Genomic DNA, 57,671 nt, shown 5'->3' on the forward strand with positions numbered 1-57,671 from the left:
AAGACCCGGAGGACAAAAACCATCTGCTCATTGACGAGGAAACCGCCCCGATTGTGCGACTGATTTTCGGATATGCCCTGAACGGTCATGGTCCGAACTATATCCGCAGACGGCTGGAGGAAGAAAAAATCCCCTGCCCCACATGGTGGAACCGGGAACGGGGGCTTCGCAATACCCGCACCAAATGGGAAAAGAAAGACCCGGAAAACGGGCGGTATATGTGGGACTTCTCCGTTATCAAAGACCTTTTGATGAATCCCGTCTACACCGGGGCGATTGCTTCCCAGAAAAAAGACTACCGCTTCAAAATCGGCACGATTGGGGAAAAGAAACCGGAGGACTGGGTTGTGGTTGAGGGACAGCACGAACCGCTGATTGACCGCATGAGCTTTGATATTGTGCAGAACAAGCTGAAATCCCGCCAGCGTCCGGGGCAGACCAATGAAATCAGCCTGTTTGCCGGACTGATAAAATGCGGCGAGTGTGGGAAGTCGCTGACGATACGCTACACAAACGCAAAACATCCCCAGCAGATTTATTCCTGCAAGACCTACAATGCCTTTGGAAAGAACCACTGCACCCAGCACCGGATTGACTATGACACCCTTTACAGCCATGTGCTGCGAAAAATCCGGGAATGTGCCAGAGCTGCCCTGATGGACGGGGAAGCGGTTGCTGACCGCCTGACCAATACCTGTGAAGCCGAGCAGCGGGAACAGCGGGAAGCAATGGAACGCTCCCTTACAAGGGACGAGGAACGGATTGAGGTTCTGGACAAAATGGTAATGCGGCTTTATGAGGATATGATTGCAGGACGTATCAGTGAGCAGAACTTTAACACCATGCTGGAAAAGACACAGACCGAGCAGACGGAGCTTAAAACAAAAGTGTCCGAGGGTAGAAAGCGGCTGTCCGATGAAGTCCAGCTTGCCAATGACGCAAAACAATGGGTGGAAGCCATTCAGGAATACGCCAACATCACAGAGCTGGACGCAGCCACCCTCAACCGCTTAATCAAAGAAATCGTCGTGCATGAGCGCATTGACGAAGATAAAACAAGACACATTTCTATCGAAATTCATTTTAATCTCAAACCCATCCCGGAGGTGGAACAGGTCACTGCCTGACCTGTCCCGCCGGGACGGTTCTCTTAAAAACACCATATAGATTTTTTGTACGCCGCCGCCCGCCATCGAGCAGAGTTTTACACCTAATTGGGTATAAAACAGCTCATGGCTGGCGGCGGTGTTGCCCTCATCGGCACCACCCTTGTACCTCTGCTCTCCGGACTGTTCGGTTAATCACAAAACAAGGAGGTAATCGCCTTTGGACAGCATACTCCAACAGATCACAGACTGGCTGAAAGAAATGCTCGTTTCAGCTATTATGGGAAATCTGTCGGGGATGTTTGAGTCCGTCAACAACCAGGTTGGCGAGATAGCAACCTCCGTTGGCATGACCCCGGCGAATTTTTCGCCGGGTGTCTTTGCCATGGTACGAAACATCTCCGAGTCAGTGATTATCCCAATCGCAGGCTTGATTCTGACCTTCATTGCCTGTTATGAGCTAATTCAGATGATTATTGACCACAACAATCTGGCAAATTTTGAAACCTGGATCTTCTTCAAATGGGTGTTCAAGACTTTTGTTGCGGTCATGTTAATCACAAACACATTCAATATCACGATGGCTGTGTTTGATGTGACACAGCACGTTATAAACGCAAGCGCCGGTATCATATCCGGAAATACTGCCATAGATGCTTCGGCATTGGAAACAATGGAAGAAACGCTGATGGCAATGGATTTGGGTCCTTTGCTCGGCTTGTTCCTGCAATCCTTTATCGTGCAGGTCACGATGTCCGCTTTGGCAATCATCATCTTTGTGATCGTCTACGGTCGAATGATTGAAATTTATCTGATGGTCAGCCTTGCCCCGATTCCGCTTTCCACTTTTGGAAACAGAGAACAGAGCAATATCGGACAGAATTATCTGCGTTCGCTGTTTGCAATCGGATTCCAGGGATTCCTGATTATGATCTGCGTGGGCATTTATGCGGTGCTGATTCAGTCTATCGCATTCAGTGATGACATCATCGGTTCTATCTGGGGTGTTATGGGCTACACCGTCCTTTTGTGCTTCACCCTGTTTAAGACTGGTTCGCTTGCGAAGGGTGTATTCAGCGCTCACTAAGGGAAGGAGGAAATTGTTTGGCAGCGTATATTCCCGTACCTCGTGACCTGACGAGGGTAAAAACAAAAGTGTTCTTCAATCTGACGAAACGGCAGTTACTTTGCTTTGGTGCGGCGGCGCTCATCGGAGTGCCGATTTTCTTTCTGGTCAAAGCAACCGGAAATGTGAGCCTTGCAGCACTGTCCATGATGATCGTCATGTTACCGTTGTTCTTTCTGGCAATGTATGAAAAGGATAGTCAGCCGTTGGAAGTGGTTGTAGAACACTTCATTCAGACCAAATTCGTTCGTCCCAAGGTTCGCCCTTATCAGACGGACAACTATTATGACGCTTTGATGCGTCAGTACAAACTGGAAAAGGAGGTTGAACGAATTGTTTTTCAAAAAGAAGCCACAGGCAAGAAACATCAAAATGCCTGCAAATCTGAATCGGAAGCAGCAGCGAGAAATTAAAGCTGTTGTGGAACGGGCAAAGAAGGACAACGGTATTCCGCAGACTGCACAGCAGTCCATTCCCTTTCAGAGAATGTTCCCGGATGGCATCTGCCGTGTCACTGACAGTTATTACACCAAGACCATTCAGTTTCAGGACATCAACTATCAGCTGGCACAGCAGGAAGATAAGACTGCCATCTTCGATGAGTGGTGCAGTTTCCTGAATTTCTTTGACAGCTCCATTCACTTTGAGCTTTCCTTTATGAACCTGAGTACCGATGCTGAAAGCTTTGAAAAGAGTATCCGTATCCCGTTCAAGAAGGACAGCTTCAATCCCGTCCGTGCCGAGTATAGCCAGATGCTGAAAAAGCAGTTGGCGCAGGGCAACAACGGCTTGACCAAAACCAAGTACCTGACATTCGGCATTGAAGCCGAATCCATGCGGCAGGCAAAGCCGAGACTCAACCATATCGAAAACGATCTGCTCAATAACTTTCGGCGTTTGGGTGTCATTGCCACTACCATGAACGGCAAAGAGCGGCTGCATCTGATGCACTCTATGTTCCACATGGGTGATAATGATAAGTTCTTCTTCGATTGGAAGTATCTTGTGGAATCCGGGCTGTCCGTAAAGGACTTCATTGCTCCGACGGCGTTTGCCTTTAAGACCAACCGCACCTTCCAGATGGGCAGTATCTTCGGTTCGATGTCTTATCTGGCAATTACGGCATCAGACCTGTCTGATCGTATGCTGGCGGATTTTCTGGATATGGAATCCACGCAGATCGTGACCATGCACATCCAGTCGGTTGACCAGACTGCGGCGATTAAGACCATCAAGAGAATCATCACCGAGCTTGACCGTTCCAAAATCGAGGAACAGAAAAAGGCTGTGCGTTCTGGCTATGACATGGACATTATCCCATCTGACCTTGCTACCTATGGTAAAGATGCGAAGTCACTTCTGAAAGAATTGCAGAGCCAGAATGAGCGAATGTTCATGGTGACATTTCTGGTGCTGAACACCGGGCGCACCGAGCAGGAACTGGAGAACAATGTGTTCCAGGCACAGAGCATCGCCCAGAAGCATAACTGCAATCTGCGTCGTTTGGATTTTCAGCAGGAATCCGGACTGATGAGCAGCCTGCCTTTGGCACAAAACCTGATTGAGATTCGTCGTGGCCTGACTACCAGTTCCACGGCTATTTTTGTGCCTTTCACCACGCAGGAGCTGTTCCAGAATGGTGGAGAAACGCTCTATTACGGGCTGAATGCTCTGTCGAACAACCTTATCATGGTGGACAGAAAGAAGCTCAAGAACCCCAACGGACTGATTCTGGGTACTCCCGGTTCCGGTAAATCCTTTTCCGCAAAGCGTGAAATCACCAATGCGTTCCTGGTTACGGATGACGATATTATCATCTGCGACCCCGAAGCGGAATATGCGGCTCTGGTTCACAAGTTCAATGGTCAGGTGGTAAAAATCAGCTCCTCCAGTACCAACTATATCAACCCTATGGACATCAACCTGAACTACTCTGAGGATGACAACCCGGTAGCACTGAAAGCTGATTTTATCCTGTCCCTCTGTGAGTTGATTATGGGCAGTAAGGATGGCTTGCAGCCTATCGAAAAGACGGTTATCGACCGTTGTGTGCATCAGATTTACCAGAGATATTTCGACAATCCTGCCCCTGAGAATATGCCGATCCTTGAGGATTTGTATGATGCCCTTCTGAAACAGGACGAAAAGGAAGCCCACCATGTAGCGACCGCCTTGGAAATCTATGTTAAGGGTTCTCTGAAACTGTTTAACAACAGAACCAATGTGGATATTCAGAATCGTCTGGTGTGCTTCGACATTAAGGAGCTGGGCAATCAGCTGAAAAAAATCGGTATGCTGATCGTTCAGGATCAGGTCTGGGGGCGTGTAACTGCCAACCGTTCTGCCGGTAAATCGACCAGATATTATATTGACGAGTTCCATCTGCTTCTGAAGGAAGAACAGACGGCAACCTATTCCGTAGAAATCTGGAAGCGATTCCGTAAATGGGGCGGCTTGCCGACCGGTATTACTCAGAATGTCAAAGACCTGCTTCGTTCCCCGGAGATTGCCAACATCCTCGAAAACTCTGATTTCATCTATATGCTGAATCAGGCAAGCGATGACCGAAGTATTCTGGCACAGCGGTTGAACATTTCGCCGCATCAGCTGTCCTATGTAACCAACTCCGGTGAGGGCGAAGGACTTCTGTTCTATGGCAATGTGATTCTGCCGTTCATTGACCGATTCCCGACAGATCTGGAACTGTATCGCATTATGACCACGAAGTTAAACGAGGTGGCACAGGAAAAGGAGGCGTAATGTATGGCGAAAAGACCTACACGACTCCGTTTTACCGAAGATGACCTTGCAGATTCTCATGTGAAGAAAGCTGCCGACCGTGCAGATAAGGCGGTTGATAGGGCTGAAAAAGCGGCAGACAAATTGGCTTCTAAAAAGGCAAAGCCGAAGCTAAAGCTGGAAACAGATGCAGCCGGTTCCCGTAAAGCAAAGCTCCGTTTTGAAAAAGCGGAGTTTACGGAAATCGAGCGCCCATCTGTGGCAAAGCACATGGCAAGCCGTGGTGCCGCAGTCACGCTCACATCCAAAGCACATCGGGCGGTGTCAGAATATGAGGATGATAATATCGGCGTTCAGGCTGTGCAGGAAACGACCAAGGCTGTTGAATCCACTGTCTATACCGTCGATCATGCCGTTTACAGTCACAAGCTGAAAGCCTACGACAAGGCGGAAAAGCTGGTTGAGAAGTCAGATAAAGCAAATGTAAATGCCCTGTATGAGAAGTTCAAAAAGGACAACCCCGATGCCGGTTCCAATCCCTTTTCCCGTTGGCAACAGAAAAGGGCAATCAAGAAAGAATATGCTGCCGCCAAAGCCGGTAAGAATACCGCTTCGACAACGGCTTCTGCATCTAAGGGTGCAGGCAAGGCAACGGGCAAAGCAGCTCAGGGAGCCAAGAACATCACAGAAAGAGTAACGGAGTTCTGCACCACACACTCTAAAACGATTCTGTTTGTTTTGATTGCCGGACTGCTTTTTATGATACTCTCAGGGATGTTCTCGTCTTGTTCGGCTATGTTCCAAGGCGGCACACAGATCATTCTGGGAACTTCTTTTACTGCAAAAGAGGAAGATATTATTGGTGCGGACAATGATTACAAGGCTTTGGAAGCTGCGCTCCGCAATAAAATCAATAATATCGAGCGTACTCATAGCGGATATGACGAGTACCGGTATGACCTTGATGAAATCAACCACAATCCTTATGAGCTGGCGGCGTATTTGACGGTGAAGTTTGAGGATTACACCAGAGATGAGGTGCAGGCTACCCTGCAATGGCTATTTGAGCAACAATATGAGCTGACCCTGACGGAAGTAGTAGAGATTCGTACACGAACAACATCTTCTACTGATCCCGAAACGGGAGAGACAACAACAGAGGAAGAAGATTACGAATATTATATTCTGAATGTGAAGCTCAGAAATAAGGGCTTGAACAGTGTGATTTCAAATTCCGGCTTGTCGGAAGATGATATGGAGCGATATAGAATTTTGCTTCAGACAAGGGGCAACAGACCGGATATTTTCGGAAATGACATTTACGCCACCCCTGGCGGCGAGTACACCGATTATGATATTCCGGGCGAAGCGCTGACAGACACAAGATTTGCCAATATGATTCGGGAAGCTGAAAAATATCTGGGATACCCGTATGTGTGGGGCGGCAGCAGCCCGTCTACCTCCTTTGACTGCTCCGGATTTGTTTCCTATGTAATCAATCACTGCGGAAACGGTTGGAGTGTTGGTCGTTTGACCGCAAACGGTTTGATGGGCGTATGCGACATTATCCCGAAAAGCTCTGCCAAACCGGGAGATTTGATTTTCTTCCAAGGCACTTATGATACCTCCGGTGCATCACACGTTGGTATCTATGTTGGCAATGGTATGATGATCCACTGCGGAAACCCCATTTCCTACGCTTCTATCGAATCGAATTACTGGCAACAGCATTTTTACTGCTTCGGCAGAATCAGAAACTAAAGGAGGGATGGCGATTGAGTGCCAAGTTAGACAGAATAGGTGCAGACCTTGAAAAAGCCCGTAAGAAACGGGCAGAATGGGATGCTAAGGTGAAAGACCTGGAACGCAGATACCGTGAGGAGGAAAATTCCGAAATCCATGAGATGGTTCATGCTGCGAACCTGAATCCCGAACAGCTTTCCGAGCTGCTCCGTATGTTTGCTGCGGATATGGCTCCGAAGCCTGATACGATCAATACTATGAATGAGGAGGAAACGCAGAATGAGATTTAAGAAAATTGGAGCCGCATTGCTGGCGTGTGCAATGTGTTTTGGCGTGTTTTCTACAACGGCATTTGCCTATGTAGATGAAAGCGTAGCGACTGAAGAACCTGCGGTCGAAGAAAAAGTTCCCGAAACAGAGCCGGAGGAGCCGATGCTACCGCTTACTCCCGACGGCAATCTGACTTTGGTTGATGACGCTGGCTCGCCTACGAAAAGCGGAAAGCAGTTCATTACCGCTGTAACCAAAAACGGAAACTACTTCTATATCATCATTGACCGTGATGATAAGGGCGAGGAAACCGTGCATTTTCTGAATCAGGTGGATGAAGCCGACCTGCTCAAGCTGATGGACGAGGAAGAAGTTGCAGAGTTCACCAAGCCGGTTGAGGAAACAAAGCCGGAAGTAGTTGAAACAGTTCCTGAAATTACAGAACCGACACCGGAGGAAAAGCCGAAATCCACAAATATGCTCCCGGCGATTCTTACTCTGATTGTGCTTGCCTGTGGTGGTGGATTCTTCGTATTTAAGAAAGTCCAGGAAAAGAAGAAGGCACAGGAAGCGGCAAAGCCTGACCCAGATGCTGATTATGTGGACGATGACGAGGACTATGGGTACGATCCGGAGTTTGAGGACGACGATGAAGATAGCTCCGTCGATGAAGATGATAATGAACCTGTGTAAACAGGATAGGCTTGATGCCTGGGGCAGCCTTCGGGTTGCCTTTACATAGTTTCCGCTTTCAAAAAATAAAAAAATTTGCGTTTTTGAAAGTGACATCTTGCATATACTATTAGCAGACAGTATAATAAGTACAGCGAAGCGGTTTCGAGAAATGAAAAAACTTCAATTTTTGAAAGCGGGTGACTATATGAAAACAATCACGAGAGCAAAATATCTCGATAGAATCATTGAACTGAATGGTACTCCTGACATCAAGATCATCACGGGCATTCGTCGATCTGGTAAGTCCAAATTGATGCAGGCGTATATTGCGTATCTGAAAAGCAATTTTGAAAACATCAATATTATCTTCATCGACTTCATGGATTTGGCGTATGAAGAAATCAAGGAATACCATGCCTTACACGCCTATGTGGAAGAACATTATCAGGAAGGAAAAACGAACTACCTGTTTGTAGACGAGGTTCAGATGTGTCCCAAGTTTGAGTTGGCAATCAATAGCCTGTACTCTAAGGGAAAATACGACATCTATGTAACAGGCTCTAATGCTTTCCTGTTGAGTGCAGATCTGGCAACTCTGTTTACCGGACGCTATATTGAAATTCATGTGTTTCCTTTCAGCTTCCAGGAATATTGCCAGTATTATGATGATATTAGTGACAAAGATAAGCTCTTTGATGAGTACGCTATCAAGGGCGGTTTAGCAGGTTCCTATGCTTATAGAACCGAAAAAGACAGAACAAACTATATCAAAGAGGTCTACGAAACGATTGTTACAAGGGATTTGGTACAGAAATATACTCTCCCGGACACTTTGGTTTTACAACGTCTGAGCGAGTTCCTTATGGATAATATCAGCAACCTGACTTCTCCGAATAAGGTCAGTCAGCTACTGACAGCAAATGAGACTCCAACCAATCATGTAACCGTCGGCAAGTACATTAAGTATTTGTGCAATGCTTTTGTATTTTATGATATTAAGAGATATGACATCCGAGGTAAGAAATACCTTGAAAGCTCTGAAAAGTTCTATTTGTGTGACAGCGGTATTCGATATGCAATACTGGGAAGCAGAAATATAGACTATGGCAGAGTATATGAAAACGTTGTTTGTATCGAGCTTCTTCGCCGTGGATATGATGTCTATGTCGGCAAGCTCTATCAAAAGGAAATCGACTTTGTTGCTCAGAGAGGTAGCGAAAAGATTTATATTCAGGTCAGCGACAACATTTCCGGGCAGGAAACATTTGAGAGAGAATGCTCTCCTCTGCTTCAGATTCGAGACGCTTATCCGAAAATGATTATTGCCAGAACCAAACATCCCCAATATAGCTATGAAGGAATCGAAATTCACGATATAGCCGATTGGTTGCTACAAGAATAAGCAAGGTGAAATATCTCCGTCATTCTCTTTTGAAATGATGGAGATATTTTTATTATGACGGAGATTGTAGAACAGAAAATTGTATCAGGTTGCAAAAATCCTTTCCGAACTTTTTACATAGCAGTCATGCACTACGGTGTGTGGCTGCTTATTTTTTTGTGAAAGGAGCAGATGCAAATGAAATTAGTTTTGGCTGAAAAGCCTTCGGTTGCACAGAGTATTGCCAAAGTGTTAGGTGCTGCCAAGCGTGAGGATGGCTACTTAGAGGGAAACGGATATGTGGTCAGCTGGTGTGTAGGGCATTTGGTGGAGCTGGCACAGCCGGAAGTCTATGATGCGAAGTACAGCAAATGGGCTTATGCAGACCTTCCTATCTTCCCGATGGACTGGCAGTATGAGGTTTCTGCCGGTACGAAAAAACAGTTTGGGATTCTGAAAAAGCTCATGGCCAGAGAAGATGTTGCGAGTCTTGTGTGTGCAACAGATGCCGGTCGTGAGGGCGAGCTGATCTTTCGGTTGGTGTACCACAAAGCCGGGTGCAGAAAGCCGTTTGAGCGGCTTTGGATTTCCTCGATGGAAGATGTAGCAATCAAGGAGGGCTTTGAAAATCTCAGGTCTGGAACGGAATATGATGCTTTGTATGAAGCAGCACTGTGTCGAGAACGAGCCGACTGGATTGTTGGTATTAACGCTACTCGACTTTTTTCGACCCTTTACGGGCAGACCCTGAATGTTGGTCGTGTTATGACCCCTACCCTTGCTATGGCTGTTATGCGAGAAGCTGCCATTTCCGCATTCAAGCCTGAACTGTTCTACACAGTTCAGATTGGATTGGATGGTTTTACGGCTGCAAGCGAACGCTTCAAAACCAAGGCAGCAGCCGAAGCTGTCAAACAAAGCTGTTCGGTGGCAATCGTTCAGAAAGCTGAATGTAAGGAGAAAACAGAAAAGCCGCCTGCGCTCTATGACCTGACCAGTTTACAGAGAGAAGCCAACCGTGTGCTTGGCTACACGGCACAGCAGACCTTGGACTACACGCAGAACCTCTATGAAAAGAAACTGGTCACTTATCCCCGTACCGACAGCAGGTTTCTGACGGAAGATATGGCACATAGCCTGACCGACCTCGTAAAGCTGGCTTTCCACACATTCCCCGTGGAGGATGTGGATAACATACCAGTTCATGCAGAGCAGGTTGTGAATAACAAAAAGGTCACAGATCACCATGCCATCATTCCGACCAGAGAATTGCAGAAATGCAATCTGAGCGAACTTCCCAAGGGTGAACTTGCAATTTTGCAACTGATCTCGAATCGGTTGTGCGTAGCTGTTGGCGATCCGCACCGATACGCAGAGACAGTTATTGAGCTGGACTGTGGCGGTACCGTGTTTTCCACCAAAGGCAAAACTGTTGTGCAGGATGGATGGAAAGCTCTGGTTCAGAAAAATGATTCGACAAAATCCGACGAAAACGTGCAGACACTCCCTTCTGTTTCCGTTGGTGACGAAATGACCGTCAGCGGCACGGAAATCAAGGAAGGGAAAACATCTCCCCCTAAACACTTTACCGATGTGATATTTTGTGAGCGTAAGGAGTGGATAGGAATTGAAGAAAGGAGTTCAGCATGAGAAGAAAAAAAGATAGAAGCAATGGCATTACTGCTTTGTATGAAAGACTGTCTCGTGATGATGATAATGCTGGAGAGAGTAACAGTATAGTTCATCAAAAGCAAATGCTTGAAGATTATGCTATGAAACATGGTTTTACGAATCTTGTTCATTTTACCGATGATGGTTGGAGTGGAGCGACTTTTGACAGACCTTCATGGAACAGACTTGTTGAAGGTGTTAAAAACGGAGAAATCACTGCCTGTATCTGCAAAGATATGTCCAGAATCGGCAGAGATCATCTGCAAGTAGGTTTTTTCACTGACATTCTGTTTAGAGAAAAGGAAGTTCGATTTATAGCAATCAATAATGGTATTGACAGTGACCGTCAAGAAACCAGTGAGTTTGCCCCTTTTCTGAATATCATGAATGAGTGGTTTGTCAGGGACACAAGTAAGAAAATTAAAGCTGTACTGAAATCCAGAGGTTCTTCCGGCAACGCTCATACAAGTAATATCCCACCATACGGCTATTTGAAAGACCCCGAAAACCCCGACCATTGGATTATTGATGAAGAAGCTGCTGAAGTAGTCCGCAGAATTTATCGCATGACTATTGAGGGAAAAGGACCTTATCAGATAGCAAGAGAACTTTCAGAAGAAAAAATTGAAAGACCATCTTATTATCTTGGCAAAAAGGGACTTGGAAATCATGCAAGCAACTATGACAAAGAAAATCCGTATATGTGGCGAGGAAATCAGGTTACTACTCTGATTGCCCGACCAGAGTATATCGGAAAGACTGTCAATTTCAGGACATTCAAAAATTCCTATAAGGACAAAAAGACGAAAAGGGCAGATAAGGAAGATTGGGTGGTTTTTGATGATACACAAGAGCCTATTGTCGATGAAGAAACATGGCTGCTTGCTCAAAAGTTAAGACAGAATGTAAGAAAAGCAGATCCTATGGGCGAGCCTAATGTTCTGACCGGAAAGATTTACTGTGCTGATTGTGGTGCGCCGATGTATAATCACAGGCAGCGGAAAGGGCGAGAAAGAATATACTATACTGCCAAAGGCGAAAAAAGGACAAGTTATTCCAATCCGGCAGATTGTTATGAATGTTCCACATATAATCTTGCTTATCAGAAGTATGACCGACATTGTACTTGCCACCATATTTCAACAAAAGCACTTAAAAGCATCATTCTGAAAACCATACAGGAGACTTGCCATTATGTTTCTTTGAATGAGCGGGAGTTTGTTTATTCTCTGCAAGAAGAATCGGCGATGAAAGATATTGCTGTTTCTGAAACTGTAAAAAACCGCATTGAAAGAAATCAGAAGCGAGTTCACGAACTGGATATGCTTATCAGGAAAATCTATGAAGATAATGTGATTGGAAGATTGCCGGACAGACTTTTTCAGAGTATGCTTACTGATTATGAAAATGAGCAGAACGAGCTGAACAAGATTATTGAGACTGACACCGCTGATATGCAACGGATTATAGGCGGTCAAAATAATGTGGAGCGTTTTCTAAAGCTGGTTAAAAAGTATGAGAACATTACAGAACTTACTCCTGCCATGATAAATGAATTTATCGACAAAATACTGGTTCACGAGCCACAAGGAAAAGGTGCAGACCGCACCACAGAGGTGGAGATATATCTTAACTATGTCGGGCAATTTCAAGTACCTGTGGAGCAGCATGAACCAACCGAGGAAGAAAGGATTGCTGCTGAAAAAGAGGCGGAACGACTTCGCAGAAAACGAGAATCCAATCGTAAGTATATGAAAAAGATTCGTGAGAAATCAAAAGAATTTGCGGAGCATGAGCGTATAGCAGAAGAAAAAAGCTCTGATAGCAATGTGTGTGTTGAACAGAACGCCACAAGCAAATCAAATCGGCAAAAAGTGAAAGGAGAAAAAATAGCATGACAGAATTGAAACTACGAATCCATGACGAAAGCAACGGTCTGGACTATGTTCTTGTGGGTGATTACTATGTGCCGGACTTGAAGCTACCGGAGGAACACCGCCCTATCGGTATGTGGGGCAGACTGCACAGGACATATTTGGAGCAGTACCGCCCTGCAAGGTTCTCTGCCCTCTGTTTATCCGGCGAACTGCATACTTACCTTGCTGATCTGAACGAACAGGCAACGGAAAGGTGCAGCCTTATCATTGAGCAGATGAAACAAGCCGAGGGCGTGACCGAAACCATGAAAGCAGACAATCAGATGTTGTGGGTACAGTCCATGAACTCTATCCGTAACCGAGCCGAAGAAATCATCAGACAGGAAATGATTTACTGCTGATTTTATCAAGTCCAAAACCAACAAATTTGTATCGTAAACGAAGCGACAGGTATTTCCTTATGAAGTGTCTGTCGCTTTTCATTTATCAAACTTTAAGGAGGAAAACACAATGAAGATGAACCGGAATGAAATGGAAGCCCTTTATGCCTTTGGCTGTCCGAACCTGAAAGCAACTGTCGAGCGTTTGCGTATGGTAGCTGCCCTTGCACCCGATCCAGTGGCGAAGAAGCTGTTTTATATGCTTTCCGTCAAGCTGAGTGCTGAGGGTGTTGAAAGGTGGTATCGCTGCTTTTACTGCAAGCTGCGTGTGTTGAAAAACCATAGGGAGGGCTGCTATGACGAGACTGACGAAGATTGAGAAAGAAACAATCGTTCTCTTTAATGAGGGCGAGGACAAGGCAAATATCTACACCCACAACGCCGGATTGAAAAAGAGGTTGGCTGCTTTTGCTAAGAAGTACCCTGACCTTTGCCGACTGGAAAAATCCAATGTTCAAGGCGGTGTTTCTTATGAGCTGGCAAAGTCCCGTCTGTCTATCCGTTTCCTGCCGCCTTACAGTGAGGAACGCAGACAGAAAGCCAGTGAATATGCGAAAAAGCATGGGCTGAACAGCCAGCAGGGATACTGTGATAATCAGGGCTGATATGCGGTTAAAATGTCAGGTGCAAACCTGATGTTTTGACCGTTGCCTATCGCCTGTGAGGAAAGTATCGGAGACTATAAATTTTACGGAAATGTGCGTTACAAGGTTTGAACAGGAACTCTGTACACAAAATTTTTTCTTCCATTCTTTAAGTTGATGAAGTATAATGAGATATGAAAAATTGAGGTTTTTAATACTCGATTTCAAACAATCATTTTTATATAGCTGGAACTATGGAGGGCAAAAAATGAATGATTTTTTACGAATGTGTTTGAATATAATTACACAAATAGGCCCCTATTTAGTTGTACTTCTTCTTTTGAAATATCTTGTAAATCTTCAACAAAAGAGAGCTAAAGAACGAGAGGAAGAACAGAAAAAGGGAATAATTAGAACGCATTATACAATAAAAACAGAGAAATTCCTTGTCGTGGCATTTATCGTAGGTACAATATTTTTTGCTTGTTGTACGGCTATGAGTCTTAGGGAAAAAGAAGATATGTTTGTCATTTGTATATTTGGAATATTTTTTTTAGTAGGCATAAGCGGAATAGTCAATATGGTAATGTGGAAACTGGAAGTGAACGGAGATGAAATCACATGGCGGTCAACTTTTGGAAAAAAGAGAACTTTTCGTTTTGGGGATATTACCTACTGCGAGAGAAAAAAAGGTTCTGTGCGTGTATATGTAAATGGGGAAAAGCTATTTACCATTGATAGTAATATCGATAAAGAAGAATTTATGGAAGATATAGAGAGAAGAAGAATCCCTGTAAAATCTTACTGGACAAATCAGCATAAGAAGAATCGTAAATGACATAGATTTTATAACAGTACGATGTTAGACAACTGAATATGACCGTCAAAGTCGGATGAAGAAACCGATGTATTGAGCGTAAAGCGATCATGCGTCGGTTTTTCTTATTTCATGAGCTGACAGAATTCCGACTGTATATCGCCTGTGAGGAAAGTATCGGAGACTATGGATTTTGCGGAAATGTGCGTTATAGGTAAGTAAAAAACTACTTGATAGAGCGTGAATTGAATTGTTCATATCGGTATGATATAATTTACTGAAATGAAGCAAGAAGGTGGACTTTTGTATGAAAAAATTTTTGAAAATATTGCTAATCATTGTAGGAATAGTTTTTTTGATTTTTGCAGCGCTGATATGTATTGGACTGTTTGTTGATTATGATGACCATATTGAAAATGGTCGTTATACTTATGTTCCGGAAGATGACAATAAAGACAATGCATATGTCGAATTCAATTTGAGTGATTACGATAAAAAGGATTCTGAACTCATATATTATAGTTCTGTCGAAGAAGCTATTTTGAATTCTCCTTTGAATGCTGAAAATGAAGAATTTTCTGTTCCAGAAGATTTTCTTAATCATGTTGATGAAATATTGCATATATGGAATGGCAAACAGTATGATACTATTTTCTATCGGGCAGGAAGTGATAACGATCCCGTTCAAGGTTTTGTGATTGCACGCTGCAAAAAAAAGATAGAAAATGAAAGTACACAATATGCGTTTGTAAATGCTACACCAGCTACCACTACACCAGATACCACTTATGGGGGAGACTTCAAAAAATTTATCCATTTATCTTTAACAATAAGTGATATTCAACAAGACTTAAATCCAAATTATCCGGATACCAGATTCGTTTTTGGCTATGCACATGATAAAGAAATTTACTCATTAGAAGTAGAAGGTCAAAAGCCAGATGGGATTATAGAATATGAAGAATATGGTAGAACGATGTATATGTGGTATTATAACGATTTGAAAAGCAATAAAAGAGGCGATTGTCTGAGCTACTCAGTAGATGTGCCAGAGTAATTTTTCAAATTGGCTAATCTGCCACAACTGAATATGACCGTCAAGGTCAGATGAAGAAACCGATGTATTGAGCGTAAAGCGATCATGCGTCGGTTTTTCTTTTTGCAAAATAGTCCGGTGGACTGTTTTGTAAAACCGAAGGAACTGACAGAGCTTGGGATGGGGTGAAGTCAGTTTGTTCGGGCGGGAGTACAGAGGGTGCAACCCTTTGTGCATGGGTACAGGGAATGCAATACCCCTGTGCAGGTCAAGGGCGGCAGCCTTGCCCAGTTAAGTGGCGCTTCGCCACTTAATACTGGGTATTACTTGACGCAGAAAGCCGCAAGGAATCAGCTTCGCTGCCCTTCTCCCCTGTCGGGGAAATCAAAAAGAAAAGGAGGAACTCATGTGAAATTAACAAGACACAATGGACGAGCCGGAAAGAATGGCGTTTATAACCCGAAGCACAATGACCGCAGTTTTGACATTGCCAACAGCGAACACATTGACGAAGAACGAGCCAAACAAAATCTCTATTGGGACTGTTACAATGGCTTTCGCAATTTCAAAAATCCCGAAAAGGAAAATGAGCTGTCTGCCACTTTTGAAGATGTGGAACAGCTTTTTTATCGTCAGCGGTATCATGATTTTGTAACAGGACAGAATGAAAGAAATGTGAAGAACCGACACCCTGAAAGAAATAAGGAAACTGGAGATTTACTCAAAAGCAAAAAGACCTGTCCAGAGGAAACGGTCTATCAGATTGGAACGCTTGACAATCATGTTCCGCCGGAATTGCTCATTGAGATCGTCACAGAATTTATGGAAATCGCAAATGAGCGTTTCGGCTCTCATGTCCATATCCTGAATTGGGCGCTGCACTTGGATGAAAGCACCCCTCATATTCACGAGCGTCATGTGTTCGACTGTGAAAATCAATATGGAGAGATTGCCCCACAACAGGAAAAGGCTTTGGAAGCATTGGGGTTTGAACTGCCGGAACCGGAGAAGCCAGTCGGAAGAAAAAACAACCGCAAGATGACTTTCGATTCAGCTTGCCGAGTGCTGCTGTTTGATGTGGCGAAAAAGCATGGCTTACAACTGGAAGAAGAACCGGAATATGGTGGTCGTGCATATCTGGAAAAACAGGACTATATTCTTTTCAAGCAAAAGGAGCAACTGGCAGCACAGGAGCAAAAGTTGGAAGAACTCACGATGAAGATTGAAGATGTGGAAGCTTTGGTGGACGAGGTTGCCGATATTGCCTATGACAAGGCGGTTGAGGTCGTTGCTGATACTGTAAAACTGGAAACGCACAAGGAGGATATTAAGCTGGTGGAGCAGTCTAAGGCGTGGGTTCTCTCCCCTGAGCGTAAGGCTTCAAAGAAAGAAGTTGAGTATGCAGTGAAACGATTGGATGGCGTGATTGCCAGAATCGCAAATGCTATGAAATCAACTATTCAGAAAATCCAAACTACGCTGATGAAACCGGAGGTCAAAAAAGCCGGAACGGAGCAAATCAAGAAGAAAGCCAAAAGTTCCATTATAGAGCAGTTGAGCCGCAAGAAGAAGGAAATGGCAGAGCGTGAAGTCAGCCGGACAATTCCGGCGAAAAGCAAAAAACAGGATATGGAACTTTAAGGCACTTGCTATTTTCGTTTTGAAAATGACAGGTGCTTTTTTCGTTTCTGGAAAGGAGTCACATGAATGTATTTGAAGTTGTAAAAGAAAATGTTACTGCCCGACAAGCCGCAGAAGCCTATGGCTTGAAAGTGGGTCGCACTGGTATGGCGTGCTGTCCGTTTCACTCGGATAAGTCCCCCAGTATGAAGCTGGATGAACGCTATTACTGTTTTGGCTGCGGAGCAACTGGAGACGCTGTTGATCTGACAGCGAAGCTATTCGGTATCGGGCTGAGGGAAGCTGCTGTCAAACTTGCTGAAGATTTTGGTCTTAACTATGACAGCCGACAAAAGCCCAGTATTCGCCCTCGTATTCGTGAGCCGACACCGGAACAGAAGTATCAAAAAGAAGAAAATCATTGCTACAAGGTGCTGACGGATTATTTTCATCTTCTTAGAGAATGGGAAAAGAAATACGCTCCTAAACAGCCGGATGAGGAATGGAATCCCCTGTTTGCAGAAGCACTGTATAAGAAGAACTATATCGAATATCTACTTGATATTCTTCTGTATGGTTCATTGGAGGAACGAAAAGCACTTGTGGCAGAACAGAGAAAGGAGGTGTTAAAACTTGAACAGCGAATTGCAGAACTGTCAGCAGACAGAACCATGCACAGTAGAAGAAATCCGAAACAGCTTAGAGCAGAGCGAGAAAGGTAAGGTTTATAATACTGCCGCAAATTATAAGCGTGTTCTGCAATATGACCCACTTTTGAAAGGGGCTATCCGAAAAAATCTTCTGACCGAAAGAATCGACATTGTGAAGCCCCTCGGTTGGTATCGTGACAGCCCGACATTGACGGATGTGGATGTGAAATATCTGCTCCTATATTTTGAAGAAAACTATGGATTGACCGTAGAGAAGAAAATCATAGACGCAGTTGCGGTTATTGCCAATGAAAATCGTTACCACCCTGTCTGTGATTTTCTCAATGCCTTGCAATGGGACGGAACAGAACGCATACGCTTCTGTCTGCACCGCTTTCTCGGTTCTGATACAGATGATTACACCTATGAAGCATTGAAGTTGTTTCTGCTGGGTGCTATCTCACGAGCTTTTAAGCCGGGGTGCAAATTTGAGGTTATGCTCTGTCTTGTGGGCGGTCAGGGAGCCGGAAAGTCCTCTTTCTTCCGTTTGCTTGCGGTCAATGATGACTGGTTCTCTGATGACTTGAAAAAGCTGGATGATGAAAATGTGTACCGCAAAATGCAGGGGCATTGGATTATTGAAATGTCGGAAATGATTGCAACCGCCAACGCTAAGAGCATTGAAGAAATCAAGTCCTTTCTGAGCCGCCAAAAGGAAACCTATAAGATACCCTATGAAACACATCCGGCAGACAGAAAAAGACAATGTGTGTTTGGTGGTTCTTCTAATACCCTTGACTTTCTTCCCCTTGACCGAACAGGCAACCGCCGCTTCGTTCCGGTTATGGTCTATCCTGAAAGGGCTGAGGTTCATATTTTGGCAGATGAACAGGCTTCCAGAGAGTATATCAATCAGATGTGGGCAGAAGCTATGGAGATTTACAGAAGTGGCAATTTCCGTCTGAGATTCAGTCCGGCTATGAACGCTTATCTGAAAGCCCACCAAAAGGACTTTATGCCGGAGGACACAAAGGCAGGACAGATTTTAGACTATTTGGAACGCTATTCCGGCAGCATAGTCTGCTCTAAGCAGCTTTACAAGGAAGCACTGGGGCATGATTATGACGAACCGAAACAATGGGAGCTGCGAGAGATCAACGACATTATGAATAATGCTGTCACAGGCTGGAGGGCGTTCAGCAATCCGAGGTATTTTCCAGAGCCTTACCGCCGACAAAAGGGCTGGGAGCGTATCAGGAATGACAACGAGCCTGACAACAGCATGGATGGTTTTCAAGAAATCCCGACAGAGGAAATGGAACAGTTAGGACTTCCGGAAGAATGGTTGAAGCAAAAATAAAAGCCCGTTGTCGCTTCGGTTGTCGAGCCGGTTGTCGGTCTGGTTGTCGGGCAAAAATCCCGAAAGCCTTGATATTGCGGCACTTTTCCCTCTCTGACAACCATGACAACCAATATTATAAAGAAAAAGGAAATAGTAAAAAGATAGTATCGCCCGATAAAGAAAAAAGGTTTTCTGATGTCCGTTGTCGGAACTTCGTTGTCAGACCTTTCCTTGTCGGGCTTTTTCATTCAAGGAGGAATATCGTATGACAAATATTGTGAACAGTACACTACCCACCCCAAATAACCATTCGGAGAAAAACAAACCGGATGGAGTTTTTGTGATTAAGCAAGGCAAAACAAATTATAAAGTCAAAGTGTTTTTTGACCATAGTAGCGGTTTGACTGCGGAGGACAGGTTGAAACGCATTATTCAGGCAGAAGCAGAGAGAGAATCTGCGTAAGTAATATGAAAAATATCCACGCACCCCCTTGACAAAAGCTTTCAGAGGATACTCTGCTTTCTGCTATGGAAACTGCCGGTGCGGACGAAATGCCTGATGAGGTGGAGCGCAAAGGTTTGGGAACGCCTGCGACCCGTGCCGGTATCATTGAGAAGCTGGTTCGCATCGGTTTTCTGGAGCGTAAGGGTGATAAGAAAACCAAACACCTGATTCCGACCCACAAGGGTACGGCTCTGGTAACAGTCATGCCGGAACAGATTCAGTCCCCATCCATGACGGCGGATTGGGAAGAAAAATTGTTGCTCATTGAGAAAGGCGAATATGCCAGCGAGGACTTTATGGACGAGATCAAAGATGTGATTGCCGGTCTGATTCAGAACTATGAAGTAATCCGTGATTCCGAGGTTATGATGTCGAAAGAAGCCAATTCTATCGGCAAATGCCCGCTCTGCGGCAGTGCTGTAGAGGACAAAGCCAAGGCATTTTTCTGTTCCAACAGAGCTTGCAAATTTGCCCTCTGGAAAAACAATCGCTACTTTGCGAGCATCGGCAAGAGCATGACTTCTGCCACGGCGCAGAAATTGCTTGGTTCCGGCAAGGTAAAGCTCAAGAATTGCAAGTCCGAAAGAACGGGCAACACCTTTGATGCCACCGTCTTTATGGAGGTATCAGATGATGGCAAAACGAAGTTCAGTATGGAATTTGAAAATGGAGGAAAGCGCAAATGACAAATGAGTACAACCCGGATGGTAAGGAAATCCGATTTATCGACAGCCATTATAAGGATTTGTTTCATATCCCCGATGGCAGCTGTGTGCAGATTCACTACCCGGATGAAATGGTTGTGAAGCCCTGCACCTTCATTGACGAGTATCATACGCAGATCGGATACAATGTGTTTCATATCTGCCAGTTTGCAGAAATTATGGAGCGCAACGGCGCAAGCTATATGCCGGAGCCTGAGATTATGGGCGATGAAGCCGCATGGAAGGTCGGAAAGGATAGAATCCTTGCGGTGCAGACCTGCGAAGATGGTTACGACTACACCCTGTTGGATGAAAACTACAACGAGATTGATGGCGGTCAGGTTGATAACCCTGAACTGTCCATGCTCGAAGTCCGCCGGGATATTCTGGAATCCTTCGGGCTGGAGCGCCGGGAACTGCGGGCAATGTTCTATGAGGATGTCATGGAGCAGGCTTTTGAAGTCGGCAGACAGGCGGTGGTGGTCAATGACCCTATCGCTGAGCTTGCTTTTAAGCTCGACCGTTTTGCAGAGAACTTCGACCCCTATGAATATATGGATCAGGTCGATGATGTGCAGGCGCATATCCAAGAAATCAAGGCAGATCTTGCCGCTGGTAATACGGCTCCGTATCGTGAGTTCCTGAATACAGCCATTGAAGAAGCCCGTGAGGAAACTGCGGTTGAGGTTGCCAAAGTGCTGAAAAGTCAGCTGGATAAGCTCGACTCTCCGAAGCGTGAGTCGGTCATGGAAAAACTGGCACAGGCCGCAGAAAAAGCTGCGCCTGCCAGTCCCTCTCCCAAACGCAAAGAGCCTGAACGATAAGGAGGACACGGATATGAAAAACGAAAAATGGGATGATGTTCACGGAAATACCACCCCGGATGACAGAATGGTTGCTTTTCTGGAAAGCCCCACGGATTCCTATGCGATTCTTCAGCTGCGGGAAGATGTAGACGATAATATCCCGCTCATGTTTGCAAATTACAGCTACCTTCAGAAGAAAGAAATGGAGCCTGAGATTGACCGTTACGAGGTGGTCTATCATGGCTCCATTTCTATGTCCGAGGATGTGAATCGGCAGCTGGAAGATTTGTATGTAAAGTTCAATATTGACCACCCGGATGATTTCCGTGGTCACAGTATGTCGGTCAGCGACATCGTAGCCTTAAAGGTAGTCGGTGAGGTATCCTTTCACTATGTAGATTCTGTTGGGTTTCAGAAGCTGGAAAACTTTATGAAGTCCGAAAACTACCTGAAAAACGCAGAGATGGCAATGGAAGATGATTATGGGATGATTGACGGTATCATCAATAACGGAAAAGCGTCCGGATTAGAGGAACGTCCTTCGGTGTTGGAGCAGTTAAAGGAAAAGCCCGTGCCGGATGTTTCCCATAAGCCGCCCAAGAGCCACCCGGAAAGGGAGATTGAATGATGGATTTCACACAGGATGAGCGGAACATGATGATGCTTTACAGCCCTGGCACAAGGTCAGGGCTGTGTGAAGCACTGACACTGATGAAGGAACAGCTTTCGGAGGACGAGTCAGAGCTTTTTGCTTTGGCAGACTCGGTTCTCCGTAAAGTTTCAGCCATGGACGATGCCGCCTTTGAGAAGCTGAACCTTTATCCGGATTGATAGGATTGGAGGGATACAATGAACGCAAAAGAGCGATTTTATTCCGGATTAGCAAAAGAAACGATTGGGAAAATCACCTCGAACACAGATAACTGGACTTCGTTTTTGAGAACGATGTCCCGCAACTATGAGTTCACCTATCCGGAACAGGTGATGATTTATGCTCAGCGCCCCAATGCGACCTTTTGCAAGCCCTATGAGGACTGGAACGCTGAAAATTACCGCAGATATGTAAAGCGTGGCTCTACCGGCATTGCTCTGTTTGTGATGAACAGGGATAAACCGTATCTGCGCTATGTGTTTGATGTGGCGGATACCGGCGTTCGCCGTTCTTCCCCGGAACTGAAACCGTGGGAGGTGACGCCTGAAAACCGCTCCTATGTCATGGAAGCGATGGAGCGTACCTTCGGTGTTGCCGCTGACGGGGTACTGGAAGCACAGCTTGAAGATATTGCATCCGCACTGGCGGCTGAGTATTGGGACGATTACAAAAAGCAGTTCCTCGACATCGTTGCCAACAGCTTCCTTGAGGAGTATGATGAACTCAACATCGAAGTAGCTTTCAAAAATGCGGTGGCAAACAGCGTATCCTATACGATGTATTGCCGGTTCGTGGAAAGTCCCGACAACTACTTCGAGCATGAGGATTTCCAGAAGGTGTTTGATTTTAACACCAGACAGACGGTAAATGCCCTTGGTACTGCGGTGAATGCCATCAGCACAAGGATGTTTCAGGAAATCGAAAAAGCGATTGGAGAACATGAGCAGATTAAAGCTACCGAAAGGAGTACAGATTATGAGCGAGATGACTTACAGACAGGCCGGAGATTATCAGATTCCGAACCTTCAGTTGGAGAACGAGGGAGAGAAACCTCTGGGCAAGTACGGCAGGATGCGTCGAGCATTTTTGGAACAGAACAATCCGATGCTCCTGAACGACATGATTCTGACGGAGAGCCTGTTCCCGCACCTGTGGGAGATCGAGGAAACAGCGAAAGCCAGAGTGGAGTTTCTGATGGAGCAGTACCTGAAGGACAGCCCCGCACCGGACAAGGAAACGCAGCAGATGGCGTGGGTGCAGCACATGAACAGCCTGAAAGCACAGGCGGAGGAAGTCGTGATGACGGAGCTTATCAACAGCTGAGTCTGAACCTTTTCCTCTCCGAAAATGAACAAATCAGTTTTATCGACCGAGCAGAGAGCTTTACGCCCTCTGCTTTTTCTTTTGCCCAGGAAGAAATCGACCACTTCCTTCTGCTTGGTAGCAATACCGATGAAGCCCGAAAAGTCGTAGCGCTGGAATATATGAAGCAGAAGCCGTTGGAAGAAATCGTTCAGACCTTAAAGCAGGTCTATCACGGCGGCTATGGTCTGAAAGAAGATAGCGGGAATATCTGTGCGTGGTATGCCGAGGACGGTATCCACCTTGCCAAAGGTTCCTCTGCCATTGACAGCCCCAGAGCGCAGATCGTTTCTTGGGAAACGGTTGCCGAGCGCATTGGAGAACTGCTTGAAAATGGTCGGTTCGCAACTAATGTGGAACTGGTAGAAGCATCCGGATATGAGCGTCAGAAGTTGGCAGAATCCCTGTGGCATCTTTATCACGATTTGAGTGAAGAAGCCCGTTCCAGCAACTATCTGGCAATTCTTCATCAGGAACCGTTTCGTGGTTTCCCTGACGAAACCGCAGACTTGGCTGAAAAGTTGGATGACCCTCGTTTCCACGCAACCTTGGTACAGCAGTATTCGGAATTTAGAAAAACCCTTGCGGAAAATCCCGATCTGCTTCGTTTTCACTATCACAAGCTGAATCTCATTCAGAAACAGCTGTATGAGTTGAATATGCCTTTGCGTGAGTATCAGACCGATATGATGCAGATGCCCCTTGTCCGCCAGTTCATTACGGATGATGAAGTCAATGCAGACTTGACCCGTGGAAGCGGCTTTTCCGGTGGTAAAGCCCGTATTTATAACTACTGGCAGGAGAATCATTCTGCCAAGGAAAAGATGGACTTCCTGAAGCATGAATACGGAACCGGTGGTCATTCCCATGCCTGCTCTGGTGCAACGCACAGCGGTCAGGATCACGATGCCAAGGGTGTTGCTTACACCAAGAGCGGTTGCGATAAATTGCAGATGTCCTGGGCGCAGGTGGTGCAGAGAATCGACGGTCTGATACGAAAGGGACGCTACCTCAGCCCGGAGGAAGAAGCGGAACGACAGGCTATCGAAGAAGCTAAAACTGATCCGTTGGAAGATGTTTATGACCGTTTCGCAGTGATTGATACCGAGGATGGCGAGTATGCGATCTGGGATAATCAGACCGATGACTACTATGTAGACCCGGAAGGCGTTACGGAATACTTCACGGACGAATGGCTTGCCAATGACTATTTGGAGGAAGTTCGTCAGTCCGTAGCTGCGATGGAGTCGGTTCAGCCAGAAGCGCCTGTGGCAGAGCCTGCCGAAGTTGTGGAAGCATCTGCTTCCGAGGAACCGAAATGGAATTATCAGGTCGGTGACACGGTATATCTGGACGATACAGCTTTCCGTGTGGAGCAGATCACGGACAGAGAAGTTCAGCTGCGTGACCCTACGCTTGCTTATCCCATCTTCCGTGCCGAGAATCGTGAGAATTTCGAGCGTATGCTCTCTCAGGACGAAAGAAACCATGCGGTAAGGGTTGATGCCCAAACCGAAGAAAAGCCCGTTACAGAGGATTTTCTGGGCAAAACCGAACCGAGGGACTACACCCCTGAGTATCAGCTGTTAGACCGTCTGCGTATGGACTGCGAATACTTCCTTGGTGCAGGACAGCACAGCGAAAAGCATCTGTGGGCAGGCAACCGCCATGCACAGATTGCCAAGATGCGTGAGCTGTATGAAATGATTCCCGACAAACCAGAATGGCTGACACCTGAGATGATTAACAGCTACGAGGAGCGCATGGCTCCCCGCTATCTGGTTGCCGCCTACCATCACTTTGAAAACGGCTTCGATGATAAACTGGACTACTACACTCTGGAAGAAGCGGAAAAAGCTGCCCAGGGCTATGTGGACGGAACCATGGAGGATGACGGATTCAAGTACGATGGTGCTGCCGTTTACGATCAGCAGGAGCATAAGTGCATCCGTATCTATGGGGACTACCCTGACGAAAAGGCACACGCACAGGTCAGAGCCAGTGCGGAACCCGAACAGCAGGAACCGGAACACTTCATCGATCATTTTTATGTTGCCGAGGACATTCAGAAGCGGGGTGCGCTGGACATCAAGGAATACAGTTCCTTTGATGATGCCCTGCGAGCCTACTATGCACTTCCTGACACGCAGAGAAAAGCCCTGGGTGCAATGAATACCAGAGATCTGCCGGGTAGTCTGGACTTCGTACAGTGCGTAGATGGAAAGGACACCATCATTCAGGATTATGCCCAGGTGGACGGATGGCAGAATGCCGAAGTCATGGACATTATCGCTCAGCTTGAGCAGTCCATCACCACCAGAGAAATCCCACCTGTTCCTGCGGTGAACTTCCACATCACGGATGACAACATCGGTGAAGGTGGACCGAAGCAGAAATTCGCAAGAAACATCGCAGCCATTGAAACTCTGTTCAAACTGGAAAGCGAGAACAGGAACGCCACTACCGAAGAACAGGAGATTTTGTCGAATTATGTCGGTTGGGGCGGTCTGGCAGATGCCTTTGACCCGGACAAGGGAAATTGGGCGAAGGAGTATCAGACACTGAAAAACCTGCTTTCCGAAGATGAATATGCTGCGGCAAGAGCTTCCACCCTGAACGCACATTACACCAGCCCTACGGTCATTCGCTCCATCTACGATGCGGTCGGACAGATGGGCTTTGAAACAGGAAATATTCTGGAGCCTGCTATGGGTATCGGCAACTTCTTTGGTATGCTCCCTCCTGAAATGCAGAGCAGCCGTTTGTATGGTGTGGAACTGGATTCCATCACCGGCAGAATTGCTCAGAAGCTCTATCCCAACGCAGAAATCAAAGTAGCCGGTTTTGAAACGACAGACCGCCGAGACTTTTACGATCTGGCTGTGGGTAATGTCCCTTTCGGCAACTACAAAGTGTCCGACAAGCCGTATGACAAGCTGGGATTCTCCATTCACAACTATTTCTTTGCCAAGGCTTTGGATCAGGTTCGTCCCGGTGGTGTGGTCGCTTTTGTGACAAGCCGTTACACCATGGATTCCAAGAACTCTGACGCAAGGCGATATATGGCGCAGAGGGCGGAACTGCTTGGTGCAATCCGTCTGCCAAACGATGCCTTTAAGAAAAACGCAGGCACGGAAGTCGTGTCCGACATCCTGTTCCTGCAAAAGCGTGACCATCCGATTGACATTGTACCGGAATGGGTAAACCTTGACCGCACCGAAGAAGGACACACCATGAACAGCTACTTTGTCGCTCATCCTGAAATGGTTCTGGGCGATACGGTGGAAGAAAGTACCGCCTACGGCATGGACATTACAGTGCGTCCCATTGAGGGCATGGAACTGTCCGAACTTCTGAAAGAAGCAGTTTCCCACATCCAAGGAACCTATCAGGCTGTGGAGCTTCCCGAAGCTGACAAGGGTAAGGAAATCGAAACCATTCCTGCAACCCCGGATGTAAAGAATTTCTCTTATACCGTGGTGGATGGCAATGTGTACTTCCGTGAAAACTCCCTGATGCGCCGTGTAGACCTGAATGAGAAAGCAAAAGACCGTGTGATGGGCATGGTGGAACTTCGTGGTATCGTCAACGAGCTGATCGAATATCAGCTTGAGGATTACCCGGATGAAATGATTACTCAGAAACAGGCAGAACTGAATGATGCCTACGATGCGTTTGCCGCAAAGAACGGGCTTATCAATAATCGAGCCAATGGTCAGGCATTTGCTGACGATTCCTCCTACTATCTCCTGTGTTCTCTGGAAAATGTGGATGAGGACGGCAATCTGAAAAGCAAGGCGGATATGTTCACCAAGCGAACCATCAAGCCGGAACGCAGAGTGACGAGCGTGGATACGCCGTCCGAAGCTCTGGCAATCTCTATCGGTGAGCGTGGCAAGGTGGATTTGCCGTTTATGGCACAGCTGCTTGGAACACCTGGAGAATACGATGCGATTCAGGCAGAGCTTCGAGGGGTGATCTTCAAAGACCCGATGGCTCCCGATGCTGTGGAAGTTGGATGGCAGACTGCCGATGATTACCTTTCCGGTGATGTAAGAAGCAAGCTGCGTGTCGCACAGATGGCGGCAGACAGGGATTCTTCCTTCCACATCAATGTGGAAGCCTTGCAGAAAGCACAGCCGAAGGACTTGGATGCGTCCGAGATTGATGTGCGTTTGGGTGCAACATGGATTGATGCCGATTATATTCAGCAGTTCATGGAGGAAACCTTTGAAACGCCGTATTACTTGCGCCGTTCCATTGAGGTCAAGTTCTCCGAGCTGACCGCAGAGTGGCGCATCAACGGTAAGAGTTCTCCCAACTACAACGATGTGGCGGCGTATGTCACCTACGGTACAGAGCGAGCCAACGCATATCGGATTCTGGAGGAAACGCTGAATCTGAAGGATATTCGTATCTATGATACGATTGAAGATGCAGATGGTAAGCAGAAGCGTGTCCTCAATAAAAAAGAAACTACCCTGGCACAGCAGAAACAGCAGGCAATCAAGGATGCGTTCCGAGATTGGATTTGGAGAGATCCGCACAGACGAGAAACCCTTTCCACCAAGTACAACGAACTTTTTAACTCCACCAGACCTCGTGAGTATGATGGCTCTCATATCCGTTTCGGCGGCATGAACCCGGATATTACCCTCCGTGAACACCAGAGAAATGCTATCGCTCATGTGCTATATGGTGGAAATACGCTGCTTGCACACGAAGTTGGTGCGGGCAAGACCTTCGAGATGGCTGCATCGGCTATGGAGAGTAAACGGCTTGGATTGAGCCAGAAATCCCTGTTCGTTGTGCCGAATCACTTGACCTTACAGTGGGCAAACGAGTTCCTGCACCTCTATCCGAGTGCCAAGCTCCTTGTTGCCACCAAGAAGGATTTTGAAACAGCAAACCGTAAGAAGTTCTGCGCTCGTATCGCAACGGGTGACTATGATGCAGTCATCATCGGTCACAGCCAGTTTGAAAAAATCCCGCTTTCTGCCGAACGACAGGAACGGCAGCTGCGGGAGCAGATTGATGAGATCGAGGGTGCGATTGCGGAGCTGAAATGGCAGCGTGGCGAAAACTTCACGATCAAGCAGATGGAGAAAACACGAAAATCATTGGAAGCCAGACTGGACAAGCTCCTTGCCGCTGACAAGAAAGATGATGTCATTACCTTTGAGCAGTTGGGTGTAGACCGGCTGTTTGTGGACGAAAGCCATGCGTTCAAGAATTTGTTCCTCTACACAAAAATGCGAAATGTGGCAGGTCTGTCCACCTCCGAAGCCCAGAAATCTTCGGATATGTTTATGAAGTGCCGCTATATGGATGAGCTGACCGGCGGGCGTGGTGTGATCTTTGCAACCGGTACTCCAGTAAGTAACTCGATGACCGAGCTTTATACGGTCATGCGCTATCTCCAGTACAGTACGCTCCAGCAAAAGAACCTGACCCATTTTGATTCCTGGGCATCGACCTTCGGAGAAACAACAACTGCGATTGAGCTTGCACCGGAGGGAACCGGCTATCGTGCCAGAACCCGATTTGCGAAGTTCTTCAACCTGCCTGAACTGATGAATATGTTCAAGGAGGTTGCCGACATCAAGACCTCTGACCAGTTGCATCTCCCTGTTCCCGAAGCAAAGTTTGAAACGGTTGTGGTTCAGCCCTCTGAGTACCAGAAGGATATGGTGGCTTCCCTTTCAGAGAGAGCAGCAGATGTTCATGCCGGTATTGTAGACCCGTCCGTCGATAATATGCTCAAGATTACCAGCGACGGACGAAAATTGGGACTGGATCAGCGGCTAATGAACACCCTGTTACCCGATGACCCTGACAGCAAGCTCAATGCCTGCGTGGGAAATATCCTGCGTATCTGGCAGGACGGTCAGGCTGACAAATTGACCCAGTTGGTGTTCTGCGACCTTAGCACACCGAAAAATGATGGAACCTTCAATGTCTATGATGATGTCAAAACCAAGCTGATTGCAAACGGTGTGCCTGCGGAAGAAGTTGCCTTTATCCATGATGCAGATACCGAGGCAAAGAAAAAAGACCTCTTTGCCAAGGTTCGTACCGGGCAGGTGCGAGTGCTTCTTGGCAGTACGCAAAAGATGGGTGCAGGAACCAACGTCCAGGACAAATTGGTGGCAGTTCACCACTTGGATGTGGGTTGGCGTCCGTCTGATATGACCCAGAGAAACGGTCGTATCATCCGTCAGGGCAACCGGAACAAAGAGGTTCAGGTGTATCAGTATGTGACCGAGGGAACCTTCGATGCCTACCTGTATCAGACCTTGGAAAACAAGCAGAAGTTTATTTCTCAGATTATGACCTCCAAATCACCGGTTCGCTCCTGTGACGATGTGGATGAGCAGGCGCTGTCCTATGCGGAGATCAAGGCGCTGTGTGCCGGCAATCCGCTTATCAAGGAAAAGATGGACTTGGACATTGATGTGGCAAGGCTGAAGGTGCTGAAAGCTGACCACCAGAGCCAGCAGTACCGTATGGAAGATAAGCTTCTGAAATACTTCCCGGCTGAGATTGAAAAGCAGACAGGCTATATTCATGGCTTTGAAGCTGATATTAAAACCGTGGAAGCACACCCGCAGATTGCCGATGGCTTTTGCGGCATGGAAATCATGGGCAAAGCCTACACCGAAAAGGCAGATGCCGGTGAAATCCTCCTTGCGGCTTGTAAGGACACGAAAAGTGCCGATCCGGTTCCTCTTGGCAGTTACCGTGGCTTTCAGATGGAGCTTTCGTTTGACAGTTTCCGGAACGAGTTCGATGTGACCCTGAAGGGCGCTGTGAGCCACAGAGTAGCCCTTGGAACGGACGCACGAGGAAATATCACCCGACTGGACAATGCCCTTGCAGGCATCCTTGAGCGCTTAGAACGAGCCAATGAGCAGTTGAATAATCTCTACAATCAGCAGGAAGCAGCCAAGGCGGAGGTTGGAAAACCGTTCCCGCAGGAAGCAGAGCTGACAGCCAAAAGTCAGCGACTGGCAGAACTGGATGCAGCCCTGAATATGGAGGACTCTGTGGAAAATCGTGACGAAAGAAGCGAGTCAGAGCGTCCTTCTGTGTTGGCTGATCTGAAATCCAAAGCGGAGCATATCCCGCCTGCAAAATACTCTGAAACCCGTGAGGAGGTGTTGTAATGGCAAAGCGAGATCAGGATGTTCATTTCCTTGCATCCAAGGAGGAGGTCGAGCGAATCCATGAGAAGATGGACGAGCTTGGCATCCGCAGCATGGGAGCCTATCTGCGGAAAATGGCTCTGGATGGTTACTGTATCAGACTGGATTTGCAGGATGTGAAAGCCCTGGTTTCGCTCCTGCGAATCTGCTCCAACAACCTGAACCAGTACGCAAAGCGAGCGAACGAAACAGGCAGCATCTATCGTGCTGACATTGAGGATTTGCAAAAACGGCTGGAGGAGATCTGGACGGACATGAGAGAAGTTCTTGTTCGCCTGTCCTCAATCCAGTAATCCGACAACTTGTTGGGAAGTCGCAGTTTCGGCTGCGGCTTTTACATAAGGGTTGACATCATTGCGTTATGGCAGATACCCTTGTACAATATAATTAAAAGAAAGGGGTTGAGCCTATGAAGCTGGTATTGAAGATATTGGCACTGCCGGTGCTGTTCGTTGTAAAAGTGATTTGCATTCTTGGAAATCTGCTTACAAATGTTGTGTCCTATGTAATTGGTTTATTGCTCTTGGTCATTGGCGGATCTGCGATTTACTGCATTGTAAAGGCTTTGTGGCAGTCCCTGCTTATTCTTGTGGTTCTTGGAATTGCGACAATAGCAGCGGTGTTCTTGCTCGTCTGGGCTGTTATGAAAGTCGAGAATATTGGAGAAAGTCTGGGAGCATTTATCAGGTCATAAGATAATATCAGAGAAAAGTCACCGACCGGTGGCTTTTTCTTTTTGGGAAGGAAGTGATGGGAATGGCAGCGACAAGATTGATTGCACTCCATGTGAATAAGGGAAAGACGGTCGCTCAATGTTTGGCAGACAGAACCGACTACTCACAAAATGCCGCAAAAACCAATGATGGCGAATTTATCAGTTCCTATGAGTGTGATCCAAAGACAGCAGATGAGGAATTTCTGCTTTCCAAACGGCAGTATCAGCATATTACCGGCAGACAGCAGAAGAACAATATCATCGCATACCAGATACGCCAGTCCTTTAAGCCGGGAGAAATCACCCCGGAAGAAGCGAACCAAGTCGGCTATGAAACAGCGATGCGATGGACAAAGGGAAAACACGCTTTCATCGTTGCGACCCACATCGACAAATCCCACATTCACAATCATATCATTTATAATTCGACCTCGCTGGATGCCACACGGAAATTCAAAAACTTCTTTCTTTCCGGTCTGGCGGTGCAAAGACTCAGTGATATGGTTTGCCTGGAACACGGGCTGTCCATTATTACACCGAAGCCGTATCGGGAGCGCCAGAAAAGAACTGTTTATCCCAAGAAGCGTACCCAGCGTGACGAATTATGTGATGCGATTGATGCGGTGCTGAAGCAGAAACCAAAGAGCTTTGATGGCTTTGTTCAGGCTCTGGCTGACATGGGATTTGAGTTCAAGGATGGAAAGCAGCCTGCGTTCAAGGGCGAGAATCAGAAGCGTTTCATTCGGCTGCGTTCCCTGGGCGAAGGATATAGCAAAGAGGAAATTCAAGCGGTTATCTCCGGCAAGAACCTGCACAAATCAAAAGGCGGCTCTGCCAAGGCTCCTGCCCCGAAGCAGTTCCAGATGCTGATTGATATTCAGGCAAAGATGGCCGAGGGCAAGACGGTCGGTTATGAAAAGTGGGCGAAGAAGTTCAACCGAAAAGAAGCTGCCCGAACGGTAATCCTACTGAAAGAAAAAGGCTTGGGCAACTACGACGATCTGACTGCTCATATTGAAAATCTGTCTGCCCGGTTCGATGCGCTTTCTGATTCTATCAAGGTCGCAGAGAAACGTATGGTTGAGGTTCAGGCGTTGCAGCAGCACATCAAAAATTATCGCAACACAAGGCAAATTTATATCGAGTACCGCAAGTCTGGATATAGCAAAAAATTCTTTGAAGAACACCGTCAGGAAATCACAATTCATAAAGCGGCGAAGCAAGCCTTTGATGAATTGCAGATTACAAAGCTCCCGTCCATGCAATCATTGTATGAGGAGTTTCATCAGCTGGCAGTCCAGAAAAAGCAGGACTACGCTGAGTACCGTCAGATCAGAAAAGAGAAAGAAGAACTGCTGATTGCCAAACGGACGGTTGAAACGATTTTGAATATCGACAGGCAGAAAGAGCAGGAAAAAGAGAAAGAGAAAGAGGAAAAGAAGAACTTCCGTTAAAGCAAAAAGCCACGGTCTGCACTCCCCAAAGGGTGCGGATCGTGGCTGCTTTTTTGCTTTTCGATTTCGGTGCTTTCAACCATGGGCAAATTTTTATTCTACTGTTCTTTGAGAAACGATTGAAAATCGTGTAGCCATCATCGGCAGATGATGTTCAAAGGGGATTGGGGATGCTTCCCCAACAAGCAAATTTGCGAAGATTGCACCGAAGGGAAAATCGAGAAAATGAGTGAACCTGTACAGGTTTACACTGCTTGCCAATTTGTGAGATTATGAATTTAGTATCGAGAATAGGGTACACCTAAATTTTGCAATGCTGCAACCCTATCATCGTTGCATGGATGAGTTGAGTATCTTTCGTTTTGATTCCTTTTACCAGGGTTTCTTTTCCCTCTAGTAATTCTTTTACATTTGTTTTGGTGAGTTTTTTCTTTCTAAAATGTTCAGCTAAAGTGAAGGTACATTCAGGATAATTTGAACAACCATAAAACGATTTTTTTAATACAATATTGTTGCCACACTTAGGACATTTTCCTACAAGGGGTCCCGAGCGCTTAGTGGGAATTTGTACCCCTTATCGATACAAATTCCCCGTAGGCGCTAGGGACCTCTTTAGCTCCTTGGAAGCTGTCAGTAGTATACCTAATAATTTATCTACATTCCCTTTAGTAACGTGTAACTTTCCAAATTTACAAAAGCGACTCATAGAATTATTTCCTCCCGTTAAATGATAGATAACTATTAAAAATAGACAATACTTGCTCATAAGTAACGGTACTTAAATTGTTTACTTTGGCGTGTTTCATTGCTTGATGAAACTGATTTTTAGTAAACAGTTGACGATATTCTCGATTGACCCATTTTGAAACAAAGTACGTATATAGCTTCCAATATTTATCTGGAACATCTGTGGTATGGCGGGTAAGTTTTATTAAGACACTGTTTACTTTTGGTTTAGGATGAAAGCATTCCGCTGGCAGCTTAAGCAATTGCTGAATCGAGACTTGAGTGTGCAAGAGCAACCCTAGTGTTCGGTGAATATCCAAGGTACGCTTGTAGAATCCTTCTTCAACAATCAGATAGATGTCAGACGCATGGCTTTCAAAAACCACTTTTTTAATAATTTGTGTGCTTAAATGGTAAGGAATACTCCCAACAATTTTATACCTCTGTTTGTTAGGGAATTGAAACTGTAGAATATCTTGGTGAATTAAAGTGACACGAGTATTCAGTTTTAATTTTTCTGACGATAAGTTGAATAGATGACTGTCTAATTCAATAGACGTTACCTGTTTACTTATTTTAGCCAGTTTCGTCGTTAAATGCCCTTTACCTGTTCCAATTTCGTAAACGGTATCGGTTTCTTTTAAATTCAATTGTTTTATTATTTGGTTGAGTACTTTTTCACTCGTTAAAAAGTTTTGAGAATATTTTATATTTTTGTTCATGTAATCACTCCTTCTTAATTACAAATTTTTAGCATCTACTAATATACCAATATTGCAGGAATCAAGATTAGAATACAAGTATTGGCATAATTTTTCCTGTTCAGCACGACTCAAAACTCTCATTTCCTTCGTTTGACGTTTTATCTGTATAGATCGTGCGTCACAAGAAATGGCTTTCCCGTTTCGGGTGGCAAATTGTAAGACATTTCGAATTAGAGATAAAATATCTGAAACAGTTTTAGAGGAAAGTCCATTCTCCTTTAATCCACCAGAAACAAGGAAAAAATTACACTGCGTTTCAATAAACTCGTGTGTTATATCACGCAATTGTTTGCTTCCGAACACAGGAAGTATATACGAGCTGAGAAGATTCCTATATTTGTTGCTTGTAGATTCCTTCACTTTAGGACATATAGCTTGAAACCATTCCATAGCAACCTGTTCAAATTGATCTGAGCTAATTTCTGGATCGACAGTGACAGAATTACTCGTGCACGAACTTTGACTGATAAGTTTTGCCTTGACTTCTCGATATGACTTTGCATAAACATAACCGTAATTGGCTTTGCCTGTAGAAGATCGGGACTTAATGTATCTTCCTTCCCATCTGCCGTCTTTCCTTTTGTAAATATTTTCTCCTTTTCGTGCCATAAGGTACACCTCCTTCAATATGACTATAATTCTGACGGCAAATTGTGACTTTGGAACTTTCTAAGATGGATTTTTGTGCAAAACCTCGTGTTTTATGTCCCTAACATATTGACAAACAGTGCGACAATTTGTAAAATAAAGATATAAACTAAAAAAAACAGAGAAGAATGCGATTCGTGGAGTAATGTACTCTACGAATTTTTTATTTTAAAGAACCTCAAGATAGCTCATATTGTCGTCTTGGGGTTCTTTTCATTCTATCATTTAATGCAATCTGCCTATAAAATTTTATCATATTGCATTTATAAATGCAACTTGCACCCGATGTTGGTTGTTGAGATTTTTGGTACATTTTATAATGTATAGCAGAATCATACACAGCATGGAGGTGATTGAAACGCAACCGGAAATTGATTACGTTAAGATTGGTCAGCGCATTAGAGCTGCCCGACTGGAAAAGGGTTATAGTCAGGCTGATTTGGGTGCGTTGGTTGGTTGCTCGAACAATCATATGAGCCATGTTGAAGTTGGACAGACGAAAGTTTCTTTGGCAATGCTTCTAAAACTGGCATTCGTCTTGGAAAAGAACTTTGACTATTTTTTACTGGATACCCCATATGCAAAATGCGACAGCATCATTGATAATGAGATTGCTGCAAAACTGAAAAAGTGTAATGTAACAACATTGATAACCGTAGGAAAGTTGATTGATGTCTTGATTGACCAGCAAGAGATGATAAAAAAAGCGGAGCTTGATTGATATAATGAAAAAGAAGCCCATTGACGGTACAGAGTGAACTGCTATGGGGTTCTTTTTTGCAGCACAATATACTGATTCTTTAAGAAGCAAAAAGTCCACCAGTCATGATGCACTACGCATCGTACTGGTGGACTTTTTCTGTAAAGATATAAAAATAGATATTCATATATCGCCATAACCAATGTCGTTATCGTAGGCATGAAGATCTTCTTTCAGGAAATCTGCTTTACGAATATACATCGAATTTACCAGCTCTCCTTTTTCGTGGAGCAGGCTGAATTTGTAGTCTAATAATGCTGCCGGTACATAGAGCATTTTAGCCGTTTCAAAAAATGTGTGTTCCGAAAGGCATTCCAGGACTTTCCCATCTTCTAACAGAAGCTCCGCCGCAAAGAAGTTTGCTTCATTTTCTTCGATTGATCTATCATCAAAAACTTCCATTTCTTGAAAGCCGTGCATCATAGCGATTTTTGTATGCAGGACAGCGTGTCCTAATTCATGTGCGACTAATATACGCTCCAGGATACCGTTCACATTGTGATCTATCACGATATTCTTTTGTCTGGACTGGTAATAGAAGAAGCCCTTCAATTTCTTCTGTAAATCGTAATAGTGGATTTTGATACCTAACAGCTGACATAGCTCGTAAGGGTCTCTGGTGTGATATTTTCGCACAAGCTTATCGACAGTTTCAATGATATGCTCTGCCGTTTTCATTTGCTTCACCTCCGAATCGCACACAGAAAACATATTCTGTGCTTGAGGATTTTACTCTTTATCTTTATGCTTTCTGTATTTCTTCGGAGTGTACTTTTCCCGTGCTGTTTTCTTAGAGTCCATATAAACTGACATAATCGCCTGGAAGAATACATCTTTTGCGTCCTCGTCCAATTCTCCACCGGCAAACAGAGAATTTACACGACCCAACACTTCCTGAGCTTCTTTTGCTCCTTTTGAACCGAAGTTTTCCTTTGCCTCTAAAATAAACATATCCTGATCTATATGGCTCTGGCTATCCGTTTCAGATTCGTCCAAAAGATAGGACACAGAGATATGCAGTGCTTCAGCAAGTTTTCTGATGTTGCTTTTTCTGGGGAGTGTTCCGAGCTGCTCATAGGTGTAAAGGGATCTTTCGGAAATGCCGGTCATCTGGGCAAGCTCCGTTTGAGATAGGTTCATAGCCAAACGAGCTTCTTTAATTTTTTCTCCAAATGTCATGGTAGTATCCTTCCTTTCAAAAAATATTTATTCGTAACTTCCGATTATTTGTTGACAAACTTCTGGAAAATGCTATAATAAGAATCATAACAGAAGTTTTAATTCCACTTAATTATATATCGGAACTTTTATAAAGTCAAGAACTTCCGATTTCACTTCTGTTATTTTAATCAAATATCGGAAGTTATAGTCATTCTTGTCCCATGGTATTTGTTTCCCTTTAGCCAAGTGACAGGAGTTAGAAAGGAATTCTTATTTTATGGATTAGGCTGAAAGGAGATTCTGAATGAGCAGATATAATACACAGGTATTAAGCAGTATTCGAATGCTTTGCCGGATGCAGAACATTGACGAGAAGGTTCTGTATGAAAGAGCAAAGCTGATTTTATCCATATATCGAGAGGTGTGCTGGTCTACCATTGATCGTGCGAATGATGTATGTGATACCCTTATTTGTACTTACGGTGACAGCTTAGATGGTGCATTGATTTATCTGGAGAACTTTGCTCCGGATGAAGCGAGAGAACGATTTGAAGAACGCATTCGCAGCTTATTTGAGACAAAGTGGATCATTGAACTGGTAGATATGGCTATGTTGAAAATCAGAGAATATCCAGATAAAGGCGCTCTGTACTGTGAGATTATCTCAAAGGCATATCTCAACCGCTTCAAGTACAGGGAATCAGAAATGCTGGAGGTTTTGAATATGGAACGCAGCACCTACTATGACCGAAAGAAAGAAGCGATACTGTTATTTGGTCTGTCACTTTGGGGAACAGCCATTCCTAAATTGAAAGATTTCCTGGAAAGTGCCCGGGAGGAAGAAGCATTGTGTTATTGTGAATGCTAAGACAGGATTTTAGTCCGACTAAAATCCGATGAAAATACGACGGTTCCCCTACTGAAAGTCCGACTTGTCCAGTGTTAAAATGGCTATGCTGGGAGATAGCGGCATAAAATTGAATAGAGAGAGTTACGCCTCGTGCCTGTAATGGGTACGGGGCTTTTTTTATACCTGCCTATTTTCCCCCATAATTAACACAAAGGCATGAACGAGAGCTTGGAGTAATTTACTCCGGCTCTTTTTTTATGCCTGCAAGGAGGACAGGCAGATGGCAAAGGGTATTGAGAATCGGGCACGATCTCCTCCCGCTGTTTTTGATTTTGCAACTTCACAAATTCAAAAACACGGAGGAACGAAAATGTATTACGACTTGGTTGAAAGCGGAAAAAGAATTAAAGCCTTGAGAAAGGAACATGGGCTTACACAGGAACAGCTTGCGGAGCAGTTAGGTGTTGCCGCAAACACCATTGCACGAATTGAAACCGGCAACAGAGGTATCTCTATTGATTTGGCAATCGAACTGGTTGTGCGCTTTGAGACAACCCTTGATTACATATTTTTAGGTCGTGAATAACCTCAAAACTATACCTACGAGGCAATAAAAACTTGCATGAGGAACAGGTACAATTTAGATACAGCCAAAGAAAATCGGCTGCTTGATCCTTGAAAACTGAATACACAGTCATCGAATACGTTCCTGTTGCCGGTGCGAGAGCATCAGCCACATCAGCGGTACGCCGAGACGTATCGGATAGAGAAACAGAACGACTTTCTTCTATAAATTAAGCGCTTGTCTCTCTCCCGATGCCAGCGATCAATACTGGCTTGTAAATATTGGGTTGCTCCCAATACGGCCATGAAAGCAACAGGATTAAAGATACTTCTCTACGGAGCTGGCGGAGAACCCGGCAGAGGTTAGATTCCTATGGAACTGATTCGCAATCAGTCGTTCGGTGATTCCCTGAGGGCGTAAGCCCTCTTTCCCAGGGGTGCGTGGCAAATATGGGACACATAGACTTTTGGACTGACTGCCTGATTCCTTTCTGGCAGTCAGTTATTACATAGCCAACGAAAGGAGGTCATGGCACATGATGAAAGAAAATTGGGTATATTGCCGTGGTGATATTTATTGCGCCAAGCTGGACCCGGTAGTTGGGTCGGAACAAGGCGGCATCCGTCCGGTTATCGTCATTCAGAACGATACCGGTAATAAACACGCTCCCACATTGATTGTGGCAACGGTCACCACCAGAATCCATAAGAAAGCGAATATGCCGACGCACTTTGTTATTTACGACAATCCTGCATTCAAAGAAGCGTCCGTTGTTCAGCTGGAACAGATTCGTACCATTGATAAAAGCAGGATTGATAATTACTTAGGTAAGGTAACGCCCCGTGAAATGGTAGCGATTGAGAAAGCCTTATCTGTCAGCCTGGCAATGGAACAGCTGAAAAAGCGTTCCCCAAAACATAAAGCAAAGAGAGCGAAGGAGTGAACATAAATGTTTGAAGAAAGAATCGCTGCCATGAATCAGCGCACCGAAGAAGCGATGGCTGCTAACGCAGTTCAGTTTGATAAGAGAACCTATACGGTTGATGAGATTCAGGATATTCTGGGCATCAGCAGAACCAGCGCATACAACCTTGTGAAAAAGAAAGTTTTCCATAGCGTCCGCATCGGTGGCAGTATCAGAATCTCCAAAAAGAGTTTTGATGAGTGGTTGGATCATCAAATGTAAGATTTGTCAAGGGCGTCGTACAACCCGGCGACAAACTTCAAAACATATTGAGAGTTCGATAAAATGTAGCCATGACAAGAAACACATGGCTACATTTTTTACATAGGAGGTTGTACGATGGCGGAAATGAGAAAACGCACGAGTATGTCTGTTCTGGAAATGGGCAGGATGCTCGGTCTTGGTAAAACGGAGTCATACTGGCTCATTAAGAAGAATTACTTCAAAACCATTCTTGTCGGCAACACCATGAGGGTGATGATCGACAGCTTTGAAGAATGGTATGCCAATCAGTTCAAATACCAGAAGGTCGATGGAACCCCTCCCGGCGAGGAATTGAAGAAAACTACATATTCAATGGAGGAGCTTGGACAGCGCCTTGGGCTGAAAGAAGCGACTGCTTACGAACTGGTTGCCAAAGGGCATTTTGATGTGGTCGATGTCCTGGGCAAGCGCAGAGTGACAAAGGAGAGCTTTGAAAGATGGTATGCTTCTCAAACCGATTACCGCACGGTAGAGGATCAGGAACTGGATGCAGATATTATGGCATCCACCTACGGTCTGCCGGAAATGGCAAGAATGCTTGGGGTACATCGTCAGACCATTTACTATATCGTTGCCAATGAAGATTTTGAGCTTATCAAGGTTGGCAGGTATAAGCGAGCTACCAAAGAGAGCTTTGAAAAATGGTATCACAATCAGACCCGCTACCAGTTAGCGGAAGATAGACAGGAAAGGAGCTGATTACATGGCATCTATCGTTAAGAGAAAAAAGAAGTATTCTGTGGTTTATACATACACCGATGAGAACGGCAACAAGCGTCAGAAGTGGGAAACCTTTGAAACGAATGCCGAAGCAAAGAAAAGGAAGTTGCAGGTTGAATATGAGCAGGAGTCCGGAACCTTTATTCCCCCTTCTGCTAAAACCGTCAATGATCTTTTGGATGAGTATATGTCAATCTATGGTGTGAACACCTGGGCGATGTCTACCTATGAAAGCAGAAAGAGCCTGATTGCAAACTATATTCGTCCCCTCATCGGTGATATGAAGCTGGAGGATGTCACGCCGAGAATCATGGACAAGTATTACCGAGATTTGCTTTCTGTCAAAGCGGTTTCTTCTAAGTATGTAAAAGCCCGTACAGAATATCTGACTCCGCATACTGTCCGAGAGGTTCACAAGACATTGCGAAATGCTTTCAATCAAGCGGTCAAGTGGGAATTGATGACCAGAAACCCTGTGGAGCACGCTACGCTGCCGAAAGAAGAACACAAGACCAGGGATATCTGGACAGCAGAAGTGCTCCAGAAGGCTCTGGAAGCCTGTGACGATGATATTCTTCGTCTGGCTATTAACCTTGCCTTCTCCTGTTCCCTGCGAATGGGCGAGCTTCTGGGGCTTACCTGGGACTGTATTGACATTTCCCCCACCAGTATTGAACTTGGTCAGGCAAGCATCTTCGTTGAAAAGGAGTTGCAGAGAGTAAATCGTGAAGCGATGGCAGATCTGGACGGTAAGGACATCATGTTCAAGTTCCCACCGACCTTCGCCAGTACGCATACCGCATTGGTTCTCAAAACTCCTAAGACCAAAACAAGTGTCCGCAAGGTGTTCTTACCGAAAACCGTAGCGGAAATGTTGGTACAGCGAAAGGCTGACATCGAAGAACTGAAAGACCTTTTCGGTGACGAGTTCGTAGACTTCAATCTGGTTTTCTGTTCTTCCAATGGCAAGCCGATTGAGGGGCAGGTTATCAACCGTGCTTTCAATAAGCTGATTGAGGAGAAGGGACTGCCGAAAGTGGTTTTCCATAGTCTCCGACATTCCAGTATCACTTACAAGCTGAAGCTGAACGGCGGCGATATGAAATCCGTTCAAGGCGATTCCGGTCATGCACAGGTCAAGATGGTAGCGGATGTTTACTCCCATATCATCGACGATGACCGCAGACTGAACGCTGAAAGAATGGAAGCTGCGTTCTACTCAGGCAGACAGGCAACGCCTGAGCCGGTTCAACCAGCCGCAACGGAAAGCTCCGCTGATGATAAAGAACTTCTTCTGAAGCTTCTGCAAAATCCGGAAATGGCAGCACTCCTGAAGTCGCTGGCAAAAACATTATAGTAACTGCAAGGGCAGATCCTTTTACATAGCTACAATAGCTGTAAAAGGGTCTGCCCTTATTTTTTTGTTATGGAGGTCAACGAGTATGGATAGAATCTTTATGGACGAGTATTACGAGCATCTGAGAGCTGACAATATCGAGGCATTTTCCAAGGAAAGGAACGACGAATATGTTGGCAGAGCTGAGGAATACAAAGCAGCAAAGTCGGCATTGCTTGAAGGATTGGGACTTGAGCATTTGTTTGACCATAGCCATGAACTGACTCCGAAAGAGAAAGAAATATGGATGCTGTTCGATAGGGTTGATGTAGCAGAGCTTCTTGCAAGGGATGCTTTTGCCAAGGGTGCTTATATGCTCGGCGCTGAGGATAGAGAGATTATGCTGAAATAAAAAAAGACCTGCTTCGGCGGGTCTAAATTACATAGAATCATTGAGTCTGAAAAACCTTTGAAATTCTTAATAATTCTGGTTGAAAAATTCATTTTGAAATGATATATAAAACAGACTGAAATCTGTGTCTAAGGACACCCGCACCCTCACACGAGAATGAATAGGATTTCCTATCATTTCGCATCACGAGAAGTTACATAGTGACATTTACTTGCACTTGCAACGTCCACCAAAAATCGAAAGACTTGCTAATTTCGAGCCAATCGGACGGTGTAAAATCCCTCTGAATTAGCTATCACAGCGTAGTATCAGATGGGATTTGAAATGCTGAAAAACCTTGTATTTCCAAGCATTTTTAAGCATTAGATGCCACTTCCCGATGTCGTATCGGGTCTACTCCTAAGCGTGGGGTCGGAGGTTCAAATCCTCTCTGGGACGCCAGAAAGCACCGCTGCAAGCCTTTTTTCGGGGTTTGCAGCGTTTTTTTGTTCCTCCTTCTCCCGGTAATTTCACTTCCGTTACCGGGAGATTTTTATGCGCCGCATGATGTATATTTGCTAATTGGACTCGAACGCTTTTCAGAAATTTGCTAAGAAAATTCTGCGTTTTGCTAATTCGATTTTTCGGATCACTTTGCCGGGGCTTGCGCCGCTATCAGGGCTGCGAGCGCACTTGCCAGCTCCGGTGACTTTTGAAGCTGCTCCACAAGGCTTTCAAGGTCCAGGGTCGCAGGCTCCGATTTTGCCGGTTCTTCCGGCGGACGGACATTGCGGAGATCAGGCTTGGCATAGAAGGCTGTCTCAAATTTCTGAGCATTGACCTTTCTATCCTCGTCCAGAATGTGAGCATAGATACTGGTTATCATGTCGATCTCGGCATGGCCTGTATCGCCCTGGGTGGCTTTCAGATCGCCGTGGTTCAGTTTTAATTTGTAGGTTGTACTGGAATGACGTAGAGAATGAAAGATCACCTTCGGCAGCCCTGCGTCCTCACGGAGCTTTGCAAACTCTTTGAGGATGATCCGATCTTCGCAGGGCCGTCCATTGGGAAGTGCCACCACCAGATCGAAGTCTTGATACTCGTCGCCAAGGAAGCCTTTCAGCTCGTCCTGGGACTTCTTCCATTCCCGCAGAATGTAAGCCAGTGTTTTTGGCAGCCACACCTTACGGATACTGGAATCGGTTTTCGGCTTTTTCAGAACAATTCTTGTGCTGGTGTTCGGCATGAGCGGAGTGAAGATGTAGTAGATATCCTTCTCACCCAGCGTTTCAATCGCCCGTTTGGATGCCCGTGTCAGTTCCTTGTCGATGTAGACATAGGCATTATCCGCCGCAATATCTTCATCGGAAATATGGACGTTCTCCCAGGTCAGCCCCAGGATTTCACCCATACGCAGAGAGCAGGCAAAAGACAGGTTCATTGCCACATAGAGTTTGCTGTCCGTGCATTTGTCCAGGGCAAGACGGATCATATCCGCCGTCCAGATATCCCGTTTCGCATACTCCGTTTTAGGGAGGATCACATTGTCAAAGGGATTTCTTGCAATGATTTCCCATCGTACCGCCTGCTTAAACGCACACCGCAGGAGCTTGATGATTTTTTCAATGGTCTTGTCACTGACATAGGTGGTAACAGCCTTTCGGGTCTTGGTAGACACCGACTTGGTTTTCTGCAAGGTCTGGATATAACCGTCAACCGCACGGGGAGTAACCGCCTGTACCTCCATATCACCGATGATCGGATTGATATAGTTCGCAATCAGCGCCGTTTGGCTGTCATACATGGACACGCCCCATTTCTTTTCTCCGTAAAGAGATACGAAGTCATAAAGGAACTCGGTGATCGTCTGATTGCTTGGCGGGAGAAAAGTTCCCGTGTGCTGCTGATTTTCGATTTCCGCCTTGCGCTTTAAGGCCTCTTTGTGGGTATGCCAGGTTTCCCACTTCTGTTTGGTTTCTCCGTTTTCGTCCACATAGTTGTAAACAACGGAATAGTTTTTCTTTCGCTTGATTATAGATGCCATATCGTTCTTCCTTTCTTGGATCACAGGTCGAGGGAGTCAAGCCACTCGTCAAATGACCGCTTGGAAATGCGTATGGCGTTACCAATTCGCACGATTTTGAAGTGCCCTTCTTTTACAAGGATATATGCGGAAGTTCTTCCGATACCCAAAATTTGAGCAATATCGTCAACCGTATATGTCCTTCTTTCAGGGGTTTCTTTTTTCGTGCCGTTCCATGTTTGAGACATGAGAACCCCCTTTCAGTTATGAAAAGGAACAGCACGAATATGTGTGGGTAATATAACTTCCACTATTATTTTACCGTGCTGCTCCGTGTTTGTCTGCTGCTAATTGAAAAGTTTACGATCTATCCATAAACTTTCAAAAAAGAAAAGTAGGCTTACGGACGGCTGCTGGCACAGCTCCACGGGAGTCTAACCCCGGCCCATGCTGATGGGTGCGGCGCACAATGCTTTGTGGGCGTTCAATGCGCGAGTATCTTTGACCCTGCCCGTGTGTCATCGCCCGCAAGCTGCCACGCTTGCTTTGCGGTCTGGTGCTATTCGCTCGCCCGTTACAGTGGTCCCGTCCTGCGGACTTGAAACGAGGTCATGGCGCACCGGCCGTATGGCTCGGCACAAACAGGAATGTATCCGTCTGCCTTATACTGCGGCGTTGGCCTCCCAACGGGCTTTCTTTGTCAAGGTGCTGTCTCCAGCCACGAAAGAGAGAAACAGGGAAAGGGTAAGCTGTTTCTGCTTTCAGACCAGGCTTGTCAACTCATGCTGACAATGGAATGAATGAGCTTGATCTCCAATCGGCGCTTCATGTACTCGTCCACTCGAACATGGGGTTGGCCGTCAGGATCGTAAAGCGTCCGGGTGCAGAGCTTATTGATATAGCCCTCATAATACCGGAGTACCTGATCCACAGCCTGAGAGTCCCCGTCATGGGCGGCGTCGATTACCGAAAGAGGAAGAAGCTCCTTGCCCTTGTAAGTGGGTTTCTTCATACCTTCAACCTCCCTTCGGCATGAGTGCGGCCAACTTGATCCGCAGCTCGGTCAATGATTTTGCCCTTCGCCGCTGAACGGCACTGCGAGACATTCCAACAAGGCGACCAACCTCCTGATCCGGCAGGTCCAGAACAAAATGCAGGATCAAAATACTCTGCTCCTGAACAGACAAACCGGCGAAGGCATCAGCCACAAGCTCGTTTTCGATATGCAGGTCATACCCGTGGGACGAGAATGTAAATCTGTCACTGGGGTAATGATCTACAACGCAGAGCTTGTCCATCTCCATTTGCGGAAGGTCGCTGAATGACAGTTCCCTGTCACGGCGCTTCTGCATTTCCCGGAGGTAGTCGATTGCCTCATGGTACAGTACCAGCTTGCAGTAAGCATCGAACTGGCACCGCTCGCCATAGTCATTGCGGGGGATCATATCCATCTTTTCACCCCCTTTCCTGGGGGAATGAGGTGGGTTTCTCCCTTTCCGCTAACAAGGCGAACGCAAAGCCGCTCGCTACCCGCTAAAAGCCTCCTTTTTGAAAATTTCTCAAAAAATTTTTTCGAGGCGGGCTTGTCATCGGAAAACAGCAAAAAGCGCCCAGCAAGTCGCAACGGACCTGCTGGACGCAGAAATGTTTTATAAAGAAGATTACTTACATGGTATAGTTCATATTCAAGGCCGGACGACTCCGACGGAGGTGCTACGCTTTTTTTAACTGGTGCAGATCATGGATACTGCGAAAAAGAGAAAAGGACACGGCGAAATAACCTCCAATCGGCTACCGTGTCCCTGCAAGTCGTCATAGGTTTGTGTAAACGCAAAGAAACGGCGGCTCTGAAAATCAAAGCCGCCGTTTCAAATGGGCGTGTCAAATTGTCTGCTCTACGACGGCTTTTTTTCTTTTGCCGTCGTCCGGCAGATTGATTATTTAATTAGCGGTAATACAATTTTGCCTGCAACTAAAGCATAAATTGTTACGCTACTTGCAACACACATGATGATACCAAGCAGGCGTAAAACAACCAAAACTCCATTCTGATTTACCAAGTTCTTAATAGCCTTAGATGGCAGGAGCACCATCAGAAGTCCGACAATTAACACGATAATAAATAATGTAATATACATAGCTGTTTTCTCCTTTTTACTTTGTGCTTTGTTCAGAAAGGTTTCTTTTGGAATACTCAATGCCGACTATCGCTAAGACAGTAACTACGAAATATATACATATCCAGTCCCAAAAGAGCTTGAACCCATAGAAAAGAATTTCACATGGAAAACCAATCCATAAAACGACTTGTGAATTGACATCCCAGAAGCTCAAAACAAACGCAATTAGCGATACACCTCCTAATACCATATTGATTATGAGAGCGACTCTTTGAGTACATCTATCTTTTTGAGTGAAATACATAAGTGCTCCCCATGTGCAAATTACTAAGATAGTTAGTAATAAGTTTGAAAAGACGGGTGTGCCCTCAAAAGATATGCCTCCGACACTTATACTTGTCGCCGAAGCTACAAGTGCAATGATTGCTGTGAAGTATTTTAGAAGAACAATCTTGTGATCTTTTTTCTGAAGTTCAGTGGCTATTCCAATAAGATTTTCTTCAGACTTCTTTTCAATATTTTCAGGAGCAATCCGTTCTCCTGCAAAAAGCTCATTCAGTGTAATATTAAGTAACATACAAATATCATCAAACAATGCTGCGTCTGGTAAACATTTCCCGGTTTCCCATTTTGAAACAGCCTTGTTTGTTACTCCGAGCTTTTCAGCAAACTGCATTTGTGTCATATTGTGTTCTTTTCTGCATTGTGCAATAAATTCTCCAATTTTGTTTTGATCCATTTTGTATCTCCTTTCTATAGAAATCATAGCGTTTTTGTAAGTAGAATGAAACCAACCACAGGTAGAATTAGCGTTTTTACAGGTAGAATTGCAATTCTACTTGATATTTCGGCTTTTTTGCCGCTTGTCGGAGGGCTTCTCTGCGTCCTTTGGTATCAACCACATACGGCTGAATTTTGCAACACCCGGTATTCGGTTTTCTTCGCACAGCTTTTGAACCCGTCGTTCGGAAATGCCCCACTTTTTTGCCGCTTCTGGGGCAGAGATATATTCAAGCATTTTGCTATCCTCCCGTAAAAAATCCTTTGTCATTATTATATACGGTTAGCCGAATGATAGCAATGCCGAGTTATGAAATATAAAGTGTATGAAGAATGGATATCACATCATTCCACGGGAAGACTATGAAATATAGAATGTATGTGGGTGATGCAATATGGCAAAAATCGAAGATTGCCCTGGCTTTGAAACCTTCGGTGCGGATGTAAAAGAAGCACGGAAGGCGAAGAACCTTGCACGAAAAGATTTAGCTGAAAAGGTGAATATTGATACCAGGTATCTTGCCAACATCGAAAACGAGGGCACGATCCCCAGCCTGCCGGTCATCATACAGCTTGTAAAAATCTGCGGTCTGCCGATGGAGAGATATTTCAATCCAGAGGTCATGCGAGAGGAAAGCGAGCTGCGCCAGCGGGTCGGACAGAAGTTGAAACTCTGCCCGGAACAGTATTTGCCAATCGTGGAAGGTGCCATTGACGGGGCATTGAAAATTGAACAGCCGAATAAAGAAACGGAGGGTGTCTGAACATCCTCTGTTTTCTTTTATTTTGCGGGCATTTTGGGACTTCTGCAACGCTTTATAAGTAGGGATAAGATACGGTAGCAAGCACAGCAAGCGAGTACCCGCTTGCGAATTTTGAGATTTTCAGGTCCCTTGCCCGAAAATTCAAAATTGCTTGTTGGGATAGTCCCAAACCCTTATAAAGAACGGAGGCGGCGCATGGCAAACCGAAAGCGGAATATCCAAATGAAATTCTATGTTACGGAGGACGAAAAGCGGCTCATAGACGAAAAAATGAGCCAGTTACCCACACGCAGATATGGTGCCTACCTCCGCAAGATGGCGATTGACGGGTATATCATCTATACGGACACCGCAGATATCAAGGCGTTCACCAAAGAGCTTTCCGCCATTGGTCGGAACATCAATCAGATCGCCAAGCGAATCAACGCCGGAGGTCATGCGTATCAAGCTGACATGGATGAGATACGGGAAAGGCTGGACGAGATATGGCAGTTACAAAGACGCATCCTATCAAGTCAACGCTGAAAGCAGCCATTGACTATATCTGCAACCCGAAAAAGACGGACGGAAAACTGCTTGTATCCTCCTATGGCTGTGCCGCTGAAACTGCGGATATCGAATTTGCCTGGACCCGCCGCCATGCCATCGACAAGGGAACAAACCTGGGCCGCCACCTGATCCAAGCCTTTCAGCCTGGGGAGGTCACGCCGGAACAGGCTCATGAGATCGGAATGGAACTTGCAAAAGAAATCCTGGGCGGCAAGTATGAGTTTGTCCTTACCACCCACATAGACAAAGATCATATTCATAACCACCTGATTTTCAATGCGGTCAGCTTTGCGGATCACAAGCACTATCATTCCAACAAGCGGAGTTATCACTATATCCGCCGCACTTCGGACAGGCTTTGCAAAGAACACGGTCTGTCCGTCATCATCCCCGGACAGGACAAGGGCAAGAGCTATATTGAACATCAGGCTACGCAGAACGGTACCAGCTATAAGGCAAAGCTGAAAGCGGCAATCGACCGACTCCTGCCAGCCTGTTCCGATTTAGAAGAACTGCTTCGTCGCCTGCAGAGAGAAGGCTATGAGATCAAGCGGGGCAAATATATCTCCGCCAGAGCACCGGATCAGGAACGATTCACCCGTCTGAAAACTCTGGGTGTGGACTACACCGAAGAAGCCCTTGCCGCCCGGATCGCCGGACGCGCCAGACCTTCCCACCAGCCGAAACAGCGGAACGGAAAGATCAGTCTGCTCATTGATATCCAGAACAACATCAAGGCACAGCAGAGTGCAGGCTTCACCCATTGGGCGAAGCTGAACAATCTGAAACAGGCCGCCAAGACCATGAATTTCCTGACCGAACACGGGATAAGCAGTTATGGAGAACTGGAAAGCAAATTGAACGCAGTATCCGCACGCAGGGATACCGCTCATGCAGAAATCAAGCGGATAGAAAGTAGAAGTGCCGAACTTGCCCTTGTGATGAAGTACGCCGGAACTTACCGTCAGCTAAAGCCGCTTTATGACCGATACCGTAAATCGAATGATAAAGAAAAGTTCCTGCGGGGGCATGAGGGCGAGATCATCCTTTTTGAAGCGGCCACCAGAGAATTGAAACAGCTGGGGGCTGTGCCGCTGCCGACAACGGAAAGCATGAAAACGGAGCTTGCCAATCTCAACGCAGAAAAGGAACGGCTCCTTGCTGAATACAAAGCCGCAAGAACCGAAGCCCAGGAATACGATACTGTTAAACAGAATGTAGATGCACTACTGACCGTTCCGAAGGAACAGGAACAACAGCGGCGACATGAACTTGAATAATTTTCTCTGAAAGACGCTGGGCGCAGCTCCCGGCATCCTGTATAATGGAACTGCGGAAGGAGGTTTTACCGATGACAAGAAGCGAAGCAATCAAAGCATTATTCTTCAAAAGTATACTGCCCGTGACCGTGGCACTGATTCTGTATTGTATCTTCAAATCCGCCTGCATGAAGAACGGAGAGCTTGACTATGTATGGCTCTGGATACTCTGCGGGCTGCCGTTTGGCCTCCATCGGATGTGCCTCTGGATCGTGCCGGGTGGCGGCTCCCTGGGTGGAGGAATCGCCCTGTTTGCGTTGAACTTTATTATCGGCGGCGTGATCGGTGGTTTCATTCTGGCATGGCGGCTGATCGTGGCAGTGTGGTATGTGCCGCTGACGGTGTGGAGGTTGATAGGCAAGAGTAAATAACATATCTTCCGATTCAATTTGATTTGTATAAAACGGCGATTTTCCCTTGAGTAGTAGTTGTGCAAATGGTATAATTAACAAAAATACTCCTGCGAATCTATCTACGAGGGAAGGGTTGCATATGTCATTGGGTGATCTTATTTCTAGTTGCCACAAGGAAATTGCTGGATCACGCACAAAAAATCGCTTAACTATCCAAATAAGCTATGCAATCCAGTTAATCATGGATTTTTACTCCACAGATTTTCTTGTAATGATGGATTACATAGAGGATGTCTCTGTCATTAGTGACCCTGATAATCCTTCGGCCATTCATTTGTATCAGATTAAGACTAAATCTACGGACAGACAGTATCTTTTGTCTGCTGTAATTAAAGATGAATGGTTTCAAAAACTGTATCGCAATGCACTAAAGTATAGCGGCTATGTTGATAGCGCATCATTAGTGTGCAATACAGATATAGTCGTATCCGGCACCGAGGTATTCCCTAATGAAAGAACAGGATTAGACGATAAAGCGATTGAAGAAAACATCAAGAAAATTCGTAAAGCTATTGCTAAAGACCAGAATGTAAACGAAGCAGACATTGATTTGTCAAAGTTTTTCTTTGTTCGTTCTTTACTCTCAACGAAAAACCACAAAGCAGAAGTTGAACACGAATTTCAGGATTTCTTACTTGGGCAGGATGCTAATTTACAAGTTGCGACAGCAAAATCAATTTTTACAGTTTTATACGACGAACTCGATAAACGATTTAACGAGGAAATAAATGAGGATTGTACAGATGTACAAGAAATTATGAGCAAGAAAGGGCTTGACGGCAGAACTATTAAAGAAATCATATCCTGCGGATTGGCAATTCAAATTCCGGCCCCAGAGAAGCTATTCTCTGACTTCAATGTTGCATCCATATCAGCGCGTCGCCGATATAGCTCAAAGTATCAACAGATTAAGATGGATATGTATTCCAACATTTCCGCATTCGTGGCCCTTAAAAAAACATTGTTAGAATTTATAGAATCCGAAAATCAAAATGGTATAGATGATATGGTTGGATTATTTAATGCTGTCTATGCTAAAGCCAGTGATTGTGATTTTGTTCCAACCTGCTACCAAGATGAGTACTACCTAAAAACGCTCATAATGATCTTGATATATAAGTATTGCTATGGAGGTGTGGGTACATGAATTTGGTGGTATCTTCCATCACAATGGTTGACCTTACAAATAAGGAAGCTAAGCGAATTTCCTTTTCGCCTAAAAAGAACTTACTTACCAGTACACGCAACCACTTAGGCAAATCCGTAATAATGAAATCCATATATTATACACTCGGCGCAGAAGTGTATTATCCGAACCCAATTAAGAGGCTAAATTTACTTACCTATATTGATTTTTCACTTAATGCACATCTATATCGAGTTGCACGGCTCAAGAACACTTTTGTATTATACTGTGATGGAGTGTTTGACGGGTGCTACCAATCAGTCGGAGACTTTGAAGAAAGGCTTTGCGAGATATTTGACCTAGAGATAGATCTTGTATCTAAGGACCGTGATGGAACAATAATAAAGTGTCCTCCGGCATTTTATTATATGCCCTATTATGTGGATCAAGAGAATGGCTGGGCAGTGAACTCTTCTTCGTTTGACAAAATGGCTCAGTTTGATTTACCACAAAGAAAGAACAGCTATTTTTTCCACTTGGGTGTCCTTGATAATAGCTACGTTGAAATATCAAAGCGCTGCAAGGCGAACAAAAAACGGATTGATGAACTTGCAAAGGAAATCGATAGGTATCGAATGGTAATAGAAACACTGCAAGCTGGGCTCAATGCGATTCAAATGTCCTTTGATACAGCCTCATTGGAGCGGGCCATATCTTCCAGGCAACAAGAGATAAAGAGAATACTTGAAGAGTTAACTCAAACGCGATCAGCCTTACTAAAGGCTGAAGATGACTTGATTCAGCTAACGCATGAAAAGGAGCTACTCTCCAAATATATTAAGAAAAAAGTCCCGAACGAGGATTTTGTAAGTGGAGAAACGATTGAATGCCCTCGCTGCGGCATGGTGTTTGAACAGGTTCTGACGCAAAGGCTTGAAAAAATTTATTTACGTGAATCGCTGCTGGAGGACTATACGGTAGCTGCCGAGGGGCAGAAACGCTTAGAAAAGCAGATTGTAAAATTAAAGAGAAAATTTGAGGCTAAACAGCAGGGACTAAAAGATTTCGAAAAAGAACTGACAGCCGATAGAGAAGCTTATAATACTTATGTTAAATCAAAGGCTACAAACCAGCTTCTAAAAGAATACGGGGATCAAATTAGTTACAATTCCTCGGAAATTGACCGACTACGTAAAGATAGTGCAGAAATCAATCAGCGACTATCAGTTTATACGCAGGAGAGAGAGCAAGTCAACACAGTATATCAAGGAAATCTAACGCGCCTGCTTGCTGGACTTGATATTCCTTCGGATCAAGTCGAGACAGAAAGTGAACCTGGTACACATCTTAGTGCAAGTGGAGCATATGGTCCTCGGTGCAAAATTGCACAAATGCTCGCATTTGTCGAAACACAACATTCGACAGCTCCTGATTTGATAACATTCCCGATGGTCATTGATTCCCCGAATGTTTTGGAGCAGGATGATGAGCATTTGGAATCTATTATCCGTACTTTGCTCACATGGGACAAAACCAGTAACCAGATTATAGTTGCGTCTATCCAGGGAAGAAATATGGCTTCGACTATTGATGATGTAAAAATTATTACATTAGATAACCCTCAAAATCATTTGTTTGATTCAGCTGAATATGCAGAGTATGAAGCAGAGATAGCCGAGATTTTTACGCAGTTCTAAGCAAAAAGAAAAGCGGGAGTACAGCCGATCGGACGAACCGAAAAGCTGTACTCCCGTTTTGCGTAACAGAAAGTGTTTGAAATCAAGCCTTTTTCTTCATGTGCCAGCAAGCAGCCCGACATATGAAAAATCATAAAGGCTCCCTTTGAAAATACGGGTACAGGGAATTATTCTGCGGTTTTTCCACCCTTATCTTCACAGATTTTAGACCGTTTGGAACTGTAATGCGGACAAGCGACCAGACACGCCCGGAAACTCTGCTTGCAGCCGTGAACACATTTTTTGCAGATATGGTTATACTGCCGCCTGCCGTTCTCGCCCAGGAAGAACGCCAATTCCAGCCGCCATTTCTTGCTTCGGCTCATAGGCAATCATGCTCCGGCACATCACGGCCGGGCTTCTTGCCCTCCGGGGGCTTGTGCTCGGCACACTCCCGTTTTGCGTCCTCCAACCGCTCACGGATGGAAGGCTTCTCCGTCGTTGTCCGTTCTGCGTACTCCTGGGCTTTTTCCAATTCCTCACCGCGTCTGCCATTGTTGATAACGCCGTCGATCATGCCGTAGTCATCCTCCATCGTCATTTCAGCGGTGCGGAGAGGATTGTCCTTTTCCGGCTGCTCCGCTGCCACGGCAAAGGCCCGTGTGCCGTTTCCCATGATAAGGTACTTTCCATCATCGGAGATATGGTGGATGCCATAACCGGCTGCCTCCATCTGCTCCCGGCTCATAGCCGTCACCTGAAAGCTGCCCCTCGGTGTCTGCACACGTTCGCCGGTTTCAAAACGGTCTGGCAGATAAGCGAGGTCTTGCTTCTCTGCCGGGACAGGAAGAACAACGATATTGCCATTGATCTGCATAAATCGTTCCGGCGTTTTGAACTGTTCCGTGTATTTCTGAATCAGTTCCGGGGACAGGGATGCAAAATCTTCCTCACCAAGTCCAACCACCAGGAAAGTCCCTGCTACGATATCATAAATTTCTCCATTTTCATCCCGCAGCCCACGGTTCAGATTAAGCCCTATGAGCTTTCCTTCATCATTGCAAACCAGCGCCACCGGATCAGAATAGGGATAAGTTGCGCCAATGTCTCCGCCGACCTCCGCCTGCAGGGAATGGAGATCGGGGTCGATCTCCTTCACATAGGGTTCCTTCATAGGCTCCACTACAAGCACAGTCATCTTTTCCGAGGCAACCTTCTCCGCAGCGGACAGCATTTCATCCGCATGTGACTTCTCCGGGTCATCCAAAGCGGCCTTGACCTCCGCCGGGTCAAAATCAAGAAATTCCTCATAGCCCGTGGCGTCCTTGAATTTTTCGATCTCCGAGGGAAGATAGTCCTCCTGCGTCTGCCCCAGCGCCGCAAGCTTTTCATCCAGAGCGGAAATGCGCCCGGCCATCAGGCTTTCGTAAATTTCTTCCTTTGCGGCGTGCGCCTCCGGGTACTCCGCCGCATACTGCGGATCGTTCTGACGGAAAAACTCATCCATGTCAAAGGCGATATCCATAGCCCACTCGGATTTTTCTTCTTCGGGAAGATCGTCCTGAAAGGTCATCACCCGGTACTCGTCGGGGATACTGCCGCGCTCACCGTCGTAATACTCATGGAAATTGTCACCCGTATCACGCACATAGCCCTGATCCGTGAAGGTGCCGTTTTCCTCCAACGCAACGTCCCGGCCGTAGGCCTCATAGTCGATGTAATTCCGCAAATGCTCTGGCACCTGCATAACGTCCAGTTCTTCGATGTAATAGCGGCCCAGATCGTCATAGTCATGGATATCGGGGTAAACCTCATAGCAATCCAGATTCTCGGTGAGGTTGATGATCTCCTGCAGGCTGCCGCAATGGTCGCCCATTTCCATACCGGCCTGAAACTGTGCGTATTCGCTTTCGCTCATTTCATCCAGCTTCGACGCCAGATAATTCAGCTCGTCCAGATTCTCATATTCACCCAGCTTACTGTAAAGACCGTCCACATAGCAGTCATAGTCCGTGATGAACCATTCCTCATAGGGCTGGCCGAAGTCATCCTTCTGGCCGATCCCGATCCGCTTAAACACTTCCTTCAATTCCTCGGCGGTGGTGGGAAACTTCACCCACTCGCCCACAAGCTCGCCCTCGTTATATTTCCCAAGATTGGTGATAAAAGCGGCAAAGGGATAATCCTTGTTGTGATCGTAATATGGCATATCAGCACCTCCTTACAGTTCCGGCGCAGATTTTTCCTTATGGGGCTGCGCCTTGCTTTTCTCTGCACATTCCTTCTTGCCCTGTTCCAGCCGTTCCCGGATGGAGGGCTTTTTCTCCGGCTCCGCAGGGCGTTCATGCACCCACTCGTCGCCGGAAAGAGAAATATATCCGTGTTCCGTAAAATGGCCCTGTTCCTCCTGCATGGAGTACTTGCCAAACGGAACAGGGTCGATTGCTTTCAGAAGTTCCGGGGGCAGCAGCATATCCATGTGCTGCGCCAGATACCGCCACCCCAGATCATTCAGATCGTGGATATTGGGCTCAAATACGAAATAGTCAATGTTGTCCGCAAACTCCTTAAACTGCTCTGGTGTTGTCAGCTTGAAGGGCGAGGTCTGCACCGCCGCCAGCACCTCCCGGTCCTCCGGGGAGAGGGCAGTCACCGCCGCCCTCACTTCGGGTAAATGTTCCAAAGTCTTATTTTCTGCCATTGACACCTTCCTTTCTTTTCGGAAATTCCAGTTTGAAGTTGATGTATTTGCCACCCGTGTCATCCAAGATCACCGCAGCGTCATAAGCAGCCTGTTTCTTTTCAGACCACATTCCCTTGACATTGGTACGTCCCTTTTTCAGAAGGTCCGTTGCCATCTTCTTTGTCAGCTCCTTCTTGCGGCTCGTCCAGAAGCGGTCATTTTTCCAGAGGACGAAACCGCAGGACCGATCCGAACACGCAAAGTTCTTCTTGCCCTCATAAACCGGCTGGCCGCAGCGGGGGCAGGTACCAATCACTTCCTTCTCCGGGGCAAACAGCTTTTTGCCATCCTCGGAAATGCAGGAATAGGTGGACACGATCTCTTGAACCATCGTGCGGATACCATCCATGAAGGTATCCGGGTCAGCGCCGCCTTTTGCGATCTCCGTCAATTTCTGCTCCCATTCCGCTGTCAGCATGGGAGAGGTCAGTGGCTCCGGTAGAATCGTGACAAGGTTGATACCGGCTTTTGTGGGGATCAGGCTCTTGCCCTTTCGCTCCACAAATCCGGCAGCCACCAGCTTTTCGATGATTGCCGCCCTGGTCGCAGGCGTGCCAAGACCTTTTCGTTCCGCCTCGTCGGGGATATTGTCTTTGCCTGCGTTCTCCATAGCGGACAGGAGGGTATCTTCGGTATAGGGCTTCGGCGGCTGGGTGAAATGCTCGGTAACAGCAACCTCCGCACCGTCAAAAGTCTGCCCTTCGGCGAAGTCCGGGAGCGTATCGCCGTCCCCATCCGCAGGTCTTTCTTTCAGGGAAGCACGGAAAATGCGGTCGATCTCCCGCCAGCCTTCGGAGAGGATGCGCTTGCCCTTTGCGGTAAAGGAATGGCCGCCGCAGTCGAAAGTTGCCGTGACTGCCTCATACATATACAGCTCCGCCGGCGCACACAGCAGCTTGCAGCAGACAAGGAGGAACAAATTGCGCTCGCCCAGAGGCAGACCCTTGATATCTGCCTTTTCAATCTCCATCGTGGGGATAATGGCGTGGTGGTCGGATACATCCTTATCGGAGATCATGGTCTCCATCAGAGGGAAGAAGTCTGTGCAGCTATCAAAAGGCGGCAGTTTCGCCGCCAGGTGGATCACGCAGGACGCCGTTTCCGCCATATCGGAGGTCAGATACCGACTGTCCGTGCGGGGATAGGTCAGCAGCTTCTTTTCGTAGAGGCTCTGGGCGTAGTCAAGGGTCTGCTTCGCCGTGTATCCGAACAGGCGGTTTGCCTCACGCTGCAAGGTGGTAAGGTCATAGAGCTTCGGAGGCTGTTCTTTTTTCTGCTCTTTCGTGACAGCGGTACAGGTGACGGCCGCACCCTTGCACATGGCCGCTGCCTGTTCCGCCTTCGCCGGATCGGTGAATTTCTCCGACACTGCTTCGGCTCCATCCAGCGTCAGGCGCAGCAGATGATATTTTTCTTTGTGGAACAGCGTGATCTTCGCGTCACGCTCCGCCAGCATTGCCAGTGTGGGGGTCTGAACACGGCCCACATTCAAGGTGCGGTGATAGAGAACGGAGAAAAGGCGCGCGGCGTTGATCCCCACCAGCCAATCCGCTTTCTGGCGGCAGAGGGCGGATTGATACAGGGATTCATAATCGGCGCCGGGGCGCAGGTCAGAAAAGCCCTCTCGGATAGCGCTGTCCTCCATCGAGGAAATCCAGAGGCGAAGGACCGGCTTGCGGCAGCCGGTCATTTCATACACCAGACGGAAGATCAGCTCTCCCTCACGTCCGGCGTCACAGGCATTGACGATGGTATCCACATCGGGGCGGTCCATCAGGACGCGGAGATTTTCAAAAGCGTCCTCCTTGCCCGGCGCCAACACATAGCGGAAAGGCTCCGGCAGGATGGGAAGGTCGTCATAGCGCCACTTCTTGAAACGCTCGTCATAGCCCGCCGCATCCATGGGGGAAACAAGGTGCCCTACACACCAGGAAACGATCAGGGCGTTCCCCTGAAAATAACCATCGGCCCCGGATTTAGCACCTAGGGCCGACGCGATAGATTTTGCTACACTTGGTTTTTCTGTGATTATTAGCTTCATATTTTCTCCTTTTGTGGTACAATAATTACATGGGGTGATTGATTTGGTTCTGATGAATATGTATGGTAAGATACCGGAAACGATAATTTCTAAAAAATTAGGAATTGGTATTTGTAATCCTGCACCAGATTGGGTAGAAGGATTACAAGATGATTTTGAAGAAGAACTCTTAATTCATGAACATGAGATATCTTCATTCAAAAAATCAGGATATGATACTGCCTGGGCCTCTGACCGTTATAATTTAGAAAAGATAGTGTTCCAATTAGGTTGGCAAGAAGAAGGAAAAACTTCCATGCAGATTATTGCTGAACACTTAATTGAAATCCAAGTCTTAGACTTTGATAATTCGTTATTGCAGATGAAAAACGATCATTTAGATAGCCCGACATGCGAGCCTCAATATCCAAGAAAGTTTTTGAATTTATGTTGTAAAATACAGTCGTCACAATCGGCTCAAACAGTTATTCCAAATCAAATACCTTTCT

At 46.0% G+C, this 57,671-nt stretch carries 56 protein-coding genes and 2 pseudogenes (1 of these 58 running past the window's edge); 43 read left to right on the top strand and 15 right to left on the bottom strand.

From position 1 onward, the window contains the following. From H8S55_RS12305 to H8S55_RS12440, 28 genes and pseudogenes are all read left to right on the top strand, one after another. A partial coding sequence (locus H8S55_RS12305; RefSeq protein WP_186879205.1) for a recombinase family protein occupies positions 1 to 1,127 on the top strand: 1,127 nt, incomplete at its 5' end. A gap of 90 nt (positions 1,128 to 1,217) precedes the next feature. Next, positions 1,218 to 1,301 (top strand): annotated as a pseudogene (locus H8S55_RS12310) (Maff2 family mobile element protein); the annotation flags it as partial. A 25-nt stretch (positions 1,302 to 1,326) separates the two neighbouring features. After that, positions 1,327 to 2,193, top strand: coding sequence for a VirB6/TrbL-like conjugal transfer protein, CD1112 family (locus H8S55_RS12315; RefSeq protein WP_002304374.1), 867 nt, complete (start codon positions 1,327 to 1,329; stop codon positions 2,191 to 2,193). Positions 2,194 to 2,210: 17 nt separating this feature from the next. After that, complete coding sequence (locus tag H8S55_RS12320) at positions 2,211 to 2,645, top strand: PrgI family protein (protein WP_002304375.1); 435 nt, start codon at positions 2,211 to 2,213, stop codon at positions 2,643 to 2,645. Then, positions 2,605 to 4,992, top strand: coding sequence for a VirB4-like conjugal transfer ATPase, CD1110 family (locus H8S55_RS12325; RefSeq protein ID WP_002588967.1), 2,388 nt, complete (start codon positions 2,605 to 2,607; stop codon positions 4,990 to 4,992). The genes H8S55_RS12320 and H8S55_RS12325 overlap by 41 nt, the downstream gene beginning before the upstream one ends. Positions 4,993 to 4,995: 3 nt before the next feature. Then, a complete protein-coding gene (locus H8S55_RS12330; protein ID WP_002304377.1) occupies positions 4,996 to 6,732 on the top strand; it encodes a C40 family peptidase in 1,737 nt (578 codons plus the stop codon). Positions 6,733 to 6,746: 14 nt separating this feature from the next. After that, on the top strand, positions 6,747 to 7,004 hold the full coding sequence (locus H8S55_RS12335) for a DUF4315 family protein (protein WP_002304378.1): 258 nt from the start codon (positions 6,747 to 6,749) through the stop codon (positions 7,002 to 7,004). Then, positions 6,994 to 7,677 (top strand): DUF4366 domain-containing protein, encoded by a 684-nt coding sequence (locus H8S55_RS12340; RefSeq protein ID WP_002578950.1) that lies wholly within the window; start codon positions 6,994 to 6,996, stop codon positions 7,675 to 7,677. The genes H8S55_RS12335 and H8S55_RS12340 overlap by 11 nt, the downstream gene beginning before the upstream one ends. A gap of 151 nt (positions 7,678 to 7,828) precedes the next feature. Continuing rightward, the gene (locus H8S55_RS12345; protein WP_002304383.1) at positions 7,829 to 9,061 is read left to right on the top strand and encodes an ATP-binding protein; all 1,233 of its coding nucleotides are present in this window, start codon (positions 7,829 to 7,831) and stop codon (positions 9,059 to 9,061) included. A 177-nt stretch (positions 9,062 to 9,238) separates the two neighbouring features. Then, entirely contained in the window at positions 9,239 to 10,690 is a 1,452-nt protein-coding gene (locus tag H8S55_RS12350) for a DNA topoisomerase (protein WP_107000944.1), read from the top strand. Further along, positions 10,687 to 12,609 (top strand): recombinase family protein, encoded by a 1,923-nt coding sequence (locus H8S55_RS12355; protein ID WP_173738886.1) that lies wholly within the window; start codon positions 10,687 to 10,689, stop codon positions 12,607 to 12,609. Before H8S55_RS12350 ends, H8S55_RS12355 begins: the two co-directional genes overlap by 4 nt. Beyond that, positions 12,606 to 12,989, top strand: coding sequence for a TnpV protein (locus H8S55_RS12360; RefSeq protein WP_008371551.1), 384 nt, complete (start codon positions 12,606 to 12,608; stop codon positions 12,987 to 12,989). The genes H8S55_RS12355 and H8S55_RS12360 overlap by 4 nt, the downstream gene beginning before the upstream one ends. A gap of 109 nt (positions 12,990 to 13,098) precedes the next feature. Further along, positions 13,099 to 13,347 carry a hypothetical protein gene (locus tag H8S55_RS12365; RefSeq protein ID WP_005930789.1) on the top strand — a complete coding sequence of 83 codons (249 nt, stop codon included), beginning with the start codon at positions 13,099 to 13,101 and terminating at the stop codon, positions 13,345 to 13,347. Then, a complete protein-coding gene (locus H8S55_RS12370) occupies positions 13,325 to 13,633 on the top strand; it encodes a molecular chaperone (RefSeq protein WP_117992063.1) in 309 nt (102 codons plus the stop codon). The genes H8S55_RS12365 and H8S55_RS12370 overlap by 23 nt, the downstream gene beginning before the upstream one ends. 247 nt (positions 13,634 to 13,880) lie before the next feature. Beyond that, complete coding sequence (locus H8S55_RS12375) at positions 13,881 to 14,450, top strand: DUF6560 family protein (protein ID WP_117962074.1); 570 nt, start codon at positions 13,881 to 13,883, stop codon at positions 14,448 to 14,450. A gap of 286 nt (positions 14,451 to 14,736) precedes the next feature. Further along, on the top strand, positions 14,737 to 15,486 hold the full coding sequence (locus tag H8S55_RS12380) for a hypothetical protein (protein ID WP_008371563.1): 750 nt from the start codon (positions 14,737 to 14,739) through the stop codon (positions 15,484 to 15,486). A 387-nt stretch (positions 15,487 to 15,873) separates the two neighbouring features. Then, complete coding sequence (locus H8S55_RS12385) at positions 15,874 to 17,106, top strand: plasmid recombination protein (protein WP_186879206.1); 1,233 nt, start codon at positions 15,874 to 15,876, stop codon at positions 17,104 to 17,106. 62 nt (positions 17,107 to 17,168) lie between these two features. Further along, the gene (locus H8S55_RS12390) at positions 17,169 to 17,807 is read left to right on the top strand and encodes a CHC2 zinc finger domain-containing protein (RefSeq protein WP_008371567.1); all 639 of its coding nucleotides are present in this window, start codon (positions 17,169 to 17,171) and stop codon (positions 17,805 to 17,807) included. After that, a complete protein-coding gene (locus tag H8S55_RS12395; protein WP_029677266.1) occupies positions 17,731 to 19,095 on the top strand; it encodes a virulence-associated E family protein in 1,365 nt (454 codons plus the stop codon). Before H8S55_RS12390 ends, H8S55_RS12395 begins: the two co-directional genes overlap by 77 nt. A 247-nt stretch (positions 19,096 to 19,342) precedes the next feature. Next, positions 19,343 to 19,540: a hypothetical protein gene (locus tag H8S55_RS12400; RefSeq protein ID WP_005335835.1), complete on the top strand. Its 198-nt coding sequence runs from the start codon at positions 19,343 to 19,345 to the stop codon at positions 19,538 to 19,540. Between the two features lie 47 nt (positions 19,541 to 19,587). Beyond that, positions 19,588 to 20,268 (top strand): annotated as a pseudogene (locus H8S55_RS12405) (DNA topoisomerase); the annotation flags it as partial. Then, positions 20,265 to 21,110 carry an LPD16 domain-containing protein gene (locus H8S55_RS12410; protein WP_002304387.1) on the top strand — a complete coding sequence of 282 codons (846 nt, stop codon included), beginning with the start codon at positions 20,265 to 20,267 and terminating at the stop codon, positions 21,108 to 21,110. The pseudogene H8S55_RS12405 and the gene H8S55_RS12410, both read left to right, overlap by 4 nt. 13 nt (positions 21,111 to 21,123) lie before the next feature. Next, the gene (locus H8S55_RS12415; protein WP_002304389.1) at positions 21,124 to 21,720 is read left to right on the top strand and encodes a YodL domain-containing protein; all 597 of its coding nucleotides are present in this window, start codon (positions 21,124 to 21,126) and stop codon (positions 21,718 to 21,720) included. Further along, a complete protein-coding gene (locus tag H8S55_RS12420; RefSeq protein ID WP_015564218.1) occupies positions 21,720 to 21,923 on the top strand; it encodes a transposon-transfer assisting family protein in 204 nt (67 codons plus the stop codon). The genes H8S55_RS12415 and H8S55_RS12420 overlap by 1 nt, the downstream gene beginning before the upstream one ends. Before the next feature lie 18 nt (positions 21,924 to 21,941). Continuing rightward, complete coding sequence (locus tag H8S55_RS12425) at positions 21,942 to 30,272, top strand: helicase-like domain-containing protein (RefSeq protein WP_002304391.1); 8,331 nt, start codon at positions 21,942 to 21,944, stop codon at positions 30,270 to 30,272. Beyond that, positions 30,272 to 30,604, top strand: a complete 333-nt coding sequence (locus H8S55_RS12430) for a plasmid mobilization protein (RefSeq protein WP_002578947.1) — start codon at positions 30,272 to 30,274, stop codon at positions 30,602 to 30,604. The genes H8S55_RS12425 and H8S55_RS12430 overlap by 1 nt, the downstream gene beginning before the upstream one ends. Before the next feature lie 116 nt (positions 30,605 to 30,720). Further along, a complete protein-coding gene (locus tag H8S55_RS12435; RefSeq protein WP_002578946.1) occupies positions 30,721 to 31,005 on the top strand; it encodes a hypothetical protein in 285 nt (94 codons plus the stop codon). A gap of 62 nt (positions 31,006 to 31,067) precedes the next feature. After that, complete coding sequence (locus H8S55_RS12440; RefSeq protein ID WP_002578945.1) at positions 31,068 to 32,480, top strand: relaxase/mobilization nuclease domain-containing protein; 1,413 nt, start codon at positions 31,068 to 31,070, stop codon at positions 32,478 to 32,480. Between the two features lie 301 nt (positions 32,481 to 32,781). Here the strand turns inward: H8S55_RS12440 and H8S55_RS12445 are convergent, their stop codons facing one another. The 3 genes from H8S55_RS12445 to H8S55_RS12455 all read right to left on the bottom strand — a co-directional run bounded on the left by H8S55_RS12445 (position 32,782) and on the right by H8S55_RS12455 (position 34,579). Beyond that, on the bottom strand, positions 32,782 to 33,045 hold the full coding sequence (locus H8S55_RS12445; RefSeq protein ID WP_118219135.1) for a topoisomerase DNA-binding C4 zinc finger domain-containing protein: 264 nt from the start codon (positions 33,043 to 33,045) through the stop codon (positions 32,782 to 32,784). A gap of 145 nt (positions 33,046 to 33,190) precedes the next feature. After that, on the bottom strand, positions 33,191 to 33,928 hold the full coding sequence (gene erm(B) / locus H8S55_RS12450; protein WP_118219131.1) for a 23S rRNA (adenine(2058)-N(6))-methyltransferase Erm(B): 738 nt from the start codon (positions 33,926 to 33,928) through the stop codon (positions 33,191 to 33,193). 18 nt (positions 33,929 to 33,946) lie between these two features. Then, positions 33,947 to 34,579, bottom strand: coding sequence for an N-terminal phage integrase SAM-like domain-containing protein (locus tag H8S55_RS12455; protein WP_235844072.1), 633 nt, complete (start codon positions 34,577 to 34,579; stop codon positions 33,947 to 33,949). Between the two features lie 382 nt (positions 34,580 to 34,961). Between H8S55_RS12455 and H8S55_RS12460 the strand changes: the two genes are divergently transcribed. Further along, positions 34,962 to 35,339, top strand: coding sequence for a helix-turn-helix domain-containing protein (locus tag H8S55_RS12460; RefSeq protein WP_002578940.1), 378 nt, complete (start codon positions 34,962 to 34,964; stop codon positions 35,337 to 35,339). Positions 35,340 to 35,501: 162 nt separating this feature from the next. Here the strand turns inward: H8S55_RS12460 and H8S55_RS12465 are convergent, their stop codons facing one another. Both H8S55_RS12465 and H8S55_RS12470 read right to left on the bottom strand, forming a co-directional pair. After that, the gene (locus H8S55_RS12465; RefSeq protein WP_002304410.1) at positions 35,502 to 36,056 is read right to left on the bottom strand and encodes an ImmA/IrrE family metallo-endopeptidase; all 555 of its coding nucleotides are present in this window, start codon (positions 36,054 to 36,056) and stop codon (positions 35,502 to 35,504) included. A 51-nt stretch (positions 36,057 to 36,107) separates the two neighbouring features. Beyond that, positions 36,108 to 36,557, bottom strand: coding sequence for a helix-turn-helix domain-containing protein (locus H8S55_RS12470; RefSeq protein WP_002304411.1), 450 nt, complete (start codon positions 36,555 to 36,557; stop codon positions 36,108 to 36,110). Between the two features lie 286 nt (positions 36,558 to 36,843). Here H8S55_RS12470 and H8S55_RS12475 point away from each other — a divergent pair, with 286 nt between their 5' ends. The 7 genes from H8S55_RS12475 to H8S55_RS12505 all read left to right on the top strand — a co-directional run bounded on the left by H8S55_RS12475 (position 36,844) and on the right by H8S55_RS12505 (position 41,650). Continuing rightward, complete coding sequence (locus tag H8S55_RS12475) at positions 36,844 to 37,407, top strand: hypothetical protein (RefSeq protein WP_002304412.1); 564 nt, start codon at positions 36,844 to 36,846, stop codon at positions 37,405 to 37,407. Positions 37,408 to 37,669: 262 nt separating this feature from the next. Then, the gene (locus tag H8S55_RS12480) at positions 37,670 to 37,975 is read left to right on the top strand and encodes a helix-turn-helix transcriptional regulator (RefSeq protein ID WP_002304413.1); all 306 of its coding nucleotides are present in this window, start codon (positions 37,670 to 37,672) and stop codon (positions 37,973 to 37,975) included. Between the two features lie 517 nt (positions 37,976 to 38,492). Then, positions 38,493 to 38,897, top strand: coding sequence for a type II toxin-antitoxin system PemK/MazF family toxin (locus H8S55_RS12485; protein ID WP_002304415.1), 405 nt, complete (start codon positions 38,493 to 38,495; stop codon positions 38,895 to 38,897). A 30-nt stretch (positions 38,898 to 38,927) separates the two neighbouring features. Further along, the gene (locus tag H8S55_RS12490) at positions 38,928 to 39,140 is read left to right on the top strand and encodes a helix-turn-helix domain-containing protein (RefSeq protein WP_477100006.1); all 213 of its coding nucleotides are present in this window, start codon (positions 38,928 to 38,930) and stop codon (positions 39,138 to 39,140) included. A 117-nt stretch (positions 39,141 to 39,257) separates the two neighbouring features. Further along, positions 39,258 to 39,881: a helix-turn-helix domain-containing protein gene (locus H8S55_RS12495; RefSeq protein WP_002304420.1), complete on the top strand. Its 624-nt coding sequence runs from the start codon at positions 39,258 to 39,260 to the stop codon at positions 39,879 to 39,881. A 4-nt stretch (positions 39,882 to 39,885) separates the two neighbouring features. After that, a complete protein-coding gene (locus H8S55_RS12500; protein WP_002304423.1) occupies positions 39,886 to 41,259 on the top strand; it encodes a site-specific integrase in 1,374 nt (457 codons plus the stop codon). A gap of 85 nt (positions 41,260 to 41,344) precedes the next feature. Next, positions 41,345 to 41,650: a hypothetical protein gene (locus H8S55_RS12505; RefSeq protein ID WP_002304425.1), complete on the top strand. Its 306-nt coding sequence runs from the start codon at positions 41,345 to 41,347 to the stop codon at positions 41,648 to 41,650. A gap of 628 nt (positions 41,651 to 42,278) precedes the next feature. On the opposite strand, the gene H8S55_RS12510 is transcribed toward H8S55_RS12505, so the two are convergent. The 7 genes from H8S55_RS12510 to H8S55_RS12540 form a co-directional block, all read right to left on the bottom strand. Continuing rightward, complete coding sequence (locus H8S55_RS12510; protein ID WP_186879207.1) at positions 42,279 to 43,673, bottom strand: site-specific integrase; 1,395 nt, start codon at positions 43,671 to 43,673, stop codon at positions 42,279 to 42,281. 20 nt (positions 43,674 to 43,693) lie between these two features. Beyond that, complete coding sequence (locus tag H8S55_RS12515) at positions 43,694 to 43,900, bottom strand: helix-turn-helix domain-containing protein (RefSeq protein WP_005541444.1); 207 nt, start codon at positions 43,898 to 43,900, stop codon at positions 43,694 to 43,696. A 527-nt stretch (positions 43,901 to 44,427) separates the two neighbouring features. Then, positions 44,428 to 44,664 carry a helix-turn-helix domain-containing protein gene (locus H8S55_RS12520; RefSeq protein ID WP_186879208.1) on the bottom strand — a complete coding sequence of 79 codons (237 nt, stop codon included), beginning with the start codon at positions 44,662 to 44,664 and terminating at the stop codon, positions 44,428 to 44,430. 4 nt (positions 44,665 to 44,668) lie between these two features. Continuing rightward, positions 44,669 to 45,103 carry a sigma-70 family RNA polymerase sigma factor gene (locus H8S55_RS12525; RefSeq protein WP_186879209.1) on the bottom strand — a complete coding sequence of 145 codons (435 nt, stop codon included), beginning with the start codon at positions 45,101 to 45,103 and terminating at the stop codon, positions 44,669 to 44,671. A 486-nt stretch (positions 45,104 to 45,589) separates the two neighbouring features. Then, a complete protein-coding gene (locus H8S55_RS12530) occupies positions 45,590 to 45,790 on the bottom strand; it encodes a hypothetical protein (RefSeq protein WP_186879210.1) in 201 nt (66 codons plus the stop codon). A 16-nt stretch (positions 45,791 to 45,806) separates the two neighbouring features. Further along, positions 45,807 to 46,511 carry a helix-turn-helix transcriptional regulator gene (locus H8S55_RS12535; protein WP_186879211.1) on the bottom strand — a complete coding sequence of 235 codons (705 nt, stop codon included), beginning with the start codon at positions 46,509 to 46,511 and terminating at the stop codon, positions 45,807 to 45,809. A 96-nt stretch (positions 46,512 to 46,607) separates the two neighbouring features. After that, a complete protein-coding gene (locus H8S55_RS12540; protein WP_186879212.1) occupies positions 46,608 to 46,790 on the bottom strand; it encodes a helix-turn-helix domain-containing protein in 183 nt (60 codons plus the stop codon). A gap of 157 nt (positions 46,791 to 46,947) precedes the next feature. Here H8S55_RS12540 and H8S55_RS12545 point away from each other — a divergent pair, with 157 nt between their 5' ends. The 6 genes from H8S55_RS12545 (at position 46,948) to H8S55_RS12570 (ending at position 52,420) form a co-directional block, all read left to right on the top strand. Next, positions 46,948 to 47,316, top strand: coding sequence for a helix-turn-helix transcriptional regulator (locus H8S55_RS12545; protein ID WP_186879213.1), 369 nt, complete (start codon positions 46,948 to 46,950; stop codon positions 47,314 to 47,316). A 195-nt stretch (positions 47,317 to 47,511) separates the two neighbouring features. Further along, the gene (locus tag H8S55_RS12550; RefSeq protein WP_173727866.1) at positions 47,512 to 47,841 is read left to right on the top strand and encodes a MobC family plasmid mobilization relaxosome protein; all 330 of its coding nucleotides are present in this window, start codon (positions 47,512 to 47,514) and stop codon (positions 47,839 to 47,841) included. Beyond that, positions 47,802 to 49,145, top strand: coding sequence for a relaxase/mobilization nuclease domain-containing protein (locus H8S55_RS12555; RefSeq protein ID WP_186879214.1), 1,344 nt, complete (start codon positions 47,802 to 47,804; stop codon positions 49,143 to 49,145). The genes H8S55_RS12550 and H8S55_RS12555 overlap by 40 nt, the downstream gene beginning before the upstream one ends. Positions 49,146 to 49,216: 71 nt before the next feature. Next, a complete protein-coding gene (locus H8S55_RS12560; RefSeq protein ID WP_186879215.1) occupies positions 49,217 to 49,555 on the top strand; it encodes a DUF6050 family protein in 339 nt (112 codons plus the stop codon). A 121-nt stretch (positions 49,556 to 49,676) separates the two neighbouring features. Beyond that, positions 49,677 to 50,744, top strand: a complete 1,068-nt coding sequence (locus H8S55_RS12565; protein ID WP_186879216.1) for a dsDNA nuclease domain-containing protein — start codon at positions 49,677 to 49,679, stop codon at positions 50,742 to 50,744. Further along, complete coding sequence (locus H8S55_RS12570; RefSeq protein ID WP_186879217.1) at positions 50,741 to 52,420, top strand: hypothetical protein; 1,680 nt, start codon at positions 50,741 to 50,743, stop codon at positions 52,418 to 52,420. The genes H8S55_RS12565 and H8S55_RS12570 overlap by 4 nt, the downstream gene beginning before the upstream one ends. 361 nt (positions 52,421 to 52,781) lie before the next feature. Here H8S55_RS12570 and H8S55_RS12575 read toward each other — a convergent pair whose 3' ends face one another. Genes H8S55_RS12575 through H8S55_RS12585 form a run of 3 tightly spaced genes read right to left on the bottom strand, consistent with a single transcriptional unit; the run spans position 52,782 to position 57,183 of the window. Beyond that, the gene (locus tag H8S55_RS12575; RefSeq protein ID WP_186879218.1) at positions 52,782 to 54,608 is read right to left on the bottom strand and encodes an antirestriction protein ArdA; all 1,827 of its coding nucleotides are present in this window, start codon (positions 54,606 to 54,608) and stop codon (positions 52,782 to 52,784) included. A 12-nt stretch (positions 54,609 to 54,620) separates the two neighbouring features. Next, a complete protein-coding gene (locus tag H8S55_RS12580) occupies positions 54,621 to 55,100 on the bottom strand; it encodes a hypothetical protein (protein ID WP_186879219.1) in 480 nt (159 codons plus the stop codon). Continuing rightward, positions 55,087 to 57,183, bottom strand: coding sequence for a type IA DNA topoisomerase (locus tag H8S55_RS12585; protein ID WP_186879220.1), 2,097 nt, complete (start codon positions 57,181 to 57,183; stop codon positions 55,087 to 55,089). Before H8S55_RS12585 ends, H8S55_RS12580 begins: the two co-directional genes overlap by 14 nt. Before the next feature lie 43 nt (positions 57,184 to 57,226). On the opposite strand from H8S55_RS12585, the gene H8S55_RS12590 reads away from it, so the two are divergent. Continuing rightward, positions 57,227 to 57,671, top strand: the beginning of a protein-coding gene (locus H8S55_RS12590) for a hypothetical protein (protein ID WP_186879221.1). 614 nt of this gene lie beyond the right edge of the window; 445 of the gene's 1,059 nt are visible here — the first part of the coding sequence; it begins with the start codon at positions 57,227 to 57,229; its stop codon lies off the right edge, out of view.

Source organism: Flintibacter faecis (assembly GCF_014287875.1).
Classification (GTDB): domain Bacteria; phylum Bacillota; class Clostridia; order Oscillospirales; family Oscillospiraceae; genus Lawsonibacter; species Lawsonibacter faecis_A.

What these genes read in the sequence shown, in the direction of transcription:
- H8S55_RS12585 (WP_186879220.1), bottom strand. Translation starts at nt 57,183, where the DNA reads ATGAAGCTAATAATCACAGAAAAACCAAGTGTAGCAAAATCTATCGCG.
- H8S55_RS12410 (WP_002304387.1), top strand. Translation starts at nt 20,265, where the DNA reads ATGACAAATGAGTACAACCCGGATGGTAAGGAAATCCGATTTATCGAC.
- H8S55_RS12360 (WP_008371551.1), top strand. Translation starts at nt 12,606, where the DNA reads ATGACAGAATTGAAACTACGAATCCATGACGAAAGCAACGGTCTGGAC.
- H8S55_RS12515 (WP_005541444.1), bottom strand. Translation starts at nt 43,900, where the DNA reads ATGTCTCAAACATGGAACGGCACGAAAAAAGAAACCCCTGAAAGAAGG.
- H8S55_RS12470 (WP_002304411.1), bottom strand. Translation starts at nt 36,557, where the DNA reads ATGACATTTGGAGAAAAAATTAAAGAAGCTCGTTTGGCTATGAACCTA.
- H8S55_RS12355 (WP_173738886.1), top strand. Translation starts at nt 10,687, where the DNA reads ATGAGAAGAAAAAAAGATAGAAGCAATGGCATTACTGCTTTGTATGAA.
- H8S55_RS12480 (WP_002304413.1), top strand. Translation starts at nt 37,670, where the DNA reads ATGGCAAAGGGTATTGAGAATCGGGCACGATCTCCTCCCGCTGTTTTT.
- H8S55_RS12545 (WP_186879213.1), top strand. Translation starts at nt 46,948, where the DNA reads ATGGCAAAAATCGAAGATTGCCCTGGCTTTGAAACCTTCGGTGCGGAT.
- H8S55_RS12525 (WP_186879209.1), bottom strand. Translation starts at nt 45,103, where the DNA reads ATGGATATGATCCCCCGCAATGACTATGGCGAGCGGTGCCAGTTCGAT.
- H8S55_RS12425 (WP_002304391.1), top strand. Translation starts at nt 21,942, where the DNA reads ATGAACGCAAAAGAGCGATTTTATTCCGGATTAGCAAAAGAAACGATT.
- H8S55_RS12350 (WP_107000944.1), top strand. Translation starts at nt 9,239, where the DNA reads ATGAAATTAGTTTTGGCTGAAAAGCCTTCGGTTGCACAGAGTATTGCC.
- H8S55_RS12340 (WP_002578950.1), top strand. Translation starts at nt 6,994, where the DNA reads ATGAGATTTAAGAAAATTGGAGCCGCATTGCTGGCGTGTGCAATGTGT.
- H8S55_RS12520 (WP_186879208.1), bottom strand. Translation starts at nt 44,664, where the DNA reads ATGAAGAAACCCACTTACAAGGGCAAGGAGCTTCTTCCTCTTTCGGTA.
- H8S55_RS12505 (WP_002304425.1), top strand. Translation starts at nt 41,345, where the DNA reads ATGGATAGAATCTTTATGGACGAGTATTACGAGCATCTGAGAGCTGAC.
- H8S55_RS12530 (WP_186879210.1), bottom strand. Translation starts at nt 45,790, where the DNA reads ATGTATATTACATTATTTATTATCGTGTTAATTGTCGGACTTCTGATG.
- H8S55_RS12535 (WP_186879211.1), bottom strand. Translation starts at nt 46,511, where the DNA reads ATGGATCAAAACAAAATTGGAGAATTTATTGCACAATGCAGAAAAGAA.
- H8S55_RS12475 (WP_002304412.1), top strand. Translation starts at nt 36,844, where the DNA reads ATGAGCAGATATAATACACAGGTATTAAGCAGTATTCGAATGCTTTGC.
- H8S55_RS12540 (WP_186879212.1), bottom strand. Translation starts at nt 46,790, where the DNA reads ATGCTTGAATATATCTCTGCCCCAGAAGCGGCAAAAAAGTGGGGCATT.
- H8S55_RS12455 (WP_235844072.1), bottom strand. Translation starts at nt 34,579, where the DNA reads ATGGCACGAAAAGGAGAAAATATTTACAAAAGGAAAGACGGCAGATGG.
- H8S55_RS12325 (WP_002588967.1), top strand. Translation starts at nt 2,605, where the DNA reads ATGCCTGCAAATCTGAATCGGAAGCAGCAGCGAGAAATTAAAGCTGTT.
- H8S55_RS12365 (WP_005930789.1), top strand. Translation starts at nt 13,099, where the DNA reads ATGAAGATGAACCGGAATGAAATGGAAGCCCTTTATGCCTTTGGCTGT.
- H8S55_RS12330 (WP_002304377.1), top strand. Translation starts at nt 4,996, where the DNA reads ATGGCGAAAAGACCTACACGACTCCGTTTTACCGAAGATGACCTTGCA.
- H8S55_RS12400 (WP_005335835.1), top strand. Translation starts at nt 19,343, where the DNA reads ATGACAAATATTGTGAACAGTACACTACCCACCCCAAATAACCATTCG.
- H8S55_RS12420 (WP_015564218.1), top strand. Translation starts at nt 21,720, where the DNA reads ATGGATTTCACACAGGATGAGCGGAACATGATGATGCTTTACAGCCCT.
- H8S55_RS12565 (WP_186879216.1), top strand. Translation starts at nt 49,677, where the DNA reads ATGTCATTGGGTGATCTTATTTCTAGTTGCCACAAGGAAATTGCTGGA.
- H8S55_RS12430 (WP_002578947.1), top strand. Translation starts at nt 30,272, where the DNA reads ATGGCAAAGCGAGATCAGGATGTTCATTTCCTTGCATCCAAGGAGGAG.
- H8S55_RS12570 (WP_186879217.1), top strand. Translation starts at nt 50,741, where the DNA reads ATGAATTTGGTGGTATCTTCCATCACAATGGTTGACCTTACAAATAAG.
- H8S55_RS12510 (WP_186879207.1), bottom strand. Translation starts at nt 43,673, where the DNA reads ATGGCATCTATAATCAAGCGAAAGAAAAACTATTCCGTTGTTTACAAC.
- H8S55_RS12370 (WP_117992063.1), top strand. Translation starts at nt 13,325, where the DNA reads ATGACGAGACTGACGAAGATTGAGAAAGAAACAATCGTTCTCTTTAAT.
- H8S55_RS12375 (WP_117962074.1), top strand. Translation starts at nt 13,881, where the DNA reads ATGAATGATTTTTTACGAATGTGTTTGAATATAATTACACAAATAGGC.
- H8S55_RS12490 (WP_477100006.1), top strand. Translation starts at nt 38,928, where the DNA reads ATGAATCAGCGCACCGAAGAAGCGATGGCTGCTAACGCAGTTCAGTTT.
- H8S55_RS12560 (WP_186879215.1), top strand. Translation starts at nt 49,217, where the DNA reads ATGACAAGAAGCGAAGCAATCAAAGCATTATTCTTCAAAAGTATACTG.
- H8S55_RS12485 (WP_002304415.1), top strand. Translation starts at nt 38,493, where the DNA reads ATGAAAGAAAATTGGGTATATTGCCGTGGTGATATTTATTGCGCCAAG.
- H8S55_RS12575 (WP_186879218.1), bottom strand. Translation starts at nt 54,608, where the DNA reads ATGCCATATTACGATCACAACAAGGATTATCCCTTTGCCGCTTTTATC.
- H8S55_RS12460 (WP_002578940.1), top strand. Translation starts at nt 34,962, where the DNA reads ATGGAGGTGATTGAAACGCAACCGGAAATTGATTACGTTAAGATTGGT.
- H8S55_RS12500 (WP_002304423.1), top strand. Translation starts at nt 39,886, where the DNA reads ATGGCATCTATCGTTAAGAGAAAAAAGAAGTATTCTGTGGTTTATACA.
- H8S55_RS12345 (WP_002304383.1), top strand. Translation starts at nt 7,829, where the DNA reads ATGAAAAAACTTCAATTTTTGAAAGCGGGTGACTATATGAAAACAATC.
- H8S55_RS12550 (WP_173727866.1), top strand. Translation starts at nt 47,512, where the DNA reads ATGGCAAACCGAAAGCGGAATATCCAAATGAAATTCTATGTTACGGAG.
- H8S55_RS12380 (WP_008371563.1), top strand. Translation starts at nt 14,737, where the DNA reads ATGAAAAAATTTTTGAAAATATTGCTAATCATTGTAGGAATAGTTTTT.
- H8S55_RS12440 (WP_002578945.1), top strand. Translation starts at nt 31,068, where the DNA reads ATGGCAGCGACAAGATTGATTGCACTCCATGTGAATAAGGGAAAGACG.
- H8S55_RS12435 (WP_002578946.1), top strand. Translation starts at nt 30,721, where the DNA reads ATGAAGCTGGTATTGAAGATATTGGCACTGCCGGTGCTGTTCGTTGTA.
- H8S55_RS12580 (WP_186879219.1), bottom strand. Translation starts at nt 55,100, where the DNA reads ATGGCAGAAAATAAGACTTTGGAACATTTACCCGAAGTGAGGGCGGCG.
- H8S55_RS12390 (WP_008371567.1), top strand. Translation starts at nt 17,169, where the DNA reads ATGAATGTATTTGAAGTTGTAAAAGAAAATGTTACTGCCCGACAAGCC.
- H8S55_RS12555 (WP_186879214.1), top strand. Translation starts at nt 47,802, where the DNA reads ATGGCAGTTACAAAGACGCATCCTATCAAGTCAACGCTGAAAGCAGCC.
- H8S55_RS12415 (WP_002304389.1), top strand. Translation starts at nt 21,124, where the DNA reads ATGAAAAACGAAAAATGGGATGATGTTCACGGAAATACCACCCCGGAT.
- H8S55_RS12495 (WP_002304420.1), top strand. Translation starts at nt 39,258, where the DNA reads ATGGCGGAAATGAGAAAACGCACGAGTATGTCTGTTCTGGAAATGGGC.
- H8S55_RS12465 (WP_002304410.1), bottom strand. Translation starts at nt 36,056, where the DNA reads ATGAAAACGGCAGAGCATATCATTGAAACTGTCGATAAGCTTGTGCGA.